Origin of the sequence: Acinetobacter pecorum (assembly GCF_014837015.1) — a bacterium.
Classification (GTDB): domain Bacteria; phylum Pseudomonadota; class Gammaproteobacteria; order Pseudomonadales; family Moraxellaceae; genus Acinetobacter; species Acinetobacter pecorum.
Window position 1 is genome coordinate 1 of record NZ_JACSPT010000006.1, and the last position, 57,671, is coordinate 57,671.

48 protein-coding genes (1 of these 48 running past the window's edge) are annotated in these 57,671 nt (G+C 43.7%); 15 read left to right on the forward strand and 33 right to left on the reverse strand.

Annotated features, from left to right (window positions below; genetic code table 11):
- The first annotated feature begins 195 nt into the window (after positions 1-195).
- The 3 genes from H9629_RS05980 (at position 196) to H9629_RS05990 (ending at position 2,494) form a co-directional block, all read left to right on the forward strand.
- The gene (locus H9629_RS05980; protein WP_191730714.1) at positions 196-708 is read left to right on the forward strand and encodes an Hsp20 family protein; all 513 of its coding nucleotides are present in this window, start codon (positions 196-198) and stop codon (positions 706-708) included.
- Positions 709-1,382: 674 nt separating this feature from the next.
- Positions 1,383-1,769, forward strand: coding sequence for a diacylglycerol kinase (locus H9629_RS05985; RefSeq protein WP_064096803.1), 387 nt, complete (start codon positions 1,383-1,385; stop codon positions 1,767-1,769).
- Between the two features lie 38 nt (positions 1,770-1,807).
- Positions 1,808-2,494 carry a phosphatase PAP2 family protein gene (locus H9629_RS05990; protein ID WP_144723729.1) on the forward strand — a complete coding sequence of 229 codons (687 nt, stop codon included), beginning with the start codon at positions 1,808-1,810 and terminating at the stop codon, positions 2,492-2,494.
- Positions 2,495-2,544: 50 nt separating this feature from the next.
- Here the strand turns inward: H9629_RS05990 and H9629_RS05995 are convergent, their stop codons facing one another.
- The 5 genes from H9629_RS05995 to H9629_RS06015 form a co-directional block, all read right to left on the reverse strand.
- Entirely contained in the window at positions 2,545-3,864 is a 1,320-nt protein-coding gene (locus H9629_RS05995) for an ATP-binding protein (protein WP_191730715.1), read from the reverse strand.
- A 5-nt stretch (positions 3,865-3,869) separates the two neighbouring features.
- A complete protein-coding gene (locus H9629_RS06000; RefSeq protein WP_191730716.1) occupies positions 3,870-4,541 on the reverse strand; it encodes a response regulator transcription factor in 672 nt (223 codons plus the stop codon).
- A 1-nt stretch (position 4,542) separates the two neighbouring features.
- The gene (locus H9629_RS06005; protein ID WP_191730717.1) at positions 4,543-6,228 is read right to left on the reverse strand and encodes a phosphoethanolamine transferase; all 1,686 of its coding nucleotides are present in this window, start codon (positions 6,226-6,228) and stop codon (positions 4,543-4,545) included.
- A 267-nt stretch (positions 6,229-6,495) separates the two neighbouring features.
- A complete protein-coding gene (locus H9629_RS06010) occupies positions 6,496-7,548 on the reverse strand; it encodes an NAD(P)-dependent alcohol dehydrogenase (RefSeq protein WP_064096799.1) in 1,053 nt (350 codons plus the stop codon).
- Positions 7,549-7,838: 290 nt separating this feature from the next.
- Entirely contained in the window at positions 7,839-8,612 is a 774-nt protein-coding gene (locus tag H9629_RS06015; RefSeq protein WP_064096798.1) for a glucose 1-dehydrogenase, read from the reverse strand.
- A gap of 661 nt (positions 8,613-9,273) precedes the next feature.
- Between H9629_RS06015 and H9629_RS06020 the strand changes: the two genes are divergently transcribed.
- Both H9629_RS06020 and H9629_RS06025 read left to right on the forward strand, forming a co-directional pair.
- Positions 9,274-10,143: an SDR family oxidoreductase gene (locus H9629_RS06020; RefSeq protein WP_191730718.1), complete on the forward strand. Its 870-nt coding sequence runs from the start codon at positions 9,274-9,276 to the stop codon at positions 10,141-10,143.
- Positions 10,144-10,311: 168 nt separating this feature from the next.
- Entirely contained in the window at positions 10,312-10,482 is a 171-nt protein-coding gene (locus H9629_RS06025) for a hypothetical protein (RefSeq protein WP_004280276.1), read from the forward strand.
- 82 nt (positions 10,483-10,564) lie between these two features.
- Here the strand turns inward: H9629_RS06025 and H9629_RS06030 are convergent, their stop codons facing one another.
- From H9629_RS06030 to H9629_RS06055, 6 genes are all read right to left on the reverse strand, one after another.
- Positions 10,565-11,626, reverse strand: coding sequence for an enoyl-CoA hydratase/isomerase family protein (locus H9629_RS06030; RefSeq protein WP_064096797.1), 1,062 nt, complete (start codon positions 11,624-11,626; stop codon positions 10,565-10,567).
- A 25-nt stretch (positions 11,627-11,651) separates the two neighbouring features.
- Complete coding sequence (locus tag H9629_RS06035) at positions 11,652-12,425, reverse strand: enoyl-CoA hydratase (protein ID WP_064096796.1); 774 nt, start codon at positions 12,423-12,425, stop codon at positions 11,652-11,654.
- A gap of 19 nt (positions 12,426-12,444) precedes the next feature.
- Positions 12,445-13,572, reverse strand: coding sequence for an acyl-CoA dehydrogenase family protein (locus tag H9629_RS06040; RefSeq protein ID WP_064096795.1), 1,128 nt, complete (start codon positions 13,570-13,572; stop codon positions 12,445-12,447).
- 58 nt (positions 13,573-13,630) lie between these two features.
- Positions 13,631-15,280 carry an AMP-binding protein gene (locus H9629_RS06045; RefSeq protein ID WP_191730719.1) on the reverse strand — a complete coding sequence of 550 codons (1,650 nt, stop codon included), beginning with the start codon at positions 15,278-15,280 and terminating at the stop codon, positions 13,631-13,633.
- A gap of 88 nt (positions 15,281-15,368) precedes the next feature.
- Positions 15,369-16,259 (reverse strand): 3-hydroxyisobutyrate dehydrogenase, encoded by an 891-nt coding sequence (gene mmsB, locus H9629_RS06050; RefSeq protein ID WP_064096793.1) that lies wholly within the window; start codon positions 16,257-16,259, stop codon positions 15,369-15,371.
- An 11-nt stretch (positions 16,260-16,270) separates the two neighbouring features.
- A complete protein-coding gene (locus H9629_RS06055; protein WP_064101538.1) occupies positions 16,271-17,800 on the reverse strand; it encodes a CoA-acylating methylmalonate-semialdehyde dehydrogenase in 1,530 nt (509 codons plus the stop codon).
- A gap of 177 nt (positions 17,801-17,977) precedes the next feature.
- Here H9629_RS06055 and H9629_RS06060 point away from each other — a divergent pair, with 177 nt between their 5' ends.
- Positions 17,978-18,862 carry a LysR family transcriptional regulator gene (locus H9629_RS06060; protein WP_064101539.1) on the forward strand — a complete coding sequence of 295 codons (885 nt, stop codon included), beginning with the start codon at positions 17,978-17,980 and terminating at the stop codon, positions 18,860-18,862.
- 170 nt (positions 18,863-19,032) lie between these two features.
- Complete coding sequence (locus tag H9629_RS06065) at positions 19,033-19,710, forward strand: type 1 glutamine amidotransferase domain-containing protein (protein ID WP_064101540.1); 678 nt, start codon at positions 19,033-19,035, stop codon at positions 19,708-19,710.
- A gap of 110 nt (positions 19,711-19,820) precedes the next feature.
- Here the strand turns inward: H9629_RS06065 and aliA are convergent, their stop codons facing one another.
- The 4 genes from aliA to badH form a co-directional block, all read right to left on the reverse strand.
- Positions 19,821-21,488, reverse strand: coding sequence for a cyclohexanecarboxylate-CoA ligase (aliA, locus tag H9629_RS06070; protein ID WP_191730720.1), 1,668 nt, complete (start codon positions 21,486-21,488; stop codon positions 19,821-19,823).
- 48 nt (positions 21,489-21,536) lie between these two features.
- A complete protein-coding gene (gene aliB / locus H9629_RS06075; RefSeq protein ID WP_191730721.1) occupies positions 21,537-22,694 on the reverse strand; it encodes a cyclohexanecarboxyl-CoA dehydrogenase in 1,158 nt (385 codons plus the stop codon).
- Positions 22,695-22,706: 12 nt separating this feature from the next.
- On the reverse strand, positions 22,707-23,489 hold the full coding sequence (badI, locus tag H9629_RS06080; RefSeq protein ID WP_101162355.1) for a 2-ketocyclohexanecarboxyl-CoA hydrolase: 783 nt from the start codon (positions 23,487-23,489) through the stop codon (positions 22,707-22,709).
- A gap of 75 nt (positions 23,490-23,564) precedes the next feature.
- On the reverse strand, positions 23,565-24,329 hold the full coding sequence (badH, locus tag H9629_RS06085) for a 2-hydroxycyclohexanecarboxyl-CoA dehydrogenase (RefSeq protein WP_064101544.1): 765 nt from the start codon (positions 24,327-24,329) through the stop codon (positions 23,565-23,567).
- A 502-nt stretch (positions 24,330-24,831) separates the two neighbouring features.
- Between badH and H9629_RS06090 the strand changes: the two genes are divergently transcribed.
- Positions 24,832-25,323, forward strand: coding sequence for a MarR family winged helix-turn-helix transcriptional regulator (locus H9629_RS06090; RefSeq protein ID WP_064096841.1), 492 nt, complete (start codon positions 24,832-24,834; stop codon positions 25,321-25,323).
- A 75-nt stretch (positions 25,324-25,398) separates the two neighbouring features.
- On the opposite strand, the gene H9629_RS06095 is transcribed toward H9629_RS06090, so the two are convergent.
- The gene (locus H9629_RS06095; protein WP_144723717.1) at positions 25,399-26,670 is read right to left on the reverse strand and encodes an MFS transporter; all 1,272 of its coding nucleotides are present in this window, start codon (positions 26,668-26,670) and stop codon (positions 25,399-25,401) included.
- 358 nt (positions 26,671-27,028) lie between these two features.
- Here H9629_RS06095 and H9629_RS06100 point away from each other — a divergent pair, with 358 nt between their 5' ends.
- Complete coding sequence (locus H9629_RS06100) at positions 27,029-28,252, forward strand: CaiB/BaiF CoA transferase family protein (RefSeq protein WP_064096784.1); 1,224 nt, start codon at positions 27,029-27,031, stop codon at positions 28,250-28,252.
- 70 nt (positions 28,253-28,322) lie between these two features.
- On the opposite strand, the gene H9629_RS06105 is transcribed toward H9629_RS06100, so the two are convergent.
- The 8 genes from H9629_RS06105 to H9629_RS06140 form a co-directional block, all read right to left on the reverse strand.
- Positions 28,323-30,005, reverse strand: coding sequence for an AMP-binding protein (locus tag H9629_RS06105; RefSeq protein WP_191730722.1), 1,683 nt, complete (start codon positions 30,003-30,005; stop codon positions 28,323-28,325).
- A gap of 76 nt (positions 30,006-30,081) precedes the next feature.
- Positions 30,082-31,578 (reverse strand): flavin-containing monooxygenase, encoded by a 1,497-nt coding sequence (locus tag H9629_RS06110; protein ID WP_191730723.1) that lies wholly within the window; start codon positions 31,576-31,578, stop codon positions 30,082-30,084.
- 12 nt (positions 31,579-31,590) lie between these two features.
- Positions 31,591-32,430 carry an alpha/beta fold hydrolase gene (locus H9629_RS06115; RefSeq protein WP_191730724.1) on the reverse strand — a complete coding sequence of 280 codons (840 nt, stop codon included), beginning with the start codon at positions 32,428-32,430 and terminating at the stop codon, positions 31,591-31,593.
- 129 nt (positions 32,431-32,559) lie between these two features.
- On the reverse strand, positions 32,560-34,362 hold the full coding sequence (locus H9629_RS06120; RefSeq protein ID WP_191730725.1) for an acyl-CoA dehydrogenase C-terminal domain-containing protein: 1,803 nt from the start codon (positions 34,360-34,362) through the stop codon (positions 32,560-32,562).
- A gap of 212 nt (positions 34,363-34,574) precedes the next feature.
- Entirely contained in the window at positions 34,575-35,555 is a 981-nt protein-coding gene (locus H9629_RS06125; protein WP_064096779.1) for an NAD(P)H-dependent flavin oxidoreductase, read from the reverse strand.
- A gap of 11 nt (positions 35,556-35,566) precedes the next feature.
- Positions 35,567-36,355, reverse strand: a complete 789-nt coding sequence (locus H9629_RS06130) for an enoyl-CoA hydratase-related protein (protein ID WP_081406375.1) — start codon at positions 36,353-36,355, stop codon at positions 35,567-35,569.
- 36 nt (positions 36,356-36,391) lie between these two features.
- Entirely contained in the window at positions 36,392-37,315 is a 924-nt protein-coding gene (locus H9629_RS06135) for a 2-hydroxyacid dehydrogenase (RefSeq protein ID WP_191730726.1), read from the reverse strand.
- The gene (locus H9629_RS06140) at positions 37,312-38,067 is read right to left on the reverse strand and encodes a class II aldolase/adducin family protein (RefSeq protein ID WP_191730727.1); all 756 of its coding nucleotides are present in this window, start codon (positions 38,065-38,067) and stop codon (positions 37,312-37,314) included. The genes H9629_RS06135 and H9629_RS06140 overlap by 4 nt, the downstream gene beginning before the upstream one ends.
- Before the next feature lie 110 nt (positions 38,068-38,177).
- On the opposite strand from H9629_RS06140, the gene H9629_RS06145 reads away from it, so the two are divergent.
- Positions 38,178-38,615 carry a PaaI family thioesterase gene (locus tag H9629_RS06145; protein WP_180049424.1) on the forward strand — a complete coding sequence of 146 codons (438 nt, stop codon included), beginning with the start codon at positions 38,178-38,180 and terminating at the stop codon, positions 38,613-38,615.
- 114 nt (positions 38,616-38,729) lie between these two features.
- On the opposite strand, the gene H9629_RS06150 is transcribed toward H9629_RS06145, so the two are convergent.
- From H9629_RS06150 to H9629_RS06160, 3 genes are read right to left on the reverse strand one after another with little or no spacing between them, the layout of a single operon-like run.
- Positions 38,730-39,947, reverse strand: coding sequence for a 3-oxoadipyl-CoA thiolase (locus H9629_RS06150; protein WP_064096776.1), 1,218 nt, complete (start codon positions 39,945-39,947; stop codon positions 38,730-38,732).
- Between the two features lie 25 nt (positions 39,948-39,972).
- On the reverse strand, positions 39,973-41,493 hold the full coding sequence (locus tag H9629_RS06155) for a 3-hydroxyacyl-CoA dehydrogenase (RefSeq protein ID WP_064096775.1): 1,521 nt from the start codon (positions 41,491-41,493) through the stop codon (positions 39,973-39,975).
- 2 nt (positions 41,494-41,495) lie between these two features.
- Complete coding sequence (locus H9629_RS06160; RefSeq protein WP_005096905.1) at positions 41,496-42,269, reverse strand: enoyl-CoA hydratase; 774 nt, start codon at positions 42,267-42,269, stop codon at positions 41,496-41,498.
- Positions 42,270-42,723: 454 nt separating this feature from the next.
- Between H9629_RS06160 and H9629_RS06165 the strand changes: the two genes are divergently transcribed.
- From H9629_RS06165 to H9629_RS06175, 3 genes are all read left to right on the forward strand, one after another.
- Complete coding sequence (locus H9629_RS06165) at positions 42,724-44,022, forward strand: MFS transporter (protein WP_064096774.1); 1,299 nt, start codon at positions 42,724-42,726, stop codon at positions 44,020-44,022.
- A gap of 114 nt (positions 44,023-44,136) precedes the next feature.
- Positions 44,137-45,402, forward strand: a complete 1,266-nt coding sequence (locus tag H9629_RS06170) for a DcaP family trimeric outer membrane transporter (RefSeq protein ID WP_064096773.1) — start codon at positions 44,137-44,139, stop codon at positions 45,400-45,402.
- Between the two features lie 17 nt (positions 45,403-45,419).
- Positions 45,420-46,619: an MFS transporter gene (locus H9629_RS06175; RefSeq protein ID WP_064096772.1), complete on the forward strand. Its 1,200-nt coding sequence runs from the start codon at positions 45,420-45,422 to the stop codon at positions 46,617-46,619.
- A gap of 175 nt (positions 46,620-46,794) precedes the next feature.
- On the opposite strand, the gene H9629_RS06180 is transcribed toward H9629_RS06175, so the two are convergent.
- The 6 genes from H9629_RS06180 to H9629_RS06205 form a co-directional block, all read right to left on the reverse strand.
- On the reverse strand, positions 46,795-49,374 hold the full coding sequence (locus H9629_RS06180) for a bifunctional diguanylate cyclase/phosphodiesterase (protein WP_191730728.1): 2,580 nt from the start codon (positions 49,372-49,374) through the stop codon (positions 46,795-46,797).
- 203 nt (positions 49,375-49,577) lie between these two features.
- Positions 49,578-50,237, reverse strand: coding sequence for a 3-oxoacid CoA-transferase subunit B (locus H9629_RS06185; protein WP_064096840.1), 660 nt, complete (start codon positions 50,235-50,237; stop codon positions 49,578-49,580).
- Complete coding sequence (locus H9629_RS06190) at positions 50,237-50,908, reverse strand: 3-oxoacid CoA-transferase subunit A (protein ID WP_064096770.1); 672 nt, start codon at positions 50,906-50,908, stop codon at positions 50,237-50,239. Before H9629_RS06190 ends, H9629_RS06185 begins: the two co-directional genes overlap by 1 nt.
- Before the next feature lie 40 nt (positions 50,909-50,948).
- Positions 50,949-52,229 (reverse strand): MFS transporter, encoded by a 1,281-nt coding sequence (locus H9629_RS06195; protein WP_064096769.1) that lies wholly within the window; start codon positions 52,227-52,229, stop codon positions 50,949-50,951.
- A gap of 254 nt (positions 52,230-52,483) precedes the next feature.
- Complete coding sequence (locus H9629_RS06200) at positions 52,484-53,683, reverse strand: acyl-CoA dehydrogenase (RefSeq protein WP_191730729.1); 1,200 nt, start codon at positions 53,681-53,683, stop codon at positions 52,484-52,486.
- Between the two features lie 31 nt (positions 53,684-53,714).
- The gene (locus H9629_RS06205) at positions 53,715-54,869 is read right to left on the reverse strand and encodes an acyl-CoA dehydrogenase family protein (RefSeq protein ID WP_064102957.1); all 1,155 of its coding nucleotides are present in this window, start codon (positions 54,867-54,869) and stop codon (positions 53,715-53,717) included.
- A 492-nt stretch (positions 54,870-55,361) separates the two neighbouring features.
- Here H9629_RS06205 and H9629_RS06210 point away from each other — a divergent pair, with 492 nt between their 5' ends.
- Both H9629_RS06210 and H9629_RS06215 read left to right on the forward strand, forming a co-directional pair.
- A complete protein-coding gene (locus H9629_RS06210; protein ID WP_064102868.1) occupies positions 55,362-56,198 on the forward strand; it encodes an IclR family transcriptional regulator in 837 nt (278 codons plus the stop codon).
- Positions 56,199-56,425: 227 nt separating this feature from the next.
- A protein-coding gene (locus tag H9629_RS06215; RefSeq protein WP_191730730.1) for an electron transfer flavoprotein-ubiquinone oxidoreductase crosses the window boundary here: on the forward strand, positions 56,426-57,671 show its 5' portion. The gene runs 467 nt beyond the window's last position; only the first 1,246 of its 1,713 coding nucleotides appear in the window; the start codon lies at positions 56,426-56,428; its stop codon lies off the right edge, out of view.

A 57,671-nucleotide genomic window follows, 5' to 3' on the forward strand; every position in this document is an offset into this window, starting at 1 on the left:
ATAAATCTTATTTAATAAGATTTATCACAAAATTATGTTTTATTAAACATTAAAATTATTGAGTATAAATATTATTACCCTATATTAATTAAAGGCAATCTAATATTTTTAGATGTTGCTTTCTATCTGTATTTATTAAATCTATGAATATCAGTATAAAAATACTGGTTCTAATATTTTTTTGGAGAACTTTTGATGAGCAATTCAAATCTTTCACCACTATTACGCAGAAGCATGGGTTTTGATCGTTTCAATGATTTATTCGACTATGCCCTGCAAACAGTTACGCCTAATTATCCCTATTATAATGTTGAAAAGGTAGGAGAAAATGATTATCGCATTTCTGTTGCTACGGCAGGATTCAATGAAGATCAGCTTCAAATTAATGTAGAAAATCAATTATTGGTTATAACTGGGAATGTTGAAGAAGAAAGCTCAGAATCTACGGTTGAATTTTTACATAAAGGAATCTCTAAGCGGTCATTCAAACTATCGCTGCGTTTAGATGATAATATGGAAGTACAACAGGCCAATTATGAAAATGGTTTACTAACCATAGACTTGAAACGCAACATTGATGAAGAAAATATGTCACGTCAAATTCCAATTGGGCGTAAGTCTAATGAACAAAAGATGTTAGATGACTCTAAAGCAGACTCTAAAGCAGACTCTAACTCGGAATCTCAATCACAGTCTAAAGCGGAATAACTTAAAATTTTCGGTTCCTGGTATAGCCTCGGACTCATCTGTCAAGAAAAGCATAACTCTCTAATTCTTTATTTTAATTCTTTTTATGTTCAAGAATTAGAGAGTTAAATCTTCCCTACCTCTGATTTTTTATAATTATTTATTGTTATTATGAGACTGATTAGATCACTTTTTAACAAGATAATCACCCCTAAATTTCATAAATCCGATCACTGACTTATAAGAAAGTGTGATTAATATCACTCAATTGATCACAGCAACAAATCGTTCAATTTGGCTGTCAATTCTTAAACTCTAGCTCTCACTGGTCTAGACTTCATGGCACATTGATTTATTCAGATTTACGGAGTCCGCACGTAACGCTGTTTTGAACAGGCTCGTCCGGGGGCTTTATGCTAGCTGTTTATTGCCAATTTTTTTACTCATAATTTATTTAAGCTAAAAAAAAGCAGGTGCCTAAAAGAATTGGCGACCTGCTACTCTAGGGGAACTATATCAACACGACATCTCACTTCATTCTTAATATAAAAGTCCAAGCTTAAAAATCGCTTAATTTCGCGCAAAAAAATGTAAACACCATGTATAAAAATTCTATAAGGCCTTGGATTTTTTAAGAGAGTTTTAAGCTTGGAAATTTATGCTTTACTTCATCTCTGATTGACCGAATCTGTTCTATGTCCTCCTACCGATCACCTTATAAAGGTACCTCGGGAATCCTGCGTATTTTGAATGCAGCACGTTATTCCCTTGCTGGTTTTAAAACAGCCTTTCAAAATGAGGCCGCCTTTCGGCAAATCCTGCTCATCAACCTTATTTTGATTCCATTAAGCTTTTGGATTTCGGTTAGTCCAGCTGAGCAAGCACTCATGGTGGCTGTTTGTCTATTGGCACTGATCATTGAACTGATTAACTCAGCCATAGAAGCTGTGGTAGACCGTATTTCCATGGAACGGCATGAGCTGTCTAAAAATGCCAAGGACATGGGCAGTGCTGCCCAGTTTGTAGCACTCAGTCTAATTACAGTGACTTGGGGCATCATTTTGGCTGGTCATTCGATTTGACCACTGCGCCTGCTACTGCCTGAAATGGGCCATTAAAAATGATCACTGACCGTTCCCGGTTTTTATTGACCCAAACCTTACTTTTGATATTCAGTTTTTTGGTTCTTTTGAACTTCTTTGATATTGGAGGAGTGCTTGATTTACAGCTTATCTACCCCTTTATCGATGATCACGGTCAATTTCCCCTGCGACAACACTGGGCGCTGGCAGAACTTAATCACCGTTATGTTAAAGACATGCTGATTCTGGTGTATATCCTATTATTTCTGGGCTGGCAGGTATCACTAAAATGGCAGAACTGGCATACACGCCGCTGGGAATTTGGCTATTTCTTTAGCATGGTGGCAGTGACCACAGCCTCGATCGGAATTTTAAAATCCCAGTCGGCCCATGCCTGTCCGTGGAATATGGTTATTCCCACTTATGATGGTATTTTATGGGATTTTAGTGCTACTGCTGGCCACTGTTTTCCTGGGGGGCATGCCTCTAGCGGTTTTGCCTTGGTGGCTGGCTATTTTGTTTATCGTATGTCTAATCCCAAGCGGGCTTATTTCTTTCTGATCGCTGCAGTAATTTTAGGATTAGCCATGGGCTGGGCACAAATGATGCGTGGAGCGCATTTCCTGAGTCATAACCTTTGGACTGGCTGGATTATCTGGTGCCTGAATGTTATCGGCTATGTGCTGTTTAGCCACAAATTAGACATAGAAGAAACTGTTCTTTAGCATGTTAAATCAAACAGCCTCAACGCCAAAATAATCCGAAGCCTATCTCATTAGGCTTCGGCTAAAGGAAACTTGACCTGTACACAAAGGCCACCCAGATTGAGACTTCGGGAAAATTCGAGCGTTCCACCTAGGCGTTCGGTGGCTTTATCTACAATAGACAAACCCAAACCACTGCCAATTTCTGCATGATTATGTATCCGGTAGAAGCGTTGCCGAATCTGATTGAATTGAGTCGTATCAATCCCGGTTCCGCTATCTTCGATCTGTAAAACTGCCTGCTGGCCTTGCTGGAAAATCGATATGTTAATTACGCCATCCTTCGGACTATATTTAATCGCATTATCGATCAGGTTATAAATAATTGAATGCAAGGCCGAAGCCTGGCCCTGAATCAACAGTTCCTGCTGCTGCTCCACCCCTAAATCTATCTCTTTCTGCAATGCCAGTTGAATCAGTTCTTCGATACAAGTGACAGTCATCTGATTCAGTGACAGCAATTGAACCGGCTCACTTAAACCTTCGCTTACATCCTGTTTGGCCAGACTTAATAACTGGTTAACCAGATGCTGCATGCGCAAAATGCCTTGGCTCAAGTTATGGATAGACTTACTTTGCGGAAATTGCTGTAGCAAAATTTGTAGCTGTAAATTCAAGGCCGTGAGTGGCGTACGTAACTCATGTGCAGAGTCCGCCACAAATTGACGTTGTTCCTGTTGGGCCAGAGAAATTCGACCGAACAGGTGATTCATTTCCTGAATGGTCGGTTCCAGCTCCAGGGGATAATCTTTCATTGCAATCGGCTTTAAATCTTGTGCCTTGCGGCTGGCCAATTCAGTTCTAAAATCATTAAGAGGCTGAAAATTTTTCCGGATCATCCAGCCTAAACCGAATAATGCAAAAGGTAAAAAAAGCACATAGGGAAGAAACATATTGGCTGCCAGTTCCAGAGCAAGTTCCTGCCGGACATTTTGCTGCTGGCTCACCTGAATCTGTAATTGCTTACCAGGAATAATATAAGTTAACCAGGTTCCATACGGCGTTTGATGCTTGTAGAAACCTGCTTTCCTGACCGGTGCAACCAGAACATTGTGAGGATGCAAGGAAGTGGCTGTATCTGTATAGGACCAGATATCTACAAATAAATCTTCTTCACCGTACTGTTTTGCCAGATCGATTTGACTCTGCAGGGGCTGCGGATGATTTTCTGCAATGCGCTCTGCCAGACTTTGCATCTGTTTATCCAGTACTTCATTAATTTCTTCGAGTGCAATCCGGTAGGCTGCAAAGATCAGCACACAGCCTAATACCAGGCTAAATAATGAAATATAAATAACCAGACGTTTTTGCAAGGAATAACGTTTTTGCATGGCGCTCATCCTAAGCGATACCCTAGCCCACGTATGGTGCGGATGAAGTCTTTTCCTAGTTTTGCCCGCAGATGATGAATATAGACCTCTACCGTATTACTGCTGACATCACTATCAAAATCATAAAGCTTGTCTTCTAAATCGTTTTTAGAAAAAATTTTGCTAGGATGCATGAGCAGTGCAGTGAGAATAGACCATTCCCGATTAGACAACTCGATCGGTTCATCATTAAAGCATGCGATGTGCTGTTCCAGGTCCAGCTCCAGCCCACTGTGTGCTAACTTCTTATCGATATGTGTGCCAGTATTTTTGAAGCCGGCACGTCGCATTAAGGCATGAATACGGGCCAGCAGTTCCTCAAACTCATAGGGTTTAATCAAGTAATCATCTGCTCCCTGATTCAGCCCATCTACCCGGTTTTGTAATTGATCCCGAGCGGAGATAATCAGTACCGGTAAATTAGGAAACTTCTGCCGGATATTCTTTAGCACCAGCATGCCATCCATCATCGGCAAGCCTAAATCGAGCAGGACAATATCGTAGACCTGCTGCTGTAACTGTTTTAAACCCTCAATCCCATTATTGACCCAGTACACCTCAAACTGATGCAGTTTAAGCAATGTTTCAGTCGACTCGGCAATCATAAAGTCATCTTCAATAATCAGTATTTTATGCATTTCAAGCTCTGTTTTTTAATGATGATGAGCATTGTGCAAGCATATCATTTTTAGCTTCAATCACTTGCGTTTTTATATCCAGCATACTTAATAAGCTGGGGAAAAGATGGTCGTGACTGCGTGCCTGTCCGGTCTGTGTTTTTAAACAGCTTAGCTGCCGGGCATTGTACTGTTGCCAGGTATCGGAAAACCACATCAGCATTGGGATATGGGTTTGCTGAGTGGGCGCCATGCTATAAGGAGCACCATGCAGGTATAAACCATGCTCTCCGGTGGATTCTCCATGATCAGACAGGTACCAGAAACCGGTCTGATATTGAGTCTGCTGCTTTAAAGTTTCAATGATCTGGGCAAGAACATGGTCTGTATATACAATCGAATTATCATAGCTATTCTTTAATTCTTCTGTACTACAGCCCTGAATAGCATTGGTATTACAGGTCGGTTGAAATGGCTGATATGGCGCTTTGGAACGCTTGTAATATGCGGGGCCATGACTACCCATCTGATGCAGTACAATTAATTGTGGGGTCGGGTTGTTTTTATCCAGATGTGCCAGATAATCTTTCAGGCTATCCACTAGGATTTCATCAAAACATTCACCACCGGCATCACACCACTTCTGTTTCAGTTGTGCCGGAATCTGGTATTTTTGTACCCGGTCACAGGCACCTTTACAGCCCGAATTATTATCAATCCAGGTCACCTGATAACCGGCCCGCTGCGCAATATCCAGCAGACCTTCTCGGTGGCTGGCTAGCTGTTCATCATAGGTTTTACGTGACATGCCCGAAAACATACAAGGGACTGAAACGGCTGTTGCAGTTCCACAGGAGCTGACCTGATTGAAATTAATTACCGATAACTTGCTCAGTTCAGGATTGGTATTGCGCGCATAGCCATTTAAAGCGAAACTCTCAGCACGTGCAGTTTCTCCCACAACTAGCACCATCAATTTAGGATGATCCTGCATTTGGGCCTGCTGTAACAGATGTGCATCTTCGCCGAAAACCGCCAAAGGCAAATTTGCTTTAGGTGCTTTCTTTTTATAATAAGACAAAGTAGACGCAATGCTGTTTTGTGGCGAAAGCATGCCTTTCAGATCGCGATGTTCTCGGAAGATCGCTGCATAATCGACATAAAAACAGTATAACAATCCCAGAATCAAGCCAGCTGAGAGCACACTGCTCAGGCTCTTATGTACTAGCTGATGTCCAAGCGATGCAGGCTTAATTTTCAGCATCCACACAACGCAGAGGGGAAAAATCACAAACACCAATGTCCAGATGACTAATCGCATTGACCAGAGATCTCGAACTTCACGGGCATCGGTTTGCAGCATATTCTGGATCTGGTCAGGCGTGATAACGACCCCTAGACTATTGACAAAATAAGCACTAAAACCACCTATAATGATCAGGACACTGGCCAGTATTTTGGCATTCCATTTCCAGTTCAGCCACTGTAATATCAGATTGTAAAACGCAATAATGATCAGTGCCGTGGCAGCCAGTAACAGACCTGCTTTTAGATTGGTATAAGGCGTAAATTCATGGATTTTCTGATAGAAAGCAAAGTTTAGGATCAATCCCAACCAAATAGCCAGCAACACGTTAAAACCTAAAAGACTGATCGACTTTTTCGGTTGTTGACTAAAAAAAGAAGAATGGGAAAATAGCTTCAGCATAATCCATGGCTCAAAGACTTTAAGATGTTTCAGCTTATAATTTGAATCTTAAAAATGGCTTAAAGAGATGTATATAGACAATATATTTTTTGATTGCTTAATAGTCCGTCACTATTAATCTACCTGTTTTATATGCTTCAGGAATAAAAAGAGCATCCAATTATTTTTGGATGTCTTTTCAAACTATCCTATATACACGTAAGGATTACAAGTCAAACCTTGATAAGGTTGTTCGCACATAAGAGGATATAGAGCAGAAAACCAGAATTAATTTTCGACTAAAGTTTTTATATCGATCACAAAACGGTATTTCACATCACTCTTTAACATGCGTTCAAAAGCTTCATTGATATTGCGCATTTCAATCATTTCCACATCAGCAACAATATTATGCTCCCCACAGAAATCCAGTAACTCCTGAGTTTCCTTAATGCCACCAATTACTGAACCGGCAATTGATCTTCTTCCCATAATCAGTGGAACTGAATTTGCACTAATCTCTCCTAGATATCCCACCAGAACAATGGTTCCATCTAAGGTTAATGTTGGAATATATGACTCCAAGTCATGGTTGTAAGGTACCGTATCTATAATTAAATCAAACTGATTCGCGACGGAATTCATTTGAGCTTCATCTGTTGATAGCACTACCTGATGGGCACCTAATTTTTTTGCATCCCCCTCTTTATTGACTGAACGGGTAAATAAGGTCACATCTGCGCCCAAGGCATTGGCCAGCTTAATTGCCATATGTCCCAAACCACCTAAGCCCACAACCGCTACTTTACTGCCCTTGCCAATATTCCAGTGACGTAAAGGTGACCAGGTGGTAATGCCTGCACACAGAAGTGGAGGCACAGCTTTAGTATCCAGATTTTCAGGTACTTTCAATACAAAATCTTCACTACAAACAATTATTTGTGAGTAACCGCCATAAGTAGGCTGCTGGTCATAACGATCCAGGCTGCCATAGGTCTGAATATTTCCTTGTTCACAATACTGTTCTAATCCTGAATGACAGGCTGAACAGGTACGACATGAATCGACCATACAGCCAATTCCTACCAGATCACCCTCTTTATATTTTTTAGCTCCAGAACCCGTCGATATGATGCGTCCTACTATTTCATGACCTGGAACTATGGGATAAAAACTAAATCCCCAGTCATTTCTAACCTGATGTAAATCGGAATGACAGACACCACAATATTCAATTTTGATCACCACATCATCTTCACGTGGCGTTCGGCGTTCAAACTTAAAAGGTACTAAAGGGCTTTGTGATGAATGTGCGGCATATCCCAATACTTCGGTGTTCATATTTTTTTCTCGTATATTGTGGTCAGGATAAAATCTGATAAATAAATATTTATCCTGAAGTATTAATTTTGAATAGTCGCTAAAATTTCAATAAAAAATCAAGGACTGGTATTATTAAAATAGTATAAAAATCAAAAAGTTTATGTCTGATCTGATGGCTTTAAAATATAGACTGAATTTTCATTAAAAATGATCAATCAGTCCGTTTATCTTAAGCCTGAAAATAACATCTCAGCCAATCTTTATAAAATAAATCATTAAAATACTATAATAATTTTATATTTTAAAAATTAGTCAAGAGTTTGCTCTCCCCCACCATTTACAAACAATGTTTGCCCAGAAACCCAGGAAGACATTGGAGAAGCAAAAAATAATACTGCGTTTGCAATATCTTCAGCTTCACCCAGTCGTTGTAAAGGAGTATGAGCTAACATTTTTTTTTCAATTTCCGGCGTAAGTACTTTTGCTAATGCAGCAGTACGTACTGCTCCTGGCCCAACGGCATTAATTCTGACGATAGGCCCAAAATCATGGGCCAAGTTAGCGCCCATATGATTAAGGGCAGCTTTTGAAGAGGCATAGCCACTCATGGCTGGGCTTTTATTAATGGAACTCATTGAGGTAATATTGACGATTGAGCCATATCCGGCTTCATTCATATAAGGAACAACCAGTTGGCAAAGTCGCCAGGCTGCAAATACATTTAATTTGAAGTCTCTGATAAAGTCGTCAACTGTAATTTTTGAAGGTGATTCCCGGCCACCACCTCCACCGCCCGCATTATTTACTAATATATGGATAGCTCCAAAAGTATTTCGGGTGGTTTCTACGGCGTTTACGAGGTCATCATCTTCCAGAATATTACAGGCTACACACTGGACTTCACCTCCTGTTTTTTCATGGATTTCTTGAGCAGCCTGTTTAGCCTTCTCCTGATTTAAATCCGCAATCATGACTTTAGCTCCCGCCTGAGCAAGAGTAAGAGCACAGGCATGGCCAATCCCTGCCGCCCCTCCCGTAACCAAAGCCACTTTTCCTGTTAAATCTATTAGAGAGTTTTGCATGAGATACCTCGTATTAATACATTGTCATATAACTTTATGAGGTTAAGATTTTTCCCTATCATAAATTTTCAGCACTCTAAAAGTAATATATTTACTTTAGAATTTATTTTTAATTGTAATAGTAGGTGTAATTGTAATTTTTACTTATAAATATCAATTTTATTCATAAAAATAATATCAATTTAATACACGACTATTATTTATTTTTAAGATTATTATTCTTTAGGATTCTTCTATTTTAAAATATTCCATCTTATTAAAATAATTAGTATAACTTTCATTTAAATATCAAAGAAAATTATTATGGAAAATGTATTTTATTCAGTCTGGTTTCAATAAAGACTTTTATTTTTGCACTTTTTATTATCTATGCAACGCATAAGAGATAAGCTACAGAGGATTACCCATAAGAAGTCGATCATGATTTGCCTGAAGTTGTACGGGCAATGGATCGACATCAAATAAAACGTATCTCCTCTCATAATATTTATATATCTTTATTTAATGTAATTAAGTTATTAGACCAATGATAATCTGGATGAATAATTGATAAATCTCGAATACATTCTGTTATGAAATGTTGAATACAATCTTATTTTTTCCAAAAGCCACTAATATATTTTGTTCTCATATGGCTAAAATCATTGGAATTGGAAAAGATATGAATCATTATCCTGAAAGCCCAGCTTCAAGTGAAAAACAAGACCATCAGCCGGGTGCACAAAATGAAATGAATCCTACACCGGAAGTGATAAAACCGCAATATAAAGGCAGCGAAAAACTAAAAGGCAAGGTTGCCTTGATTACCGGTGGTGATAGCGGGATTGGCCGCTCTGTATCGGTCCTATTTGCCCGTGAAGGTGCTGATATCGCTATTTGTTATCTGGATGAAGATCGCGATGCGCTGGACACTAAAACAATGGTGGAAAATGAAGGGCGACGATGCCTGCTAATTAAATGTGACTTACAGGATCAAGAAGAAATCAGGAAAATGGTTGAACAGACCCTACAGGAATTTAAAACCATTAATATTCTGGTCAATAATGCAGGGGTTCAGTATCCGCAAGAAAGTATTACCGATATTTCACCTGAACAATTATTTAAAACTTTCAACGTGAATATTCTATCCATGTTTTATCTGGCTCAGGCAGTGATTCCCCATATGCAAGCCGGTGATAGCATCATCAATACTACCAGTATCACCAGTTATCATGGACATGACCAGTTAATTGACTATGCAAGTACGAAAGGTGCTATTACATCCTTCACCCGTAGTTTATCTACCAATTTGTTGAAAAATAAAACCGGGATTCGGGTTAATGGTGTCGCACCTGGCCCAATCTGGACACCGTTAATTCCAAGCAGCTTTGACGAAGAGCAACTTGAGGATTTCGGTAAACAGACCCCAATGGGTCGTATGGGGCAGCCAAGTGAAGTGGCACCAGCCTATTTATTCCTGGCCAGTGAAGAAGCCAGTTATATTTCAGGTCAGGTGATTCATGTGAATGGCGGCAGTATTATTAACGGCTAATCAAGTAAAGAAGATAATGGTTCTAGCTGACCGTTATCTTCATCTCCTTGATTTCAGGCCCATCTATTCTTAAGAAATCTTTTATAAAATAAGTCAAACGAATACTTACCTTTATAGAAACCAGCCCTTGTTATAGTAATTTCAGCCAAACCTGAGGAGGATATCAAGATGCCTAGAGGTGACAAATCAGCCTATACCGATAAGCAGAAACGGCAGGCCGAACATATTGAAGAAAGCGAAAAAGAGCGTGGGCATTCTGAAGAAGAAGCCGAACGTATCGCTTGGTCAACAGTCAATAAACAAGACGGTGGCGGCAAGAAAAAGAAAACCTCTCATTAATCAGAATTCATACTGATGATGCGATAAGATACATATAAAGACTCTTTATAATTTAATTATAGAGAGTCTTTTGCCATCAGCTTTAAGTAATGTTTTCAATACGCTGCTGAGTCCATGCTGGCCAGAGCTTTTCCAGTGTTTGTTCAAATTCTGCATTCTCAGTTCGCCACTGCGGATTTTTGTCCTTATCAATAATCAGCGCACGAACCCCTTCAATAAAGTCGCCCTGCTCTAACCAGACATCTTGCAAGTCGCGTTCTAACTGCATGCATTTTTCTAGCGACAAATTCTGTCCGGCTTGCTGTAACTTCAGGCTGGTTTGCTTGGCCATGACCGGACGCTGCTGCAAAATTGCCAGCATTTTATTGGCCCATTCCTGATCAGTTACACTACTTGCATGTGCAAGACTCTGTTCAATCTCCTCGAGGTTTGGATAGCCAAAATGCTGATTAATCAGATCTGCACGTTTTTGCAGCTCGCTTTCTACAGGATGCGTAATATAGGAACTAATGATCTTTTGAATCTCAATCGGGTTTAATACCGGCGCTGCAATCAATGCCGCTTCCAATTCAGCAAAACGCTCACTCGGCACATGATAATCCACCAGATCCAGATACAGCGCATCACTGCTACTGATCTGTTCCCCGGTCAATGCCATATAGACACCGACTTCATCTAGTCGGGACAGAAAATGGGTTGCACCGACATCAGGGAAAAAACCAATCGCCGTTTCTGGCATGGCAAAACGTGATTTTTCACTGGCGACCTTGATATGACAGGCCTCAGCCAGTCCAAAGCCGCCTCCCAGTACATAGCCATCCATCATCACGATCACGGCCTTTGGGAAATTACGCAAGGTGCTCAGCATCTTATATTCAGTGGCAAAAAAATCCTGATACCGGGTATTGCCGGCCTGATAGCTGTCATACAGATAACGGATGTCTCCTCCGGCACAGAACGCCTTGGGACTGTTGGAATTGATCAGGATGGCTTGCACTTCTGGCTCATGGCGCCACTGATTGAGTTGCGCCTGAATGCCCTGGATCATTGGCAAGGTTAAGGCATTTAAATGGCTGGTGCGGTCCAGGCTGATGATGCCCAGACCTCCTGCGACCCGAATCGCTAAATTATTTTCATCACTCATTATTTTTGTTCCTGGTATGAATTTCTTATTGATGGGTAAATTTGGCTGGCCGTTTTTCCACAAAGGCTTGCATGCCTTCCTTTTGATCGGAACCTGCAAAAATGGAATGGAATACCCGGCGTTCAAAGCGCAGGCCTTCAGCCAGGCTCACTTCAAAGGCCCGATTAATTGATTCTTTAATCATCATCACGGCAGTAAGCGACTTTTCAGCAATTTTTTCGGCAGCTTGCAGGGTTTGTTCCAGCAATTCTTCCTTGGCAAATACCCGAGCCACCAAACCACTTTGTTCCGCTTCCTGCGCCCCCATCTGCCGTGCCGTCAGGCACATTTCCATGGCTTTGGCCTTACCAATCGCCAAGGTTAAACGCTGGGTACCGCCAATGCCCGGCAACACGCCTAAGGTGACTTCAGGCAAACCAAATTTTGCATTGTCGGCGCAGTAAATAAAGTCGCACATCAATGCCAGCTCACAACCACCACCCAAGGCATAGCCACTCACTGCGGCAATTAAAGGTTTACGGCGCTGGGCAATTCGATCGGCCAGACTGAAAAAATCATCCAGATAAATTTGTGGAAAATTCAGATCTGCCATTTCCTTAATATCGGCACCGGCAGCAAAAGCTTTTTCCGAACCGGCAATCACAATACAGCCAATTGCCGGATCTTTTTCCAGTTGATCCAGTGCCTGATTCATTTCAAAAATCAGCTGGTTATTCAGTGCATTTAATGCTTGCGGACGGTTTAAAGTAATCAGCCCGACACCATTACGTTGTTCTAATAAAATCGTTTGCCACTGCATGAAATAAGTCCTTTTAAAATTAGAGGCTGCGTGCAATCACCAGGCGCTGAATATCGCTGGTGCCTTCATAAATCTGACAAATCCGCGCATCGCGATAAATCCGCTCAATCGGAAAATCTTTAAGATAACCGTAGCCGCCAAAAATCTGCAGCGCTCTGGAACAGACCCGTTCTGCCATTTCTGAAGCAAATAGCTTGGCCATGGAGGCTTCGGTTAAACAGGCTTCACCGGCTTCTTTTTTGCGTGCTGCAAAATGCACCAGTTGCCGTGCCGCTTCAATTTCAGTCGCCATACTGGCCAGCCTGAAGGAAATCGCCTGCTGTTCAAAAATCGGTTTGCCAAAAGCCACGCGGTCATGCGCATAGGCCGTTGCTTCTTCCAATGCGGCACGCGCCAAACCCACAGCCTGTGCCGCAATGCCGATCCGTCCACCTTCCAGATTGGCCAAGGCAATTTTTAAACCTTCACCTTCGGCACCGAGTCTTAAACTTTCATGAATGCGGACATCGGTTAAGGCAATCTGACAGGTATCCGAAGCATGCAGGCCCAGTTTTTCTTCGACCCGGATCACTTCATAGCCAAGTGTGTCTCGCGGCACTAAAAATGCACTCATGCCTTTTTTGCCCGCAGCTGGATCAGTCACAGCAAACACAATAATCATCCCGGCATTGTGGCCTGAGGTAATGAACTGTTTGGCGCCATTCAGAATGTAATGATCGCCCTCCTTGACCGCTCGGGTTTTAATCGCGGCAGCATCCGATCCTGTATGCGGTTCGGTCAGCGCAAAGGCCCCAATCATTTCACCTTGAGCCAAAGGCTTTAAAAATTGCTGCTTTTGCTCTTCTGTGCCGAACTTGAAAATCGGCACACAACCCACCGAGTTATGTACGCTCATAATCGCGGATGTTGCACCATCGGCCGCAGCGACTTCTTCTAAGGCCAGAACATAAGCCAGTGTACCTGTACCCGAGCCGCCCCATTCCTCGGGAATCAGCATACCTAAAAAACCCAGCTCTCCCATTTGGGCCAATGCATCTTTGGGAAAGATACCTTTTTGATCCCACTCGCCGGCAAAGGGTTTAATCTGTTCCTGGGCGAAGCTTTTGGCCATATCCTGAATCAGTTGTTGCTCTTCCGTTAGTTGCATCGATGCTTCCTTCAATCTCTTTATTTAATCTTCTTATTCAATCTGTTGGCTTTGGCTGTTATGCAGTCTTGGCTTGCTGCTTGTTGATTTCCTGATTGCGCAGTAAAAAGCGTTGAATTTTACCGCTTGGGGTTTTTGGCAATTCGGTCACAAATTCAATCAAGCGCGGATAGGCATGCGCAGACAAACGCTTTTTCACAAATTGACCCAGCTCTTCTTCCAGATGGGTCGAAGCTGAAAAATTATTCGCCAGAATCACAAAAGCTTTAATCACTTCGGTACGCTCGGGATCAGGCACACCAATGACTGCTGCTTCAATCACGGCATCATGTTCTAGCAAGGCACTTTCCACATCAAATGGGCCGACCCTATAACCTGACGTTGTAATGACATCATCACTACGCCCGACAAAGCTCATACTGCCATCAGCATGAATCTCTGCGGTATCCCCAGTTAAATAATACTGTCCGACAAATGGAGATTTACGGCTTTCTTCATAACCAGAGAACCACATCATCGGCGATTGGCTGATATCCACTGCCAGGATGCCCGGGACGTCAGCTGCTAATTCATGCCCCTGTTCATCGACAACGGTAATCCGGTAACCCGGGCTGGCAAAGCCTGCCGAACCTGAACGGACCGGATGTTCCAGGGCATGATGATTACACACCACCATCCCGACTTCAGTCTGGCCATAATGGTCATAAATCGGCACATCCAGTACCTCTTTAAACCAGCGGATCACTTCCGGATTTAACGGTTCACCGGCACTGCTGACGACCCGTAACTGGCCGCGCAGTTTTGCCATTTGAGCAGGATCGGCTGCCATCATCATGCGGTAAGCGGTCGGTGCACCAGCCAGATTGGTAATGCCATATTCCTTAACAATGTCGCAGACACTTTCCGCATTAAAACCGCCTTCATAAAACAAGGTCGAGTGTCCAAGTATTAAGGGGCCAGTAATCGCGTAATACAACCCGTAGGCCCAGCCGGGATCGGCAATATTCCAGAAAGCATCTTCAGGAGTCAGACCAATGGCATTTTGCATATAGCTTGCAAAAGCAATCAGCGCTTTTAACGGGACTTTAAGCGGTTTCGCTGGTCCAGTGGTGCCCGAGGTAAACATCAATAAAAATGGATCATCAACATTCAGGATTTCCAGCTCACAAGCTTCAGCCTGACGGTTTAATACCGTCCAGAAGCTTAGGTCGTGTGGATAGCGTTCTGCCTCGGTTTCGGCATGCACCGTCACAATCGGTGGACAGTTGCTGATCTCGGATAATTTGTCCCGATTCGCCAGATCAGTCACCACCAGCTTACTTTGCGCCAGCTGAATGCGATGCTCAATGGCTTTGGGACCAAAGGCAGTAAATAACGGTTGATAGACCGCACCAATCCGCCAGGTCGCTAAAATGATAATGATCAGCTCCGGGGTACGCGGTAATAATCCGGAAACACGATCACCTTTACCAATGCCTTGAGACTTAAGAAAATTGGCAAACTGGCTGGAATATTTTTTGAGTTCGGCAAAGCTATATTGTTCTTTTCTGCCATCTTTACCATGCCAGTACAAGGCAATGGCATCGGAATTGGCATGACGGTCGCAACACTCATAACAGGCATTCACTGCCTGCATTGAACCGGAGAGAAACTGGCTTGCAACCGTATTTAAATCAAAGTCTTGAACCGTTGTTTGATAATCTAACATGTTAAACCTCAGCCTGAATTTATCGTTATTAATGACAAGGTGTGTAGTTATTGAAGCGAATCCTTGCTCCATCTGAATATTTTAGGTTTTAAGCAGGTGGCATGGTGTATTGATGCATGATGCTGGAGAAGTCCAGATGGGCATCACCTTCCTGACACAGTTGTTGATAGAGTTTCTGTACCATGCTGCCCAGAACCACCGGTTGATCCACCTGTTGCGCTGCATCGACCGCCAAACCTAAATCTTTGAGCATCAATTGTGCGGCAAAACCGTCGGTATAACCCCGCGATGACGGTGCATTGGCACAGATATCTGGCCATGGATTATAAATTTCAGAACTCCAGCAACGTCCAGTGGAACTGTTAATCACGCCAGCCAAGGCCTGTGGATCAATACCCAGTTTGGCTCCGAGCGCCATTCCTTCTGCAACAGCAGTCATGGAAATGCCCAGAATCAGGTTATTACAGATTTTTGCTACCTGTCCTGTTCCCACCGCCCCACAATGCACCAGATTTTTACCCATACAACCGAGAACCGGTTTGACGGCCTCAAAGGTGGCATCATCTGCACCGACCATAAAGGTTAAAGTGCCATCTTTGGCACCTAAAGTGCCGCCGGATACCGGCGCATCACAGACGCGAATCTGTTTGGACTGAGCTGCTGCAGCAATGTCCTGAATGGTTTGCGGGTCAATGGTGCTGCTGTCGATACACAAACTGCCCGATTGAAGTACCTCTAAAATACCATTTTCACCTAAATAGACTTCACGCACATGCTTGGCTGCGGGCAACATACTGACCACGATCTCCGCCTGCTTCGCGGCAGCTTGTGGACTGTCGCAGACTACACCGCCCGCTTCTGAAAAATGCTGTAAAGCCACTGCACTTAAGTCATAACCAAAAACCTGATGACCCGCCTTGAGCAGATTCTGCGCCATCGGACCACCCATGTTGCCTAAACCGATAAATGCAATCTTCATACTGATGCTCCTTAACGCAGACTGATTGTGGTATTCACACCACTATTTTCCTGATCATCTTCAAACCAGCGGCTGGTGATGGTTTTGGTCTGGGTATAGAACTGCACCGCCTGTTTGCCATAAGGACCTAGATCCCCCAGTTTTGAACCGCGTGAACCGGTAAAACTGAAGAAAGGCACAGGTACAGGAATTGGAATGTTAATGCCCACCTGACCGATATCAATCTGGTTCTGGAAGGTACGTGCCGTATTGCCATTTTGGGTAAACAGTCCAACGCCATTACCAAACGGATTGGCATTAATCAGTGCAATCGCCTGCTCTAAAGTATCGACATGCATGATGGCCAGTACCGGACCAAATACTTCTTCTTTATAAATGCGCATATCGGTCGTGACCTGATTAAAAATCGTTGGTCCGACAAAATTACCCTGTTCATAGCCTGGAACCTGCACATCACGGCCATCCAGCAGCATTTCAGCACCCTGTTCAACACCACTGTTAATTAAATCGATGACACGCGATTTGGCACGGGTTGAAATCACTGGTCCAACATCGGTATTCGGTTCATGCCCGGCATTTACCTTTAAGGTTTTGGTTTTATTGACCAGTTCATCGACCCAGTGCTTGGTCTCACCGACCATTACCGCCACGGAAAGTGCCATACAACGTTGACCTGCTGCGCCAAAAGCTGCACCGACCAAGGCATTTAAGGTTTGTTCTTTATTCGCATCTGGCATCACCACCACATGGTTTTTGGCGCCCATCATCGACTGCACACGTTTTCCGTGCTGGCCCGCGAGGTTATAGACATGCGTGCCGACTGCGGTCGAACCGACAAAAGAAATCGCTTTGATATCGCGATGGGTACACAATTGATCGACCACTTCTTTGCCGCCATGCACCACATTGAGCACACCCGCCGGTACACCTGCCTGAATCGCCAGTTCAACCAGCATCATGGTCGACAATGGATCCTGTTCAGAAGGCTTTAAGACAAAGGTATTGCCGCAGACAATCGCCATTGGGAACATCCAGAGTGGAATCATCGCCGGGAAGTTAAACGGCGTAATCCCTGCACAGACACCCAGTGGTTGCTGCAAGGTATAGGTATCGACACCGCGTGCCACGCCCTCAATATACTCACCCATCTGTAATGAACCGATTGAACAGGCATGCTCGACCACTTCCAGACCGCGCTGGATATCGCCTTCAGCATCGGCCAGGGTTTTGCCCTGTTCTGCAGTTAAGACCTGGGCAATACTTTTTAAATTGGTTCGAATCAGATCCTGCAGCTTCAGCATAATCCGCATACGTGCCTGAATCGGGGTTTGGCGCCAGCTAGCAAAGGCATTTTGTGCGGCAGCAATCGCAGCATTGACTTCTTCAGCAGTAGCAAAAGGCACCTGGCCCAAGACTTCCTGCGTCGCTGGATTGACAATATCTTTCCAATGACTGGTTTTTGATTCGACAAATTCACCATTAATCAGGAGTTTTGCGGTGGTGAATCCGGTGCTTTGCTGGGGATGAGAAATAGCGTTCATGATCGCTCCGTGCTGGTTTGTTATTGTCGTTGTGTGAGCCTTTAATGGCTTTTATTTAACGTATAATTTTTGCGCTGTTTTAGCAGACTAACAAAGAACACTTTGACCACCAATAGAAATTGATGCACGATGGTTGTGCAAATATGCACAGGGATTTAACAGGACGTTAAATAGAAAATGAAAGTAGATTGGGATCATTTACGCTTTTTTCTGGTTTTGGCACGTGCTAAAACGCTCACCAATGCCGCACGCTTGATCGGAGTGGAACACAGTACCGTAGCAAGGCGGATTCAAGCCCTCGAAAATACCCTAGGTACGCAACTATTCAAGCGTGAAGCGACAGGTTATGAACTGACTGCGGAAGGGCTGGCACTGGTGCCACGGGTCGAACAGATGGAACAGTCCTTTATCCAGATTGACAAGCGCCATAATCCCTTGCAGGGACGGGTCAGAATTGGTGCACCAGAAGGTTTTGGTACAGCATTTTTAGCTCGTCTTTTGGCAGAATTCTCCCAACATTATCCTTTGCTGACCATTGACCTGATTCCGGTGCCGAAGGCGATTAAACTTTCACATCGAGAAGCCGATATTGTGATTGCGATTGACCGGCCCAAATCTGGACCTTATATCATTACCCGACTGACCAATTACTGCCTGAAACTGTATGGCAGTCAGCATTATTTACAGCAAAATCCGGAAATTAAAAAACTGGAAGACCTCCAGCAGCACCGTTTTGTCGATTATATTGATGATCTGGTCTATAGCACTGCACTCTATTCGCTAGAGCGTCTTCCACTGCAAGTCAGTGCCTGTTTTCGCAGTAACAGCATTCTGGCGCAGGAAATTGCCGTGCGTGCAGGCGCTGGACTGGCCATTTTGCCGAAATTTCTGGTCAATGATAAAAGTGAACTGAAAGAGGTGCTGGGTCATCAGCTCAGTTTTACCCACACTTTCTGGATGCTAACGCTGGTCGATCTGCAACATGAACCAAAAATAAAACTGGTCTGGGATTTCCTGCGCAAGCAGGCTGATCTTCAGCAAGACCTGTTAATGGGCAGATGAATATTAAATACAACTGTGCTGTATATAGAGTCACCTCTTTAAGTTAAATCAACTGAATTAACAACGTATCGATACAGCAAATGAACGTATCACAACACTCCTGACCTTTGTGACTTGTTAAATTAACAGTCGATTATTCACGATGTTTAACGAGATACAGGAAAAATAATATGAAAATCTTGATGGTACTGACTTCACATGACCAGCTGGGTGATACTGGCAAAAAAACCGGCTTCTGGCTGGAAGAACTGGCTGCACCCTATTACACCTTTGTTGATGCAGGCGCAGAGGTAGTTTTGGCATCTCCTGCAGGTGGTCAGCCACCACTAGATCCGAAAAGTAATGAGCCGGATGCGCAAACCGAAACCACCAAACGCTTTGAAGCAGATGAAGTGGCCATGCAGGCTCTTGCCAATACACATAAGTTGAGTGAAGTCTTAAATCAGGATTTTGATGCCGTGTTCTATCCGGGTGGTCATGGACCACTATGGGATCTGGCCAAAGACCAGAATTCCATTTCTTTAATTGAGCAAACCTTGCAGGCAGATAAACCTGTTGCGCTGGTCTGTCATGCACCAGGTGTACTGCGTGATGTGAAAGATGCCGAAGGCCGTTCGATTGTAGAAGGCAAGACAGTCACCGGTTTTAGTAATACCGAAGAAGACGGCGTGGGTTTGACAGACATTGTTCCGTTTTTAGTTGAAGACATGCTGAAAGAAAAAGGTGGGAAATATTCTAAAACTGAGGACTGGCAGGTATACGTGCAACAAGATGGTCTGCTCATTACTGGACAAAACCCCGCCTCTTCTGCTGCAACGGCTGAAGCTTTATTAAAATTATTAAAGTAGACATGATTCTAAAGTTTGTATTAAACCTTTAGAATCATTTTCTTTGAACAAGAAAAACCCTGAATAAGGCAATATTATTCAGGGTTTAATTTATCTATTTATTCCCAGATTTAGTTCGCTTCAACTGCCGTTGAGGCAATATGCTGAGCCAGTAATTCTCTGAGTTTAAATTTCTGGATTTTCCCGGATGGCGTCATCGGAATTTCAGCCCAGATCTCCAAACGTTCTGGAAGATATTGCATAGTCAGATTATGGGTTTTCAGGAACTCTACCAGTTCATTGAAGCTCAAAGGTTGAGCCGGATCTTTCAGCTTGATGATTGCACAGGCACGCTCGCCCATTCGCTCATCTGCATAAGCCACTAAAGCCACTGTTGCAATATTCGGATGTTTATACAGCAATGATTCAATTTCTGCGACCGGAATATTTTCCCCGCCCCGAATAATCACATCTTTCTTACGTCCACAAATCCGGATATAGCCCTGCTCGTCCTGATAGGCAATATCGCCAGTATCGAACCAACCTTCGGCATCTGTATCATTTAAATGGGGGCGTTTTAGATATCCGCCAAAATTTGAACAGGTACGGATCATCAAACGACCGGATTCATTCAGGGCTTTGCTCTGACCTTTTTTATCCACGATCTTGATTTCTACACCTGGTAAAGCGATGCCATCAGTATTGAAAGAGCGCTCATCTTCATCTTTAGGTCGGGTTAGCGTCACCGCACCACATTCAGTCATACCCCAGGCTGATATGACTTTAACACCCAGAATTTCCCGGGCTTTTTGCACCAATGGACCTGGAATGGGTGCGCCGGCACACAGGAAAATTTTCAGTGAATCAACCTTGTCATGCTGTTCCGCCACGGTATTGGACAGGTCATTCAAGAATGGGGTCGAGGCCATGGTGAAATTCACCTGATGCTGATGAATCAAATCTACGGCTTTGGCTACGTCCCAGACATCCTGTAACACCACTTTGGTATTCAGCTGAATTGGCATCATCAGGCCATACATAAAACCGGTCTGGTGCGCCATAGGTGACGCCATTAACACCACATCATTTTCAGTTAAATGTAGCCGCTTCGCATAAGGCACAATATTGGAAAATAAAGTATTGGCGGTATGCATCACCCCTTTCGGTTCACCGGTCGTGCCTGAGGTAAAGATCAGTTGGGTAATGTCATCCGGGCCAGATTCCAGTCCATCCAGCGCAGCAACTGCTGAAGCATCTTGTTCCAGTCCATGATTGAGCAACAGGCGATCAAAATTATTTTCGCCTTCACCATTGACCACCACTACATGCTTCAAGCTTTCCAGTTTGTTTTGCAGCTGATTGGCCAGCTGTTCATGATTAAAATTGCGGAACATTTTCGGTACAACAAAAACTTTGGATTCACCATGTTTGAGCATGAATTCCAGTTCACGTTCACGGAAGATCGGCATAAGCGGATTGAGCACGGCACCGATACGGCTACAAGCCAGGTAAAGCAAGGTAAGTTCCCACCAGTTCGGTAGCTGGCAAGACACCACGTCATTTTTTGCTACACCCAGCTGTTTCAGACCCAGCGCAATGTTATTGGTCATGTCCCAAAGCTGCTGATAGCTGAAAGTCTGTTCAGTTTGATTCTCAACCTTAACGCTTACCAACGCTATTTTGCCCGGATTCTTTTCTACGGCACTGCGTAAAAAATCGAGTATTGTCTGGTTTAACCAGTGTCCCTGTTTAAGCATAGCCTCTTTTCTGGCCGGGATCAGAACCGCATCGAAATCCATTCGCTTACTCCTCATTATAATTTTAGTTCAGGCCTGTGCTTATTTTCCTTAAGCTGGTACAGCCTTACGTCCTGCCTTATGCCGCGCAATAATCGTTTTCATGATTTGTGCTGTTCCATCACCGATCTGGAAACCGAGTACATCCCGCATCCGCTGTTCCATCACACCGCGATCGTAACCGGCATGACCAAAAGTCAACAGACATTGATGAATTACATCATAGGCCAGTTTTGGCCCCCACCATTTACACATGCCTGCTTCAGAGGTATGGGGCAGATGATTGTCTTTCAGCCATAAGGTTTGCAGGCAAAGTAAGCGTGCAGCTTCAACCTGAGTTTCGTATTCAGCGAGTGGATGCGAAACTCCCTGAAAAGCAGTCAATGGCTGACCAAAAGCTTCGCGTTGCGCGGCATATTCCCAGGCTTCATCCAGACTCACCCGGGCAACGGCCAAAACCTGTAAACCGATCAGAGCACGAGAAAAATCAAAGCCCTGCATCACCTGCACAAAACCTTTGTTTTCATCCCCTAGACGGTGATTGACTGGCACACGAACATTGTCAAAAAAGATTGAACCGCGACCGATCGCGCGCTGACCATGACAGTCAAAACGTGTGGTACAGATGCCCGGTAAATTCATCGGAACCAAGAGCGCTGTCACGCCATGCGCACCATCTTCATTGGCGCCAGTGCGGCCAAAAACCACCGAAGCATCTGCCTGATCGGCCGCAGAAATCGAAGTTTTTTCACCATTAATGACATATTCATCGCCATCACGTTCAATCTTTAAACGTAAATTCGCTGCATCTGAACCACCACGCGGCTCGGTCAAAGCTATTGAAAAGATAGCCTCGCCTGCAGTGAGTTTTTTCAGCCAAGGCTCAACTACTTCAGGCTGACCATGTTCGGCCAGAATCTGCCCATTTAGGGAAGCAAGCAGGTTGATATAGGAGAAACTTAAATCTGCCTTGGCAATCGCTTCATGGATAATTCCGGCAGCCAGTCTGCCCATGCCCTGACCGCCGTACTGTTCCGGAAGTTCAGGTGCAATAAAGCCCATTTCGCCCATCTTTTTGACCAGATCACGGTCAAAGACTCGGCTTTGATCACGTTCCAGAAAACCGGGAGCAATATATTTCTGGGCAAATTTTTCTGCCGTTTCTGCCAGAAACGCGAGTTCTTCAGTGATATAAGGATTCTTTTTCATGGATCAGTCTCCTTATTTGGCATATTTACGGAATTCAGGCTGACGTTTTTCTTTCAGTGCATTGACTCCCTCACGAGACTCTTCAGTATCATAATAAAGTTTCAGCGCATACATCCCCATGCCCGCAATACCTGCCTGATGCGCGGTATCCATATTGAAACTGCGTTTGGCAATTGCAATGGCAGTCGGACTACGCTGACAGATTTCTTCAGCCCAGGCCTGCACTTCGGCATCCAGTTGATCGGCCGGTACGCATTTATTCGCCAAACCCATTTCCACAGCTTCCTGACCAGAATAACGGCGGCACATATACCAGATTTCACGGGCTTTCTTTTCACCGACGACGCGTGCTAAAAACGCCGTGCCATAGCCCGGATCAACCGATCCCATTTTCGGACCAACCTGGCCAAAAATCGCTTTATCTGAACAGATGGTCAGGTCACAAATAGTTGCCAGCACATTGCCACCACCAATGGCATAGCCTTGTACGCGTGCAATTACCGGTTTAGGTACATCACGGATGGCGGTATGCAATTCTTCCATCGGCAAGCCAATCGTTCCACGGCCATCATAATTGCCATCATGCGCGGACTGGTCACCACCTGTACAGAAAGCTTTCTCACCCGCGCCTGCCAGTACAATTGCGCCTACGTTACGGTCATAACCTGCTTTATTCAATGCCTTGATCAGTTCGTCGCAAGTGGTACCACGGAAAGCATTCATTTTTTCTGGACGGTTAATCGTGATCCAGGCAACACCGTTTTTAACTTCATATAAGATATCTTCAAAATTCATTTTCTTTACATCCTGTACTGTTTTTATCTATCTGGTTGAACTGTGATTGTTATGAGATTTAATGATGATGTCCGTTTAACCGTTCATGGTTAAACCGCCAGAGACACTGAGTACCTGCCCGGTAATAAAGCTAGCGTCATCACTCAAGAAAAAGGCAATGGCAGAAGCCAAATCATCCGGTTGACCCAAGCGACCCAGTGGAATGGCACGAATAAAGGCTTCACGTAATTTTTCCGGATTTGACGCGCCTTCAGTCACGCCTGCAAGCAAAGCCGTATCGGTGGGTCCCGGGCAAATCACATTTATTTTGATGTTATGACGTGAATGTTCACGTGCCAGCGTTTTAGAGAAAGACAACAAGCCGCCTTTACAGGCCGCATAGACTGCTTCACCTGAAGAACCGACCCGGGCTGCGTCAGAAGCAATATTGACAATACTGCCGGAATTGCGTTCAACCATGCCTTTCAGCACTGCAAAATGCATATTCAACATACCGACCAGATTAATCTGGATCAGTTTTTCCCATTCCTGCGGATTGGTTTTAACAAAAGGTTTAAAAATATCCCAGCCGGCATTGTTGACCAGTCCATCAATTGGACCGAGTTCAGTTTCAGTTTTTTGAACCGCCTGCTCAACCACATCACTTTGGGTAATATCACACTGAATTGCCAGTGCCTGACCGTATTGATTGATTTTATTCGCCAGCTTTTCAGCCGCTTCCAGATTCATATCAAAAATGGCAACTTTGGCGCCTTCCTCTGCCAGACGTCGGCAGGTGGCTGAACCAATTCCGCCTGCTCCGCCTGTCACAATCACAACCTTGTCTTTTAATCCTTTCATTGCTCATCCCTACGCTATTTTGTTGTTGAATTTAATCGGCTGGTGTTTTAATTCGGTGTGTTTTATCTAAAATAGAAAGAGATTGAATTTATGTCAATATATTTACATAAAATAATATTTATAAATTATTATTTATATATTTATCATTAACTTAATATTTTTATTTATTCAATGTATTGACCTATATTGGTTTTTGGCTTTAGATTAATTTGAATCCGACTTCACTCTAGAGTCAAAATATGTCTTTTGCATGACAGATAATTTATTCCTTTAAAATTGAGAAGAAAACCTTAGATATTTGGTGAGTGAGCGCAATGGAAGTGAAAAGAAAATGGAGATTTCCAAACCATAAAACTTATTGACTCAGAATTTAAATAGGAAAATTTCTGCAAAAACACTATGATTTTTAAAACAAATTATAATAGAAACTGGTTTGTGCGAAAAAGCGATAGGCTATACTCTGCGCGGCTCGGCTATTTCAGTTTTGAGGATGTCCACTATTGTGAGTGATACTTTGTCAAAAAAATATGATCAATCCTTATATTCTGCTCATAACCGGCTTTTTTTCCGGCTGTTTCAGGTGGGCAACAGTTTGGACCGTAAATGCCTCAATGAGCTGAAAATATCCCCAGTGCATTGGGCAGTACTGGGTGCTTTGTCCCGTCCAAAAGTTAAATCAGGAATGTCCTTTTCTGATCTGACTGAATATCTCGGGGTGAGCCGGCAAAACCTGGACGCAGTGTTAAAACGGCTGGAACGTGACGGTCTGGTGGAACGGGTCATTAGTGAACAGGACCGCCGCGCTAAAATTGTTGCACTGACGGCTGAAGGCTTGGAAACATGGGACAACTTGCAAGCTGATTTCTTTGATTTTTATGGTCAGGCCTTAAATAAGCTGGCCTTTGACGATGTGATTACCCTGATTCATCTGCTCAATAAAGTAAATGATGGTTTAAAAAGTATTCATCTGCATAAAGAAACAGATCAAGAATAAACAAATAGAAATACAGCTTTAATTGATGAATATAAAAAAAGAGCCTGTATTCAGGCTCTTTTTTTGAAGTTGAAATTATGCTTTTTGTGGATCGTATTGACGGTCTTTGATGAATATCCCGGACACTGCCCCACACAAGAAATAGGCACCGCCCATAATCAGAAAGCCTAGGCCAATTGAACCACCGCTAGCTGCCGCGCCAATAATTGCAGGGGCAAACATGGCGCCAATACGGCCTGCATTATAAGCACCGCCTACCGCAGTACCACGAATCGAGGTGGCGAAGCTTTCTGTCATATAAGTGGCATTAATCGCATATGGAATGCCATACAGGAAGCCAAAGAAAATTAGCAGATAGGCAATGTTATCTGGCGTATTGAATAGCACAATCACGGGCAGGAAAATCGCCGTTCCAATTGCTCCAAACGAAAAGACAGCGCGTCTACCCAGACGGTCTGCGGCAAAGCCCGCTAGAATTTTGCCGAAAATCATCGCCACATAAGTACCAATCATATAGCCGGCCATGGATTTAAAATTCATGTGCAATTCAGATTCCAGATATGCCGGCATCCAGTTGTTTACCCCATAGTAGCCAAATTGCAGAAAACCGGCCGTAAAGATCCACAAAATAAACATTCTGCGATTCGCATGATCCGCGAAAATCTCTTTAACTGTGCTTTTTTTGGCGGGTTGCTGTGCTGTGATTTCAGCTGGGGCATATAGACGCTGCAAACGTGCACGCTGCCAAGATTCTGGCTCAGGAACCAGTTTCTGGATAAAAATCGCCATAACCGAGGGAATAATGGCAATAAAAAACAGGGTTCGCCAGCCATATTCCGGAATGATCCAGCCTGCCAGTACAGTGGCCACAATATAACCGACGGTCCATCCTGCCTGTAAGGTACCTAAAACCGTGGTGCGATATGCAGTTGGAACATATTCAGCCATGAGCGTATTGGCTGCAATATATAAAGAGCCAATACCGAAAGCAGACAGAAAGCGTAAAACAGCAAATTGTTCAAAGTTTTGTGCAAAGCCTAAGGCTGCGGTCAATATAGAAAATACCAGAATCGAAATGACTACGGTACGTACACGGCCCAGATGGTCACAGGCCCAGCCACCTATAAAGCCACCAATCGCCATACCTGCTAAGGTAAAACTGCCTAGTGTACCCGCCTGCAGATTACTGAGACCAAACTCTGCTTTCAGGCTATTTAAACTGAAAGACAACAGCAACATGTCAGCGCCATCTACCAGTAAAGCCAGAAAGGCGAAAATAAAAGCAATTTGCTGGGTTCGTTTGGTCGTAGGTTTAATCTTTTCTAATTCTCTAGCTAAATCCGTCATATTTAAATCTCTGTTTTCCTATCCTTAGGTTTTCATGATCTTTTTATATTTAAAGCTATTCCGCTAATGAATATGCTTTAAGGCTAATCCTTTTTTAATTCACCTGATTGACTCCTTTTTTAATCTTGTCTGGGAGATCCCTTTTTCCTTGTTATCAGTTAGCTCCTGTTCCTCATTCATGCTTATATGTGCATCAGGCTAAAGAAAATAAGATGAATATTCAATCATTTTAGATGTTTTATTTTGTTATGCGAAATTTATTATCATAAAGTTGATTGTTCTTTCATTTTCATATAGCTTTAAATAGAGGGATAAGAACGATATGTCATTTGAATAAGATCGAGCAGGGAGCGTAATAATGGGTGCCTTAACAGGATTTCGTGTACTGGATTTAAGCCGGATTTTGGCTGGGCCTTGGTGTAGCCAGATTCTGGCTGATCTGGGTGCAGAAGTGATCAAGATTGAAAAACCGGATCATGGGGATGATACCCGTATCTGGGGACCACCCTGGCTTAAAAACAATCAGCAGCAAGATACCCATGAATCGGCTTATTACCTGTCAGCCAACCGTGGCAAGCATTCGGTTGCAATCGATTTATCTACACCTGAAGGTCAAAGTATTATCAAAAAACTTGCTGAACAAAGCGATGTAGTCATTGAAAACTATAAAGCCGGTTCGTTGAAACGATACGGGCTGGATTATGAAAGTCTAAGTCAGCTAAATCCGCGACTGGTATATTGTTCTATTACCGGTTTTGGCCAGAACGGTCCGCGTGCGCAAGAGCCGGGCTATGATTTTATCGTTCAGGGAATGGGCGGCATGATGAGTGTCACTGGCGAACGTGATGACCTGCCCGGTGGTGGCCCGCAAAAAGCAGGTCTGGCCTTTTCCGATTTGACCACCGGCTTATATGCCGCAATTGCCATTCAGGCGGCTTTGTTGTCCCGTGAGAAAACCGGTGAAGGTCAGTATATTGATATGGCACTGTTAGATACTCAGGTAGCTTCCCTCTCTGTTCTGGCCATGAATTATCTCACCTCAGGCAAAGTCCCCGGTCGCTTTGGAAATGCGCATGCCAATATTGTGCCCTATCAGGTGTTTAAAGCCCAGGAAGGTGAATTTATTATTGCCTGTGGTAATGATCTGCAATTTCAAGCTTTGTGTCAGGCCGTTGGTCTGGCTAAGGTGGCAGAAGATCCTCGCTTCTTGAAAAATTCAGGACGTGTTACACATCGTGAAGAACTGACCACAGTTCTACAGGCTCATTTCTATACTCGACCTGCAAAAACCTGGGTGGATTTAATCCATGCGGTTAAAGTACCGGTAGGAATGATCAATGACCTGAAACAGACTTTGCAAGAAGAACAGGTATTGGCACGCGATATGGTGATTCAGATGCCGCATACCTTACGTGAAGATTACACCTCAATCGGTTCACCGATTAAACTCTCCAAGACACCGGTAGAATATAAAAAGGCCCCACCTTGTCTGGGTGAAGATACCGATGCCATTTTGAGTCAATATTTAAGCCCTGTTGAAATGGAAGAACTAAAAAGCAAAAAAGTCATCCAGCAGCGATAAGCCTGCAAGCAGTAAAAAAGAAATCTTTCGATTCCTTTTTTATTTTAAATCTAATGAATTAGATTATTCCTTAGCAGGCTTTGTCACTCGGCTGAACAGTACGAGGCAGTTCACGACGCAGAATTTTGCCTACTGTTGACTTTGGCAATCCAGCCACAAACTCAATGTATTTGGGCAGTTTATAACTGGTCAGTTGCTGCCTCAGATAAGTCATGACTTCATCTTGGGTCAGATTTTCATCCTGTTTCACAATAAATGCCTTGGGTACCTGTCCAGATTTTTCATCATCAATACCAATCACTGCACATTCCAGTATTTTAGGATGTCTGGACAGTACGCCTTCCAGCTCATTGGGATAAACATTAAATCCGGATACCAGAATCATGTCTTTTTTTCGGTCCAGAATGGTGATATAGCCTTGTTCGTCCATACAACCGATATCACCTGTCAGGAAGAATCCATCTTTGGTAAATACCTGTGCTGTTGCTTCGGATTGCTGCCAGTATCCTTTCATCACCTGTGGACCACGTATGGCGATTTCTCCAGCCTGATTAAGCTCTACAGGTTTTCCTTCATCATTCAGAATCAGAATTTCAGTCCCTGCCAATGGCAAGCCAATCGTGCCACTAAATCGCCGGCTTAAAGGCGGGTTAAAAGTTGCAGTCGGTGATGTTTCAGAAAGTCCATAACCCTCATAAATCTGGCAGCCTGTGACCTCATGCCATAACTCAGCCGTATTTTTCAGAATAGATGCCCCTCCGCCGGTTGTGGTTTTCAGGCGTGAGTGATCGAGTTCACGAAAACGTGAATGATGCGCCAAGGCATTAAACATGGTATTCACCCCGGGGAAAACAGTGGGTGGATGTTTCTGGTATTGATCCGCCAAAGCATCCAGATCTCTCGGATTTGGAATCAAGACATTGGCGAAACCACGGCTTAAACCATAACTGAACAGGCAGATGGTAAATCCATAAATGTGATACAGCGGCAAGGCACAGAATACATATTCATTTTCAGTGGCATAACGGTCACCAAAATGGCTGATAAAAACGGTACTGTTCTGGGCGATATTGAATAAAATATTGCGATGGCTCAGTTCTGCACCTTTAGAAACACCTGTGGTTCCTCCCGTGTATTGCAGAATGACCGTATCTTCCTGATGCTGTACAGGCAGTTCAAAATCAATAATCTTTACCTGATTTATTGCCTGTCTAAAGTCAGAAAACTGTTTATCCGGATATTGTGCTGCCTGACTATAAATAGCACTTGGCTGCTCTTGAATGAAATCCAGCGGATGCGTCGAAATGACATATTTGAGTTGACGACATTCCTCTAATGCTGTTAATTGCTCCAAAGTCTGTCCCAGGATAATCAAGGCTTCTGCACCTGAATCCTGTAGCTGATGATAGAGCTCGCGCTGGGTGTACATGGGATTGACATTGACCAGCACATAACCGGCACGAATAATGGCAAAGGTCGCAATTGGATACTGAATAATATTGGGTAACATCACGGCAATACGGCTGCCAGCAGTCAGCCCAAGACTCTGTAAATAGCTTGCCAGTTTCTGGCTATACATATCGATATCGTGATAGCTGAATTTACGATCCAGATAAATAAATGCGGTTTTATCCTGAAATTTCACCAAATTCTCAGCAATTGTCGTGCTCAGCGTTTTCTCAGGATCTGGCCGGGTAAACTCCGGATTGATATTCCACTTTTTATATTCTTCCATCCATGGCTGACTGCTCATGACTATACTCCTGTCCTGGATTTACAATTATTTTGTATTATTTAAACCATAAGATTTTGATTTTAATTAAATATTTTTAAACCACTTTCTGCTGTCTCGATTCAACATACTTGTAGTGATAACCGCTACGAATAAAATGCTGATTTTTATCCCTAAATGAATGAGCATAATCAGGCCAGACCAAAGTCAGCTTGCGACTGACCGGGTCCAGATACCAGCTTTTACAGCTTTCCGATAACCAGACACTACCTTGGGAAAGCTGCTGTAGCTCCTGCATATAGCTATTTTCAGCTTCTTGATCTGCTTCAAAGACCTGAATCTGTTGCTGCTCAAAAAACTGCAAGGCATCCAGCACCAGATCAAACTGGGTTTCCAGAAAATAAAGTGCTGAATTATGTCCACTGCCTGTATTTGGCCCATTCAGGATGAACAGGTTTGGAAAGTTGTGTACGGTCGTTGACTGATAACCCTGCATACCACTGGACCATTGCTGCTCCAGGCTTAAACCCTGTTTACCTACCACCTTCGCGGCATAAGGTGGACGTGCCGCTTCAAATCCGGTGGCAAATACGATGATATCTGCAAAAAATTTATTTCCAGCTTGGCTTAATACACCGTCTTTCGTAACTTCTGCCAATGCTGAATCTTCAAGTGTGACATGCGGTTTTAAAAAGGTTGGATAATAATCATTAGAAAGCAATAAGCGCTTACAACCAGGTTCATAATTCGGCGTGAGTTTGTGCTGTAATTCAGGATCTGAAATCTGATGTTTTAAGAATTGCAGGCAGTTTTTCTTGACCCGCTCAAACTGGCTTTTCAGATTACGGCGCTGGGCAAAATTGTATTCATTGCCCCAAAACAAGGAATGTCTTAAGGCTGACATACTGTCCGGATCTTTGCGGAAAAGCTGTTTTTCTGACTCAGAATAAGGTCGGTCTGGTCGGGGCAAAATATATGGTGCACTACGTTGCAAGACGGTCAGGTTTTTTGCTGTTTTGGCAATTTCCGGCACAAGCTGAACGGCTGAAGCCCCTGAACCCACCACAACGACATGCTGGTTCTCCAAACTTATCTGATGATTCCAGCGTGCTGAATGCATGACCTGGCCTTCAAATTCTTCCAGCCCCGGAATTTGCGGGAGATGCTCATCTGCCAGATGTCCGGTTGCGGTAATTAAGATCTCAGCCTGATACAAACCTTTAGAGGTGTGAATTTCCCAGATACGTTCTTTAGCATTCCAACTGGCTCTTTCCAATTGGGTGTGAAAATTAATATGGGGCCGGATTTTTTCCTGATCACAGCATTGAATTAAATATCGCTGAATTTCTGCCCCTTGCGGAAACACACGTGACCAGTCCGGATTTTTAATAAAAGAGAAAGAATATAAGTGGGAAGGTACATCACAGGCGACCCCGGGATAGGTATTGTCACGCCAGGTGCCGCCCACTTCTGCTGCACGTTCAATGATTTTAAAATCGTGGATGCCCTGCTGTTTAAGGCGGATTGCCATTCCCAAACCACCAAAACCACTGCCTACAATTAGAATCTTGCTGCGCTGTCCTTGAGCTTGCATTATTTATCTCCTTTAAGGCATATAAGGCTGGATTTTTTGATTCACCGGATATTGTTCTGGATGCTGGCTAAACTGGTTGACCAGTTGCACCACTTCGGCTGGCGCTTCGATATAGAGCGCATGTCCTGAAGAAATTTCGATATAGCGACTGTTCGAAATTGAAGCAAACAGCAATTTTGCTTGGGCTACAGGCACCATGCGGTCTTCACGGCAGGCAACGACTAGAGTTTCTGCACCAATCTCAGGCAAGATCGATGTAATATCAATGCGATAATTTAGTTCACGCTGTTTGGCTGCATCTTGGGATGGTTTAACAAAACGTGCCAGATCCAACACCTGCTGTTCGCTTCGTGCAGACAGATAATCATCGCTATACAGGCAATAATTGACAAAATGAGGCAAGGCCGCAGATTGTTCAGTAAATAATTGCTGCCAGATAACCGTACGCAGTTGTTGCACCGAGCTGGTCTTGGCCCAACCGGCTAACAGGATCAAACGCGCTATGCGCTGTTTTAAACTGGCTGCTACTTGTGCAGCAATCACGGCACCGAGTGAATAGCCTACCACTGTAATGGTTTCATCTTCTGCAACTACATGTTGAATCAGCGCTTCAACCTGCTGGCTAAAATCAGTCACCTTTAGATCAGCTTTATCGGGGGTATGCAAATCAATGGATAAAACCCGCTGATGAATACCCAGCATAGGAAAAATATAGCTGAAATGCTTGTCGGTATTTCCACCGGTGCCATGAATCAGAATAATGGTGGGAAATGCAGAACGCTGTCCGACTTCATGAAAAGTAAGCTGCAGGTCAGCATAAGGAAACTGTCGAGTAATCATGTCTAAATCCATATAGACTCCTGATCTTGTTGTTTTATGGTTTATTCAACACCCGAAAATAAATCTCAATATTTGAATGGAGTGAAGATGCAAAAATTATTAAAAAAAGACCCACGACACGAGTATCGTGGGTCAAAAGGTTTAATCAAATTTGAACTCTTCAGGTTCAAGTAAAAACAGGCTTTCACCACCCGCCTGAATATTGGCAAAGTGGGTTGAAGTTCTTGGCAAAATACGTGCAAAGAAGAATTGTGCCGTTTTGATCTTGGCTGCATAGAACGGATCAGTATTGCCTTCTTCAATTTTCTGCTGCGCAGTAATTGCCATTTTCAGCCACAGATAAGCGGACACGACATAACCAGAGAAATATAGGTAGTCAACTGATGCTGCCCCAATTTCATTGGCAGACTGTTGAGCTTGCTCCTGAATGGTTCTGGTTAATTCCAGCCATTGTTCAGTCAACTGGCTGACTTGTGCAACTTGCTGGCTGAACTGGACATGTTGTTGGTGCTCTTTCACATAAGCTTGGATTTCATCGGTTAATGCGGTCAGCAGACCCAGTTTTGAACCTAGAACTTTACGCGCCAGTAAATCGATAGACTGAATTTCAGTGGTTCCTTCATAGAGGCTGGCAATACGTGCATCACGGGCAATCTGTTCCATGCCATGTTCAGCTATATAACCGTGACCACCGAAAATCTGCATACCATGTTTAGCCGCTTCTATGCCAGTTTCAGTCATTAATGCTTTGGCAATTGGGGTTAATAATGCCAGACGGTCTTCAGCTGCTTTCTTTTCTTCCGGGCTGTCAGTGGCTTCAGCAATATCGGCATAGGTCGCCAGATAATATGCAAGTGCACGTGAACCTTCTGCAAACACCTTTTGAGTCAGAAGCATGTTACGTACTGCGGGATGCACGATAATCGGATCTGCAGGCTGGCCTGGCGCTTTTGCACCTTCAAGTGAACGCATCGCCAGACGGTCTTTGGCATAAGCGAATGCCCCCTGATAAGAAGATTCTGCTGCTGCCAAGCCTTGAATGGCTGTACCGATACGTGCCGAGTTCATAAAGGTAAACATGCAGTTCAGGCCGCGATTTTCAGGCCCAATCAGGAAACCTTTGGCATTATCAAAATTCAGCACACAGGTCGCATTGCCGTGAATGCCCATCTTGTGTTCAATGGCGCTACACACCACACCATTACGGGAAGCTACATTGCCAGCTTCATCCAGATTGTATTTAGGAACAATAAACAGTGAAATACCCTTGGTTCCCGCAGGTGCATCTGGCAAACGTGCCAGTACGATATGCACGATATTTTCAGCCAGATCATGTTCACCGGCTGAGATAAAGATTTTCTCACCACTGAGGCTGTAACTGCCGTCTTCATTTGGCACTGCTTTGGTACGGATTAAACCTAGGTCAGAACCGGCATGAGATTCAGTCAAACACATGGTTCCAGTCCAGCGGCCTGCAATTAAAGGTACCAGGAATTTCTGTTTCTGTTCATCGCTACCGTGGTGCTCTAAAGTACGCATGGCACCATGGGACAGGCCTGGGTACATGCCCCAAGACCAGTTGGTTGCAGTAATAATTTCAGAAATAGCAATCCGGTATAAAGTTGGGAAGCCCTGACCGCCATATTGTTCATCACCGGTTAAAGAGGTAAAGCCAAGTTCTACATATTTGTCATAAGCCGCTTTAAACCCATCTGGAGTAGTTACGACACCATCCTGCAAACGGCAACCCTGCTGGTCGCCTATCGCATTAATCGGTAGAAGTTCGTTTTGGCAAAAGTCCGCAGCAACTTCCAGATATTGCTCCATAATATCCATAGAAACCTTGTCAGCGAATTTTGCATAGCCCTGATATTTCTGTTCAACGTTTAACAGGTCTTTTAGGACAAACTTCATGTCTTTTAATGGCGCAATATAATTTCTCATCGTAATTCCCTTGTATGAGTTCTAATTTGTATATTTATGACAATTAATTTCATAATACGAAATTATGTTTTAAATCCACTATAATATAATTTAAAGAATAAAATCTAGTCATTCGATGAAATTTCCCATTTAAAAATAAAAATTATACAGGATGAAAAAAAAGCCATTCATGATGGAATGGCTTTTCTATTCAGCGACTGCCCTAAAGTTGATTAACGTGGAAAAAATTGAGCTAAACGTTGCTGAACAATTTGCTCTGCTTCCTGCATGATATTATCGATCAGCGCCTGACAAGTCGGAATGTCATGAATCAATCCCATCACTTGGCCTGCAGTCAGTACGCCTGCATCAATATCGCCATTTTCTAAAGCAAGCTTGCCTTTTAGGCCACTGACATAGGGACGAATCTGTTCAAATTCCAGATCTGGATCTTCACTCATTTTAACCACTAGATCAGATACTGCATTTTTGGCAACACGGGCGGTATTCCTGAACTGTCGATACAGCAGATGTGTCGCCCTTTCATCATTATCGACATAGAACTGCTTGATGTTTGGATGGATCGGCGCTTCCTGAGTGGCACAAAAGCGTGTACCCATATTGATGCCTTCAGCACCTAAAGCCAAAGCTGCGACCAGACCACGGCCATCAGCAAAACCGCCACTGGCCACAATCGGCACAGTGAGCTGATCAGCAGCGGCAGGAATTAAAATCAGGCCAGGAATATCGTCTTCACCCGGATGGCCCGCACATTCAAAACCATCAATCGAAATAACATCCGCACCAATTCTTTGTGCTGAAAGCGCATGACGAACGGAAGTACATTTATGAATGACAATAATGCCATGTTGCTTAAATGCCTCAATATGTTCATGAGGCTTGTTGCCTGCTGTTTCTACGATCTTGATACCGCTTTCAATGATCGCCTGTCGGTATTCTGCATATGGCGGCGGATTTACAGCGGGCAATAAAGTCAGATTGACTGCAAAAGGCTGATCGGTCATTTCTCGGCAGCGTGCAATTTCCTTGACCAGGGCTTCAGGCGTCGGTTGAGTCAATGCCGTTAATGTTCCCAAGCCACCAGCATTAGATACAGCACTGGCCATTTCTGCGGTACCAACCCACATCATGCCGCCTTGAATAATCGGATAGCGAATGCCTAAAAGCTCGGTAATACGCGTTTGAATTTTCATGAATGCTCTCCTTAGCGTCCGGTAAATTGTGCGGGGCGTTTTTCGACAAAGGCCTGTACACCTTCTTTGTAGTCCTGACTGCTCAGAGCCAGATATTGCAGGTTTTGTTCCAGCTCCAGTTGCTGGTCCATGTTATTTTCAGCACTGCGTTGCAAGGCCTGTTTGGTTAAAGCCAGTGCATAGGTCGGCTGTTGAGCTAATCGCTGTGCAATGTCGTCGATATAAGCATCAAATTCTATATCTGGAAGCATTTTCCAGATCATGCCCATTTCAGCGGCCTCTTTGGCATGCACCGGTTCCCCCAGAAAAGTGAGTGCCATGGCACGTGCATAACCGATTAAACGTGGCAACATCCAGGTGCCACCTGCATCAGGAATCAAGCCAATTTTAGAAAAAGCCTGAATAAATCGGGCACTTTCCTTGGCAATGACCAGATCACAGGCCAGTGCGATATTGGCACCTGCACCGGCAGCCACACCATTTACTGCTGCGATTACCGGTTTGGGACTCTGGCGGATCAGGTTAATCAAGGGATTATAGTATTTGGCCAGCGAGCCTTGCGGTGGCAAAGGCACATTGCCGAGCTGTCCAGCACGTTCTTTTAAATCCTGTCCCGCTGAAAACGCCCGGCCATTACCGCGAATCACAATCACCCGAATATCCGGATCTGTATTCCAGTTTTTCAGCACCTGCTGCACTTCCTCATGCATTTGCCGGTTAAAACTGTTGAGTGAATCCGGGCGGTTAAAGCTTAAGGTTGCGACGCCTTGCTGAACCTGAGTTTGAATCGTTTCCCACATCATCAATTTCCTTATTTTTTGCCTGTATCCCTACAATTAATAGCCTTTATTGACATCTACCTGATGGCATAAATCCAGCCCGAGATTTAAGCGTCGGTCATTTTCCAGAATCTGTTCCACCACCACAGACATGGGCGCATGTGAGGCGACATGTGGTGTAACAACGATCTTTTCATGCTGCCAGAATGGATGTTCAGCAGCTAATGGCTCCTCTTCAAATACGTCGACAATTGCACCACGTAACTGGCCGGAATCCAGTGCATTGAGTAGATCCTGCTCGATTAAATGCTGCCCACGCCCCACCTGAATAAGAGCAGCTTGGTCGGGTAATTTTTTAAATAGCTGTTCAGATAAGATGCCAGTATTGTCTGCAGTTAAAGGCATTAAATTAATCAAAATCTGGCTATGGGCCAAAAACTCGGAAAGCTGTTCTTGGCCTACATAGCTTTTGACCTGAGCAATCTCTTTTGGGGAATTGGACCATCCAGACACCTGATAGCCCATGTCGGCAAAACGTTTTGCCACATAACCACCCATATGGCCAAGGCCCATAATCCCGATCTGGATATGATGACTATAACTTTGACGATACTGTTTCCATAGCTGCTGCTTTTGCTGCTGGATCATGCGGTCAAAATAACGCTGAAAATACAGCACGCCCCAGAGCAGATAATCAAACATGCCCTTTTGATGATGTGGATCTAGTACCCGGCAGACTGACTGGTCAGCTCTAATCTCGTTTAAATTTAAATGTTCGACTCCTGCAGCAATCGAATGAATCAGACCAAGTTCTGGAAGTTTTTGGAGTTTTTTCATATCTGGAAACCACGAAGCTGCTGTGGTCGCCAGTTCTGCTTCCAGGCTGTCCACTGTACAGAAACTGCCCTCAGGGGCATATTTTTGAAAAGACTTGACCAGAATCGCTTCAATATTCGGCACAGTACTGGATATCACAATCATGATGCATACTCCGTATATTGATGCTCAATCAGGGATAACGCAGCCTGCCAGGCACGCTGTAAAATCGGTTCCACAAAAGGACTGGCGAACTGCCTGGCGGTTTTAATTCGGACTTCTTCTGCTGGATAATGCAGTTCGGCGCCGCCGCTTAAGGCCTTCACCTGTGCCTGGCAGGCGCGCTCCAGAAAATAGATTTCATGAAAGGCCCGTGCAATCGTTTCGCCAGCCGTTAAAAGTCCGTGATTGCGTAAGATCATGGCGCGATGGTCGCCCAGGTCCTGAATCAGGCGTTCCTGTTCATCTGTTGACAGTGCCACGCCTTCATATTCGTGATAGGCCACCTGCTGATAAAATTTCAGCGCATGCTGGGAAATGGGAAGAAGTCCGTGTTTCTGTGCAGAAACTGCTATGCCATCTGCGGTATGCGTATGAATGACACAGTTCAGATGAGCATGTGCTTCATGAATCGCGGCATGGATGACAAAGCCCGCCATATTCACCGGCTTGTCCTGTTCGTAGCTTTCTATGACCTGCCCTTCATGATTAATCTTGACCAGCGTTGAGGCACACATTTTTTCAAAAGCGACACCATACTGATTAATCAGAAAACAGTCAGGCTGATCGGGAACTCTTAAACTGATGTGAGTATCAATCAGATCCGTCATTCGGTAATGCGCAATAATGCGATAAAGCGCTGCGAGTTCACAACGTGCCTGCCATTCAGCATCTGTGACGAGATTTTTTATTGTCATCGTTCCATCCTGGAAAAATATAGCATTTCGATCATCATCTGTTATATCATAATTCTAGAAAAACAGAATATTATTTCATAAAGCGAAATAAATCGTTACAAGGAGTGGATATGCCCACATCACAATTAAACGGACTTGAATATCTCAGCGCAATTAAGAATGGGGAAATTCCCAGCTCAGCCATGAGTGAAATTATTCCCATGCGTCTGACCTTGGTGCGCGAAAACTATGTGGAATATGAGGTGCGTCCTGATCAGCGCCATTACAATTTACAGGGTGGAATTCATGGCGGCTTTTGTGCAACGGTTCTAGATAGTGCCACTGGCGCTGCCGTGCATACGACAGTAGATGCAGGTGTTAGTTTCTCGACCATTGACCTGAATGTCAAAATGCTGAAAGCGATGAAAAGCGGCGAAACTTATACAGCTATTGGTGAAGTCATCCGGATCGGGCGTAATGTACTGACCTCAGAAGGCCGAATTATCGATAAAGAAGGTAAAGTTTATGCATTTGGTTCAGCGACTTTATTAGTCACTGCCCGTAAGTAAATCATTACACTGATGTAATCAATCCCTGCATGTGCAGGGATTTTTATTTTGAAAGAAAAATCCCAATAAAAAAATGCCATGCATATCACATATACATGGCATTTAGGTGATGACTTAAGATGTTGCAGCTTCAGGGTTTTCAATCACCATCGCCAGGCCTTGACCCAGACCAATACACAGACTGATCACGGCATATTTTTTACCGGTACGCTGTAACTGACGTGCAACGGTTAAAGCTAAACGCGCACCCGAACAGCCCAGTGGATGACCAATGGCAATCGCACCACCATTTGGATTGACACGCGGATCATCCAAAGCGACATCCAGACCTTTCAGGCAAGATAATACCTGACTGGCAAAGGCTTCATTAATCTCGATGATATCCATATCGTCTAGCGTCAAACCCGCACGCTGTACTGCCTTTTTAATTGCTTCAATTGGGCCTGCTCCCATGATGCGTGGCTCAATGCCAGCGGCTGCAGAAGACAGGATACGAGCGAGAGGTTTTAAGCCATACAGTTCCTGCACTTTTTCACTGCCGATAATCAGTGCTGCAGCGCCGTCATTGATACCTGATGCATTACCCGCTGTTACTACACCACCTTCGAAAAGCGGTTTTAACTTGGATAAAGCTTCAAATGTTGAAGAAGCACGTGGATGCTCATCCTCAGTAATTTGTTTAGGCGGCAATTTGCGTCCTTGAGAAACTTCAATCGGGGTAATTTCACCTTCAAAGAAACCTGCTTCTTTCGCTGCCTGATATTTTGCCTGTGATGCAGCAGCAAAGGTATCAGCCTGTTCACGGCTAATACCGAATTCTTCAGCCACGTTATCACCTGTTTCAGGCATGCTGTGCGCGCCAAACTGATCCGTAAATTTACGGTTCGGGAAACGGGTACCAATCGTGGTGTCATAAATTTTGGCATCACGTGAATAAGCACTCTCTGCTTTACCCATTACAAAAGGTGCGCGGGTCATGCTTTCTACGCCACCGGCAATGTACAACTCGCCTTCACCTGCAGTAATGGCACGTGCCGAATCAATCACAGCACCGAGACCTGATGCACATAAGCGGTTTACCGTCTGACCCGGAATTGTTACCGGCATACCTGCTAACAATGCTGCAAAACGTGCCACATTACGGCTGTCTTCACCGGCCTGATTGGTACTACCAAAAATTACATCCTCTACATCTGCTGCCGGAATACCGGTTTTTTCCAGCAGGTTTTTAATTACGGTCGCTGCCAGATCATCTGGGCGTACGCTTGACAGACTTCCTGCATGGCGACCGATTGGTGAACGTAAACCATCATAAATATATGCATTTAACATGAGTGTTATTCCTTTAACTTTTTAATTAATTTGTTGTATGAACAAGAGGCAGACCAAGCTGAACACGGCGACGCAACCAAGGACTTGGACGGTAACGCTGGTCACGGGTAATCGCAGTCATACGGTCTAATATTTTCAGGATTTTTTCAGCACCCAGTACATCCCCCCATTCAATAGGGCCATATGGATAGCCAAGGCCTAGTTTCACTGCGATATTGATATCTTCTACCGTTGCAACGCCTTGCTGGGCAATATCACAGCCGAGATTCACAATCATTGCCAAAGCACGTTGAGCCACAAAGCCGACGCTTTCCTGAATTACGCTGACGGTCATACCATCCAGATTGAAAATCGATTGGGCTGCTTTTATTAGCTCAGGTTGGGTGACAAAAGTTGGCATCAAGGTACGGTGTTTATTCAGACCATATAGCAGATCGATACACACCACTTGCTGAGGTGCCACATGATAACGAACAGCGGCTGATGTTGCATCTTCACCATAAGTGGCAATCAGGATTAAAGCCTCTGCTGAAGGTATCTCAGTTTGCTCAATCTGAATGTTGAACTGTTGCAGATATTGCTCAAGTGCCTGACGGTCTTCACTATATTCTGTGCCTAGCCAGACTGCTGGATATTGATCGAGTTTTTCAACCAATGCTGGAGCCACATCACCTACTTTGCTGCCCGAGGTGTAATCATAAAAACCTTTACCGGTTTTACGACCTAACTGCTTGGCAATAAAACGCTGACGGGTAATCACGCTTGGACGGTAACGTGCTTCTTCATAATACTGGTGATAAATCGATTCACTCACCGGATGCGAGACATCCATACCGGTCAGATCACCTAATTCAAACGGCCCCATCTTGAAACCGATTCCGTCACGGTAGATCCTGTCAATATCATAAAATGGTGTGACATTTTCATTCAGAATTGCATAGGCTTCGCTACCAAAGGCACGGCCGGCATGGTTAATGATAAACCCTGGCGTATCTTTAGCTTTGACCGGACGATGACCCATTTTTGTCGAGAGCTGGGTTAATGCTTCAATAATGTCAGCACGGGTGTTAAAGCCTTCAATCACTTCGACCACTTTCATCAGTGGTACCGGATTAAAGAAGTGATAACCGGCAACACGTTCTGGCTGCTTACAGTTGGCGGCGATTGCGCTAATCGACAATGAAGATGTATTGGATGCCAGAATCGCTTCTGGTTTTATAATTCCTTCCAGTTGCTGCATCAATTTTTGCTTGATTTCCAGATTTTCAATAATCGCTTCAACAATTAAGTCACAATCTTTCAGGTCTTCTAGCTGCTGCGCAGTCGACAGATGAGCAATATCTTCAGCGGCTTTTTCATGGCTGAATTTACCTTTATCTGCCAAGGTATTTAATGTTTTGGCCAGTTTGTCCTGTGCCTGTTCGGCTGCCCCTTCTTTGGCATCAAACAGTACAACATCATGACCAGACTGAATCGCGATCTGGGCAATACCTGCACCCATCGTGCCTACACCAATAATGCCAATTTTTTGAATCTGAATACTCATGCTTATCGTCCCTGATAATTCGGTTTACGTTTTTCGATAAAGGCCTGCATGCCTTCTTTTTGATCTTCTGAAGAAAACAGCATCTGGAAAGACTTACGTTCCAGGGTAAGTCCGGCATTGAGCGGCACATCTTCGGCCAATAAAGCCACTTCCTTGATTTGCTCCAAGGCAATTGGTGGCATTTTTGCCAGCCCTTCTGCCATCTTGATGGCAGTTGCAAGGGTTTCACTGTCTTCAGTCACCTGGGACACCAGGCCAATTTGATAGGCTTCCGGTGCAGGTACCAGACAACCGGTCATGATCATGCGCATGGCATGAAATTTGCCAACTGCACGGAATAAGCGCTGGGTACCACCTGCACCCGGCATGACACCCACTTTTACTTCAGGCTGACCAAACTGGGCACTTTTCCCGGCAATAATAATGTCTGCATGCATGGCCAGTTCACAGCCACCACCCAGTGCATAACCGTTTACAGCTGCAATCACCGGTTTGGAACATTGTGCAATCGCCTGCCAGTAACGTTCAGTCCGACGCTGCATCATCTGGATGGTTTCTGCATTGGCCAGTTCTTTCAGGTCTGCGCCTGCTGCAAAATCTGTTTCACCACCGGTAAGAATAATGGCACGGACATTTTCATCATCATTCAGTTGCAGAAAAGCCGCCGCAAGTTTCTGGCGAACTTCTGTATTCAAGGCATTTTTCGCTTCTGGTCGATGAATTTTAACCATCGCTACATGTGCTGAAACTTGTTCTACTTGAACTACCTGTTCCATTAAAATCTCCATTTATTTTGTATAGCGAAATTTTATTTTATATAAAACTAAGGTTTCTCAAGCTATAAATCAAGGATTTTTAACCCCAGAATTCAAAAAAGTTATTTTTAAATAAAAATAGAGTAAAAACTCTTGTTCAATTTCTCATTTTATGATTAATTAATTTCGCAATACGGAATTAATTATTTTAAATGCAATCTGGTTATTCATTTCAATGAATAATCACCATAAGGCAGAACTTAGAAGTAATTTACGAAATCAAATTTTCCAGTAATGAGATGATTTTGATTTAGCGTAAAGCGTGAAAAATCGAATGTAGCCTGATAATAAATGCAGCGGCTGTTGTGTGTAGAGCAAGTCTGTTAAATCAGGAAAACTATGTTTCCGTGAGGAAGAAAAATGGATTTAGCGGTAGCAGAGGAAATGCTACTTTGAATATATAGAGGATATAAGAATGACAAGCGATACCATCGTAACAGGAGACAATAAAACCGATGTCTCCTCCACGGATACCATCAAACAGGCACCAAAACGTCTATGGATGACGGCTTTTGTCTTTGCTTTTCTGATTTTGCTCTGTGACGGTGCAGATATCGGGATTCTGGCTTTTAGTCTGACCAGTCTTAAAGCGGAATGGGGCCTAACTTCTGTACAGGCGGGGGCCTTGGGAAGTTATTCTCTTTTAGGTATGGGGATTGGAGGCTTTATTGGTGGATGGGCATGCGACAAATTTGGACGTGTCCGCGTCATTGTACTGGCAACCATCGCCTTCTCGATCTTGTCTGCCTACTCAGGTTTTGCGCAGTCTTATACTGAATTTGCAATGTTACGTACTCTGTCCTGCTTAGGTCTGGGCTGCTTGTATATTGCCTGTAATACCTTGATGTCTGAATATGTGCCTACCAAATACCGTACCACAGTGCTGGCAACATTGATGACCGGCTTCACTCTGGGTTCTCTGGTGATTACCATGCTTTCAGGCTGGATTATTCCTGAGTTCGGCTGGCGTATGCTGTATTGGATTACGATTGCACCTTTAGCACTCGGTATCCTCATGCACTTTATGGTGCCTGAACCAGAATCGTGGAAACGTGTTCGGGAAATGAAAAGAACTGGCCAGATCGTGGATAATAATGCGAAAAAAGGCAATCCATATATCACCATTTTAAAAGATAAAACCCACGGCAGAATGTTTATCTTATGGTCATTCAGCTCAGGTTTTCTCTTATTCGGTTATTTCGGTGTAAGTAACTGGCTGCCAAGTTATCTGGAAGCTGAATTAGGTATCAAATTCAAGGAAATGGCGATCTATATGATTGGTACTTTCTTGACCATGATATTCGCCAAAATCATTGCGGGCTATGTTGCTGACAAGATCGGCCGTCGTATCGTGTTTGCTTTCGGCACCATGGGAACTGCGCTGTTCATTCCGGTCGTGGTCTACATGCACACTCCAGATAACATCGGTGTACTGATGCTGATCTTTGGTTTCCTGTACGGCATTCCATATGCCATTAATGCAACCTATTTAACTGAAAGCTTCCCGACTGCAGTTCGTGGAACAGCCGTGGGTGGTGCATTCAATATTGGCCGGATCGGTGCCATTTTTGCCCCGATTACCATTGGCTATCTGGCCATGCATGGCTCAATTGGAACTGGCTTGATGGTGATGGGCGCTGCCTACTTCTTCTGCGGCTTAATTCCGGCCCTGTTTATTAAAGACCGTTTATACGATCCGCAAAAAGCAGAATAAATACTCTCCGGAAGACAGTACAACTTGCTGTCTTCCTCTTTCTCCAATTATTGACCACACGTATAGAAAGGTTTCCTTTCATTCAGGATTAAAAGTTTCTTTAGGGATTAAGAAATGAAAAAATTAGTTTTAGCTACATTGTGCGGTATTGCATCAGGAACTGTACTTTCAGCAGAAGTATCGGAAGATCGTATCCAGTTTCTAGAAGCACAGCTCAAACAGATTCAGTCCGAACTGGAACAGCAAAAACAATCGCAGCTTGCTTTGAAAGTACAGCAGGAACAGTCTAAAGTAGCAGAATCCAAAAGTTTAAGTAGCATGATGGACAATGTGGATGTGTATGGAATGATCCGTCTGGATGGCGCGATTGATTTTAAGAGTACGCCAGAAACCCGTGGCCGTACCATTAACCAGATCAATAAAGTGCCTTTTACTGAACCTGATTCAGTCCGTTCCGATTTCACTGCAGCCGCCAGCCGTATTGGTTTTCTGGCCAAAGATCTGGGAGGTAATCCGAATATTTCCGCACGTCTGGAAGCTGATTTCTGGACCAACAATGGCAAAGGTGATGGTGGCCTCCGTATCCGTCATGCATATTTTAAATATTATAACTGGACTTTTGGTCAGGCCTGGTCACTCATGTCTACGCCGGAAATTAGCACCGATGCGGTAGACTACAGTTTATTGCTCGGTGGTTCGATCTTACGTACTCCCCAGGTCAGTTATGCGTTTAAGCTTGATCCGGAAAATACCTGGAATGTCGGCTTGGAATATATGGCCGGTGGTGATCGCTCCTCTGCCTTACCTGCCTTAACCACCAAATTTGTACATCAATCCGGTCCGCTACATCTGTTAGCTCAAGGCTTTATCAATGAAAAGCAGGCGCAAACCGCGACAGGTGATATCGAGAAAGTTGGCTGGGGGGTTGGTGCTGGTGGACGTTATCGTTTTGATGATAGAAACTCTATTCAGGGCAATTATTTCCATATAGTAGGCGATCAGCGTATTGCTGCCTTTTTAATTCAAGGTTCTACGGTTGACGGTGCAGCTTGGGGTGGCGACTATTCGGTTGATACAGCCAATAATGAACTTTTACTGAATGAGTTTAACAGTTTGAATATCGGATTTACGCATAAATTCACACCGAAATGGCGTAGCAGTATTGCAGCCAGTGTGGTCGATTTTGATGATTCTAGCGATTATGCTAAAGCCAATCCGGAAGCCAATAAGCGCTTAACCGACTATGTGGCTAACGTGATCTATTCTCCTGTTCCAAAGATTAATCTGGGTGCAGAATATCATCATGGCAAGCGTGAAACCTTTGACAATAAGGAAGCAGATATTTCGCGTATCAACCTCTCTGCCAACTATAGTTTTTAAGGCCTCAGGAGACAAGGATGTCAGCCCAAGGGCAAATTTCACGCCGTTTCATGTTCATGATGGCAATGACCTGCGCACTTTGCGCAGGTTGTAATTATTTTAACCAGCCCTTGATTTATTCTATTGCAGAGGATCTGCAGATCAGTGTAGCCCAGTCTGGCTGGACTGTAGTATTGACCCAGATTGGCTATGCCACCGGGTTATTTTTGTTTGTCCCTCTGGGGGATTTGTTCGAAAAACGGCTGTACATCTGCAGTTTAATGTTCTGTACCGGACTGGCACTTATTGGGCTTTCAGCCAGTACCAATCTGCATATGTTGTATGGCTTTACTCTGCTCGCCTCTTTTTGTTCGATTACCACCCAGATTCTGATTCCTTTTGCCGCCAGCCTGTCGCAACGTGATAAAAGTGCCGAAGTCGTTGGCCTGCTCATGAGTGGTGTTCTGGTGGGTATTCTGTTTGCCCGTACCGTAGCCGGACTGATTTCTACTTTATGGTCCTGGCATGCGGTATACCTATTTAGTGGTTGTGCAATTCTTCTGCTAAGTCTGGCGATGTGGTTCCAGTTGCCGAGCACCAAGAGCCAGTTGCAGATGAATATATTGCAAATTTATCGCTCACTATTTACCTTTGCCCGAACAGAACCCATGCTGATCCGGCGTAGTATGATCGGAGGTTTGGGTTTTGGCATGCTGAGTATTATCTTTACTACCATGACTTTTATTCTGGCTGAAGCACCGTATCATTTTAATGATTTCCAGATTGGTCTCATGGGTATTGTGGGTGTGGTCGGCATCTGGTCCTCTCAGTGGACTGGTAAAATGATTGGCAGACATCGGGAAAAATGGATTGCGCACCTGGCCACATGTGGACTGATTCTGGCCTGGATTCCCTTATTCTTTGCCCAGAACTATTTATGGATTTATATCCTGGGCTTGATTCTGGCTTATTTTGGAATTTCCTGTTTGCATGTCTTGAACCAGAATCTGGTCTATCGAATTTCAATGCAGGCACGCTCGCGGATTAATGCCATCTATATGACCTGTTATTTTTCAGGTGCCGGTCTGGGAGCATTTTTATCGCTGCATTTATGGAAAAGCTATGGCTGGTCTGCCTGTGTCATTTTAGGTTTTATTTTTGCCCTCTTGATCTTTGTGATTAACTATTATGATTTAAACCAAGAAAGAAATTTAGCCAATATTCAGCCTGAGCCTTAAATACTGTTAAAAACCTTTAGAGGTTAAAAGCTTATTTTTTTATCCCGCTTTCTATATCAAGTGCAAATTCTAAAGATGATACGCTCATAAAAATAGAAAAAATTTTGAGGCCTGTTTAACATTTCCTTTCTCTCTGAAGAGTGGTTGAAAATATTGATATCTTAACTTTTTAGAGTTAATTCAATTTACTATTTTCCATTGCGAGATAAACAGATTTCAATTCAGTTAAAGGTGCTGGTTTTGCATAAAAGAAGCCTTGTAGCAAATCACAGCCCTGTTGATAGAGCAAACTGGCCTGACTTAAGGTTTCGACCCCTTCTGCGACAACTTCCAAATCCAGCTGATGGGCTAGATGAATAATGGATTGCACAATTGCAGCATCCTGACCATCGAGGGTCAGCTCTTCAATAAAACTACGGTCTAACTTGATTTGATTGATCGGCAAGCGACGCAGATAACTGAGACTCGAATAACCTGTGCCAAAGTCATCAATGGCAACCTGTACGCCTAAAGCACGCACCGCTTTTAAAATTTCTATGGTTCGGTCTGCGCCATTAATGATGACACCTTCCGTAATTTCAATTTTAAGTAGTTCCGGCGGTAATTGACTGAGTTGAAGCGCATGTTCAAGTACCTGTAGAAAGCCTGCTCTACGGAATTGTAAGGGAGAAATATTCACCGATACCGTGATCTGGCTATTATGTTTCTTGTTCCAGTGCGCAATATCTAAACAGGCCTTTTCCAGCACCCACTGGCCTACACTAATAATCTGCCCGGTTCTTTCTGCAAGAGGGATAAAAATTGCTGGGGAAATATAACCCTGTTGCGGATGACACCAACGGATTAAGGCTTCCACACCTGTTACATGTCCAGTTTCAGGATGAACCAGCGGCTGATAGAACAGGTCGAAATTTTCCTGATTGATCGCTTCCATAAGTTCCAGACGCAGATTGGTATAATCTATTTCTGCGACAGGCTGCATTTTGTTTTTTTCATACCACTGCCAGATATTACGCCCCTGTCTTTTGGCTTCCTGCATTGCCAAAACAGACTGATAGATCAGTTCAGATGAATGCTGGATTGAGCTGTCATCCGCCACAATACCAATACTGGCACTTAAATGTATTTTGTACTGATCAATAACAAAAAGTATGGAAAGAAGCTCAAGAATTTCTCCAGCGATCGCCTCCACTTCAGATGACTCATATATTCCTGAAAGCAGTAAGATAAACTCATCTTCAGCAAAGCGGCATAGCACGTTATCGTCTTGAATAAATTTTTGCAGCCGCTCACCCACACTTTTAAGAATCTGATCCCCCACCAGATGACCCAAGCTGTCATTAATATTTTTAAAGTCATCCAGGTCTATATATAGCAGCACCAAAGGTTCTGAACTCTCATGCTGTACTTCAAAAATATTTTCCAGAATTTGCTTAAATGCATGCTGGTTCGGCAAGCCGGTTAAATAATCATGGGTATGCTGATGCCGGATATATTCTTCGTGAATAAGTTGCTGGGTAATATCTTCCTGAATTCCTAGAAAATGGGTACAGGTTCCAGTCTGATCAAAAATAGGACCTAGGGTTAAACGGTTCCAGAACCAGCTGCCATCTTTACAATAACTTTTTATGGTGACCTGAATTTCTTTTTGTTTTTTGACGGCTTGCTTGAGTAATGAAATTTGATCCGGATCAGTATCTGGACCCTGCAGGAAAAAACAGCCTTGCCCTAAAACTTCTGTTTCTGTATAGCCTGTGAGCTTGAGAAAAGCCGGGTTCACATACACCATTAACCTTTCTTCTGAAACATCAGTAATAAAAAGACTATTCGGACTGGCTTCTACTCCCCGTTTTAATAAACGCAGATCCTCCTTGTTTTTACGGGATAAAGTAATATCCCGCGCAATGCCAATAACGCCGGTAACTTTCTGATTTTGTATAATCGGTAAATTGGTCAAATCCAGCCATAAAATATCTCCAGTAACATTATAGATTGGAAGCTCAAAATGTTGAGATTTACCTTGCAGCGTTTCTATAAATGAAAAGTTGGCCAGCTCATGAAATTCAGGTGGTATAAAAGCACAATAATGCTGGCCACAAATTTGCTCTTTAGAAAATCCTGTAATTTCTTCGCAAGCAATATTGGTAGTAAGCATATGCCCCTGTAAATCAAGTTCAAAAATGATATGGGGATGATAAGTATAAAAAGAACAGTATTTCTCATTAAGCTCCTGTCTTTTTTGACGCTCCTGATCAAGTTCGATTGCGAGGGCCACTAATTTTGCCGCTTGTTGCAAAAGCTCAATATGCTGTTCTGTCGGTATTTTGGGTGCCCGATAATAGGTCGAAAAAGTGCCATATAAAATATCTGAGGCATTTATAATCGGCATAGACCAGCAACTAGACAGCTTTTCTGCATTCACCACAGCACGGTAGGACTGCCAGTTTGGATCTTTCATTAAATTTGGACTAATGACGAGCTGACGCAAAAAAGCAGCTACGCCACAGGTTCCTCGATCAGGAGCAATCTTTAAATCTTGGATGACATTACAGTACTCTTTTGAGAAATGCTGCTGGCCACTTATAACATTTAAAGTTTGCGTGTCTTCTCTATAGAGCATAATTGTGACAAGCGCCTCTGGAATACGCGATTCCAGCCATTGACTAATAATGTCGAGAATAGGTTTGAGTTCAGTATGGCGGCCAATCAGATTAAAAATATGAAAAATATCTTGATCATCACAATTATTATGCATTCAGACTATCACCTTCCTTAGCTTGTTAACATTTTAGACTTATTCTTAAGATAATCATTAGCAAAAGTTTATATGTACATCTTAAAAGTGCGAAATATGCCTCATTTTATGTGTAAAAAATATTAATATTAAAGTTTAAAAATCACAGCCAAAGCTGTGATTTGAAATTATGTTTCACTCGTTCAAATTTTGATGTCTTATTTTTAGGCTGCTTGTTGACGACTGTCCACTAATTTACAGCCAGTCTTCCTTTGCAACTCCTCAAAACTTAAGCCATCCACTATTTCAATAACCTGAGCTTGGCCATCTTTTAATTCAATCACACAGAGATCGGTATAAATGCGGTTGACACACTGCTTACCTGTTAGAGGATAAGTTAGTTCTTCAACGATTTTTGCTTCACCGTTTTTGGTCATATGCTCCATACAGACATAGACACATCGAGCACCCACGGCCAGATCCATTGCACCGCCTACAGCAGGTACAGCATCAGCATTACCGGTATGCCAGTTCGCCAGATCACCATTAATAGCAACCTGAAAGGCACCCATGATACAGATATCCAGATGCCCGCCTCGCATGATATCGAAAGAGTCCGCAGAATTCATAAAACTGCCACCTTGTAGCATGCTTACGAGTTCTTTACCGGCGTTAATCAGGTCATCATCTGCCTGTTCAGGATCATTCAAGGCAGCAAAACCTAAAACGCCATTTTCCGAGTGCAGAATTACTCCTTGTTCAGGTTTTAAATAACCAGCCACGCGTGTCGGTAAACCAATACCCAAATTCACAAAAGAGCCAGCTGGAATGTCTTGTGCCACTTTAGCCACAATCTGTTCACGGCTACGTTTTTGAATATTCATCATTTAATATCTCCAACCTTGACCACATGCTGTACAAAAATTCCCGGCGTTACGATGATCTCTGGATCAAGCTCTCCCAGTTCCACAATCTGATGCACTTGTGCAATGGTGGTTTTTGCTGCTTTGGCCATGATCGGACCAAAATTCCGTGCTGCCTTACGGTAGGTCAAGTTGCCCCACTGATCTGCCTGATTGGCATATACCAAGGCATAATCAGCATGAATCGGATATTCCAGCACATAATCTTTTCCATTGATATTTCGGGTTTCTTTACCTTCAGCAATTTTGGTACCAAAACCGGTTGGAGTAAAAACAGCTCCTAAGCCTGCACCGGCTGCCTGAATACGGCAGGCCAGATTGCCTTGTGGCACCAGTTCCAGTTCAACTTTTCCTGCCTTATACAGGTCTTCAAAGACGGTTGAGTTATTGGCCCGCGGGAATGAACAGATCATTTTTTTAACCAGTCCAGACAACAGCAGATTGGTTAGACCACGATCTCCAGAAGCAGCATTGTTGTTAATAATGGTTAAGTCTCGAGGACCCAGATCAATTAATGCTTCGATTAATTCTACCGGCTGACCTGCCAGGCCAAAACCACTGGTCATAATGTGTGCACCATCAGGAATTTGCTTGAGTACTGTCTCGATATCCTGTGTGATTTTATTCATCATATTGCTTCCTAGCATGTTCTATCTATATTGCAAGTGCAGATTAATCTGCCTTTTGCGGATCAAATAAGCGGTCTTTAATAAAGAAAGCGGGTATCAGGCCACAAAGAAAATAGGCAATCCCCATAATCAGTAAGCCCGTACCAATTGAGCCTCCTTGAGCAAAATAGCCAATAGTAAGAGGTGCAAATACAGCACCCAGTCGGCCGACGTTATAGGCACCACCCACTGCTGTTCCACGCACTTTGGTGGAGAAGCTTTCTGTCATGTAAGTCGCATTAATACCGTATGGAATACCATAGAGAAAACCAAAAAATAACATCAGCCAGAGAATGTTATCCGGCGTATTACCAAAGACAATCACAGGGATAAAAATCGCAGTACCCATGGTGCCGAAAGCAAATACCGCACGACGGCCAATCCGGTCAGCGATAAAACCGGCAATAACCTTGGTACACATCATGATCAGGAAAGTTCCGATCATATACATGGTCATTTCTTTAAACTTGATTCCCAGATCAGTCTCTAAGTAGGCCGGTAACCAGTTGCTGACTCCATAATAGCCAAACTGTAAAAATGCGGTACTGAAGGACCAGAGGATAAACATGCGACGGCTGAGTGCATCTTCAAAAATCATTTTGAAAGTGTTCTTGGGCTTTTCCTGCACAATGCCACTGGCTTTTGCATCCAGTCGGGCCTGACGTGCTTCTAACCAGGCTTTCGGTTCAGGCACCAAAAAGTACATCGCGAAAGCCAGTACAATTGGAATAATGGCAATATAATAGAGGTATCGCCAGCCAAACTCAGGTAATAACCATCCAGCCAGAACAGTTGCGACCACCGAGCCTAAAGTCCAGCCAGTCATGAGCGTTGCCAATACTGTAGAGCGATATTTGGTGGGTACATACTCTGCCATGAGTGTGTTACAGGCAATATATAGAGCACCTAGTCCAATCGCAGACGTAAATCGCAGCCATTTGAACTGATCATAACTTTCCACGAATCCCAACCAGAAGGTTAATGAAGAAAATAATGCAATGGCAATGACGATAACACGAACTCGGCCAAAACGGTCACATGCCCAGCCACCAAAAAAACCGCCGATAGCCATGCCTGCAAGTGTCCAGCTTCCCAAGGCACCGGCCTGCATATTACTTAATGAAAATTCTTGTTTCAGACTGGTCAGACTGTAGGCTAATAATGCAATATCAGCACCATCAACCAGTAATGCCAAAAATGAGAAGATAAAGGCCAGAATCCAGACTTTTTGCTTGGGTTCGTTTCCACCTTCTACCTGGTGTTGTTGTGAACTGATCGTATCCATAATGCTCTTTCTACTTTTCGGCACTCCTGTGCCTTTTAAAAATCAATATTTCACTTAATTATTTAATTGAAATATATAATATTTATTGATCATTATCACGCTTTAACAAAGTGATATAAAAATGCTTTTCAAGGTTTTTAAAAATTGAATACGGTGAAATCACATAGCAATCTACAAATAGATGTGATTAAGCCGCGATGCTTAACCCCGAAAACAATCTAGCCAGCAATGCTGGCTAGAGGGAGATCTCAGGTTTAGTTGCAAAAGGCTGCAATTCCGGTTTGTGCACGTCCTAAAATCAGGGCATGTACATCGTGGGTACCTTCATAGGTATTTACCACTTCCAGATTAACCAGATGACGGGCTACACCGAATTCATCGCTAATCCCATTACCGCCCATCATGTCACGGGCCAAACGGGCAATATCCAGTGCCTTACCGCAGTTATTACGCTTAATTAAAGATGTACCTTCAACTGAAGCAATACCCTCATCCTTCATGCGGCCAAAACGTAAAGCCACCTGTAAGCCAAGGGCAATTTCAGTTTGCATGTCTGCCAGTTTTTTCTGGATCAGCTGATTCGCAGCAAGTGGTCGGCCAAACTGTTTACGGTCCATGGTGTACTGATGCGCGGTATGCCAGCAGAATTCTGCAGCTCCCATCGCACCCCATGCAATCCCGTAACGCGCACTGTTCAAGCAGGTAAAAGGCCCTTTTAAACCACGAACTTCCGGAAATGCATTTTCTTCTGGAACAAAGACATTATCCATCACAATTTCACCGGTGATTGAGGCACGTAGACCCACCTTGCCGTGAATCGCTGGAGCAGAAAGCCCTTCCCAGCCTTTTTCTAGAATAAAGCCACGAATGTCACCGACATTACCTTCGGCAGAAACTTCTTTGGCCCAAACTACAAATACATCGGCAATCGGACTATTGGTAATCCACATTTTTGCGCCAGTTAAACGGTAACCACCCTCAACTTTTTTGGCACGGGTAATCATGCTGCCCGGATCTGATCCATGATCTGGCTCGGTCAAGCCGAAGCAGCCAATATATTCCCCGGTTGCTAATTTTGGTAAATACTTCTGCTTTTGCTCTTCAGAACCAAATTCATTAATAGGCACCATCACCAGAGAGCTTTGTACGCTGGCCATGGAACGATAACCTGAATCGACACGTTCAACTTCACGGGCAATCAGACCATAACTGACATAATTTAGACCTGCACCACCGTACTGTTCTGGAATGGTTGGACCCAGCAAACCTAATTCTCCCATTTCACGGAAAATAGCCGGATCGGTTTTTTCATGACGAAACTGTTCCAGTACACGCGGCATCAGTTTGTCTTGACAGTATGCTGCCGCTGCATCGTGAATCATGCGTTCTTCTGAAGTGAGTTGCTGTTCGATTAAAAACGGGTCTTGCCAATCAAATCTAATTTTTGTCGTCATTTTAATATTTCCTTATTTTAAAATTATGAGATTAGGCAGTTGCTTGTTTAATCATTTCACGCGCAATAATAATTTGCTGGATTTGTGTGGTTCCTTCATATAAACGGAACAGACGCACATCACGGTAGAAACGTTCAATTGAATATTCACTGATATAACCCGCTCCGCCATGAATCTGCAAACAGCGATCAGCTATTCGGCCACACATTTCGGTTGCAAACATTTTGGCACAAGAGGCTTCAGTCGTAACATTTTGACCCGCATCACGCAGACGCGCAGCATCCAGCACCATACATTTGGCTGCATAAATTTCGGCCTTAGAGTCTGCCAACATCCCCTGGATCAGCTGGAAATTCGCAATGGGCTGACCAAACTGTTTGCGTTCCACTGCATAGTTAAGTGCGTCTTGCAGCATACGCTCTGCCATGCCAACGCTATAACCGGCAATGTGCAGACGACCCTTATCCAGCACACGCATTGCTGTTTTAAAGCCGATCCCTTCTACACCGCCAATCAGTTGATCTTTATGCACTTTACAGTTATCAAAAATTACATCACAGGTATAGGAACCATGTTGGCCCATTTTCTTGTCAATTTTACCTAGGCTTAAACCAGGCGTGCCTGCTTCAACTAGAAATGCTGAAATAGCACTAGCACCTTTAATTTCTTGATTGGTACGTGCCATCACAGTAAATGTCGTAGCTCGTGGGGCATTGGTGATGAAGCGTTTAGTTCCGTTTAAAATATAATAATCGCCGTCTTTGACTGCACTGGTTTTTAAAGCAGCAGCGTCTGACCCTGAATCAGGTTCGGTTAAACAGAATGAACCAATAATTTCGCCCGTTGCATAACGCGGTAAATATTTCTGTTTTTGTTCTTCTGTACCGTCGATGATGATGCCACTTGAGCCAATGCCGTTGTTAGTACCAATTAAAGAGCGGAAGGCAGCCGATGTCTGACCCAACTCCATCGCGACCAGAATTTCTTCTTCCATGGTAATGCCTAAACCGCCATATTCTTCTGGAATCGTCAGGCCAAACAAACCCAACTCTTTCATCTGTTCCACAATATGTTCAGGAATGGCATTGTTCTCTTCTACTTCATGCTCAAGAGGCACCAATTCATTTTTTACAAAATTTCGAATCGTCGACAGAAGCTGGTCTAACATTTCTGGATCACGAATCATATAAATCTCCATGGATATAATTTAGGTAAATTCCTTTACCATTATTTTTGTTTCGCAATACGAAATAAATAATCACATAAAATCATTTTTAGCAAGAAAAATTACCAAAATTTTTATTTTTATCTTAAAAATGAAATTTTTCTGGTATTTGAGTTAAGTTGTGTTTAAGATTTAATTTCACAATGCGAAATATTACCAATGAAGAATCGTTGTGTTTATCAGCTTTTGAAGATAAGGCTGCATCTTTCTTCTTGAGGTAATGCTTATTAATTATTGCTATTGTGGTGAAAAATCGAAATTTTGAATGACTTTCTTTAACCTGAAAACCAGATGACTGCATGTTGTCTGGAAGCTTGGATAACTACATTCTTTCCGATCACAAATAATTTAGGTACTTTTTTCTACATTTTATCTTTTGTATAAGTGTTTTATTTTGTATCGTGAAATTATATTGTTATCATATTTACTAATTTAACCTTAATTGCCTTGAACATGACAAAAAATAAAACTGGTGAAATTCCCAATTTTGATGAAATCCGTTTAGACCCGATTTCACATATTCATAGAGAAAACAATCCTCAATTTATTGCGTCTATTGCGCGTGGATTGGAAATCTTGCGCTGCTTTTCTTCAACCAATCAATTACTTGGCAATCAGGAAATTGCACAATTAACCAACTTGCCTAAGCCGACTGTAGCGCGTATTACCAGTACCCTGGTTTCTTTAGGTTATTTAAAACAATTGCCTAATACCACAAAATATTTACTGGATGTGGGTGTATTGGCTTTGGGCTATGCAGCTCTGAGTAATATTTCTGCGCGGACTCAGGCTTATCCATTTATGGAAGAAATGTCGCGTTATTCTCAAGCTCCTGTGGCAATGGCTACACGTGACCGTTTGAGCATGATTTATCTGGAAGTGGTACATACAGAATCGACGCTGACCATGCGCCGCCCTGTCGGTTCTACCTTACCGATTCATAGCAGTGCCATGGGACGTGCCTGTCTGGCAGCAATGGATGTAAAAGAACGCGAATATTTATTTGATGCGATCAAAAAAAGAAATGAAGACCAGTGGCCAACCATTAAGCGTAATCTGGAACGTGCAATCCGTGATTATCAGGATTATGGCTACTGTCTGTCTTTAGGTGACTGGGCGAAAGATGTGAATTCCGTGGCAGTTCCACTGGTTCATCCCAAACATGGGATTTTAACGTTTAACTGCGGTGCACCAAGTTATCTGTTAAACCAGGAAAAACTGGAAAATGAAATTGGACCGCGTCTGATTCACATGGTGAATAATATTGCGATGAATCTCAATAACATATAAAAAATTAATCATCAGAGCGACATTAAGTCGCTCTTTCTATTGAATACCCAGGCTATACATCTTCTTACTTTACCCAGAATTTGCCGCAAACCTTTTTGATGCTGTGAAATAGATAAGATTTAAAAAAAAAGATAAAGTCCTATTTCAAATAAAAAGATCAAGAATAAGCTTCATAACCGATTTAGATAATGCTATAAATATCGCTATACGAAATTGGATTTTATATTATGAAAGATATAACAAGAGAATCAATGGAGTTTGACGTCGTCATCGTAGGCGCAGGCCCTGCGGGTCTTTCTGCTGCAATCAAAATCCGTCAACTTGCAATTGAAAACAACTTAAACGATCTGTCCGTTTGTGTCGTAGAAAAAGGCTCCGAAGTCGGTGCGCATATTCTTTCCGGTGCTGTGCTTGAACCGCGTGCCATGAACGAGCTGTTCCCGGACTGGAAAGAACAGGGTGCCCCGCTGAATGTCCCGGTGACTGAAGATAAAACTTTCTTCCTGCTGTCAGATGAAAAATCACAGGAAGCACCGCACTGGATGGTACCTAAAACCATGCATAACGATGGCAACTATGTCATCTCGCTCGGCAACGTGGTGCGCTGGTTAGGCCAGAAAGCGGAAGAACTGGAAGTGTCGATCTTCCCGGGCTTTGCCGCCTCTGAGATTCTTTATCATGAAGATGGCACGGTAAAAGGCATCCAGACCGGTGACATGGGTATTGGTAAAGATGGCGAACCGACACATAACTTTACTCCGGGTTATGAACTGCACGCTAAATACACGTTATTTGCTGAAGGTTGCCGTGGTCATTTAGGTAAGCGCCTGATCCAGAAGTTCAACCTGGACAAGGACGCCGATCCGCAGCATTACGGCATCGGGATTAAAGAGCTGTGGGAAATTGATCCAGCCAAGCACAAACCGGGTCTGGTGATGCATGGTGCCGGCTGGCCACTCAATGAAACCGGTTCTTCAGGTGGCTGGTGGCTATACCACGCCGAGAACAACCAGGTGACCCTGGGCATGATCGTGGATCTTTCTTATGAAAACCCGCATATGTATCCATTTATGGAAATGCAGCGCTGGAAAACCCATCCACTGATCAAGCAGTATCTGGAAGGTGGCAAGCGTATTTCTTATGGTGCCCGTGCCGTGACCAAAGGTGGTTTTAACTCGCTGCCGAAATTCACCTTCCCGGGTGGCTCATTAATTGGGGATGATGCCGGCTTCCTGAACTTCGCCAAGATCAAGGGTTCTCATACGGCAATGAAATCCGGCATGCTCTGCGGTGAAGCGGTATTTGAAGCGATTGCTGCCGGTGTAGAAAAAGGTGGTGATCTGGCGGTTGCACGCGTGGTAGAGGGCGAAGATTTCTTTGTTAAGGAATTGACTGCTTATACCGACAAGTTCAACCATAGCTGGCTGAAAGAAGAGCTGTACAGCTCGCGTAACTTCGGCCCGGCGATGCACA

What these genes read in the sequence shown, in the direction of transcription:
- H9629_RS05980 (WP_191730714.1), top strand. Translation starts at nt 196, where the DNA reads ATGAGCAATTCAAATCTTTCACCACTATTACGCAGAAGCATGGGTTTT.
- H9629_RS05985 (WP_064096803.1), top strand. Translation starts at nt 1,383, where the DNA reads ATGTCCTCCTACCGATCACCTTATAAAGGTACCTCGGGAATCCTGCGT.
- H9629_RS05990 (WP_144723729.1), top strand. Translation starts at nt 1,808, where the DNA reads ATGATCACTGACCGTTCCCGGTTTTTATTGACCCAAACCTTACTTTTG.
- H9629_RS05995 (WP_191730715.1), bottom strand. Translation starts at nt 3,864, where the DNA reads ATGCAAAAACGTTATTCCTTGCAAAAACGTCTGGTTATTTATATTTCA.
- H9629_RS06000 (WP_191730716.1), bottom strand. Translation starts at nt 4,541, where the DNA reads ATGCATAAAATACTGATTATTGAAGATGACTTTATGATTGCCGAGTCG.
- H9629_RS06005 (WP_191730717.1), bottom strand. Translation starts at nt 6,228, where the DNA reads ATGCTGAAGCTATTTTCCCATTCTTCTTTTTTTAGTCAACAACCGAAA.
- H9629_RS06010 (WP_064096799.1), bottom strand. Translation starts at nt 7,548, where the DNA reads ATGAACACCGAAGTATTGGGATATGCCGCACATTCATCACAAAGCCCT.
- H9629_RS06015 (WP_064096798.1), bottom strand. Translation starts at nt 8,612, where the DNA reads ATGCAAAACTCTCTAATAGATTTAACAGGAAAAGTGGCTTTGGTTACG.
- H9629_RS06020 (WP_191730718.1), top strand. Translation starts at nt 9,274, where the DNA reads ATGAATCATTATCCTGAAAGCCCAGCTTCAAGTGAAAAACAAGACCAT.
- H9629_RS06025 (WP_004280276.1), top strand. Translation starts at nt 10,312, where the DNA reads ATGCCTAGAGGTGACAAATCAGCCTATACCGATAAGCAGAAACGGCAG.
- H9629_RS06030 (WP_064096797.1), bottom strand. Translation starts at nt 11,626, where the DNA reads ATGAGTGATGAAAATAATTTAGCGATTCGGGTCGCAGGAGGTCTGGGC.
- H9629_RS06035 (WP_064096796.1), bottom strand. Translation starts at nt 12,425, where the DNA reads ATGCAGTGGCAAACGATTTTATTAGAACAACGTAATGGTGTCGGGCTG.
- H9629_RS06040 (WP_064096795.1), bottom strand. Translation starts at nt 13,572, where the DNA reads ATGCAACTAACGGAAGAGCAACAACTGATTCAGGATATGGCCAAAAGC.
- H9629_RS06045 (WP_191730719.1), bottom strand. Translation starts at nt 15,280, where the DNA reads ATGTTAGATTATCAAACAACGGTTCAAGACTTTGATTTAAATACGGTT.
- mmsB (WP_064096793.1), bottom strand. Translation starts at nt 16,259, where the DNA reads ATGAAGATTGCATTTATCGGTTTAGGCAACATGGGTGGTCCGATGGCG.
- H9629_RS06055 (WP_064101538.1), bottom strand. Translation starts at nt 17,800, where the DNA reads ATGAACGCTATTTCTCATCCCCAGCAAAGCACCGGATTCACCACCGCA.
- H9629_RS06060 (WP_064101539.1), top strand. Translation starts at nt 17,978, where the DNA reads ATGAAAGTAGATTGGGATCATTTACGCTTTTTTCTGGTTTTGGCACGT.
- H9629_RS06065 (WP_064101540.1), top strand. Translation starts at nt 19,033, where the DNA reads ATGAAAATCTTGATGGTACTGACTTCACATGACCAGCTGGGTGATACT.
- aliA (WP_191730720.1), bottom strand. Translation starts at nt 21,488, where the DNA reads ATGGATTTCGATGCGGTTCTGATCCCGGCCAGAAAAGAGGCTATGCTT.
- aliB (WP_191730721.1), bottom strand. Translation starts at nt 22,694, where the DNA reads ATGAAAAAGAATCCTTATATCACTGAAGAACTCGCGTTTCTGGCAGAA.
- badI (WP_101162355.1), bottom strand. Translation starts at nt 23,489, where the DNA reads ATGAATTTTGAAGATATCTTATATGAAGTTAAAAACGGTGTTGCCTGG.
- badH (WP_064101544.1), bottom strand. Translation starts at nt 24,329, where the DNA reads ATGAAAGGATTAAAAGACAAGGTTGTGATTGTGACAGGCGGAGCAGGC.
- H9629_RS06095 (WP_144723717.1), bottom strand. Translation starts at nt 26,670, where the DNA reads ATGACGGATTTAGCTAGAGAATTAGAAAAGATTAAACCTACGACCAAA.
- H9629_RS06100 (WP_064096784.1), top strand. Translation starts at nt 27,029, where the DNA reads ATGGGTGCCTTAACAGGATTTCGTGTACTGGATTTAAGCCGGATTTTG.
- H9629_RS06105 (WP_191730722.1), bottom strand. Translation starts at nt 30,005, where the DNA reads ATGAGCAGTCAGCCATGGATGGAAGAATATAAAAAGTGGAATATCAAT.
- H9629_RS06110 (WP_191730723.1), bottom strand. Translation starts at nt 31,578, where the DNA reads ATGCAAGCTCAAGGACAGCGCAGCAAGATTCTAATTGTAGGCAGTGGT.
- H9629_RS06115 (WP_191730724.1), bottom strand. Translation starts at nt 32,430, where the DNA reads ATGGATTTAGACATGATTACTCGACAGTTTCCTTATGCTGACCTGCAG.
- H9629_RS06120 (WP_191730725.1), bottom strand. Translation starts at nt 34,362, where the DNA reads ATGAGAAATTATATTGCGCCATTAAAAGACATGAAGTTTGTCCTAAAA.
- H9629_RS06125 (WP_064096779.1), bottom strand. Translation starts at nt 35,555, where the DNA reads ATGAAAATTCAAACGCGTATTACCGAGCTTTTAGGCATTCGCTATCCG.
- H9629_RS06130 (WP_081406375.1), bottom strand. Translation starts at nt 36,355, where the DNA reads ATGTGGGAAACGATTCAAACTCAGGTTCAGCAAGGCGTCGCAACCTTA.
- H9629_RS06135 (WP_191730726.1), bottom strand. Translation starts at nt 37,315, where the DNA reads ATGATTGTGATATCCAGTACTGTGCCGAATATTGAAGCGATTCTGGTC.
- H9629_RS06140 (WP_191730727.1), bottom strand. Translation starts at nt 38,067, where the DNA reads ATGACAATAAAAAATCTCGTCACAGATGCTGAATGGCAGGCACGTTGT.
- H9629_RS06145 (WP_180049424.1), top strand. Translation starts at nt 38,178, where the DNA reads ATGCCCACATCACAATTAAACGGACTTGAATATCTCAGCGCAATTAAG.
- H9629_RS06150 (WP_064096776.1), bottom strand. Translation starts at nt 39,947, where the DNA reads ATGTTAAATGCATATATTTATGATGGTTTACGTTCACCAATCGGTCGC.
- H9629_RS06155 (WP_064096775.1), bottom strand. Translation starts at nt 41,493, where the DNA reads ATGAGTATTCAGATTCAAAAAATTGGCATTATTGGTGTAGGCACGATG.
- H9629_RS06160 (WP_005096905.1), bottom strand. Translation starts at nt 42,269, where the DNA reads ATGGAACAGGTAGTTCAAGTAGAACAAGTTTCAGCACATGTAGCGATG.
- H9629_RS06165 (WP_064096774.1), top strand. Translation starts at nt 42,724, where the DNA reads ATGACAAGCGATACCATCGTAACAGGAGACAATAAAACCGATGTCTCC.
- H9629_RS06170 (WP_064096773.1), top strand. Translation starts at nt 44,137, where the DNA reads ATGAAAAAATTAGTTTTAGCTACATTGTGCGGTATTGCATCAGGAACT.
- H9629_RS06175 (WP_064096772.1), top strand. Translation starts at nt 45,420, where the DNA reads ATGTCAGCCCAAGGGCAAATTTCACGCCGTTTCATGTTCATGATGGCA.
- H9629_RS06180 (WP_191730728.1), bottom strand. Translation starts at nt 49,374, where the DNA reads ATGCATAATAATTGTGATGATCAAGATATTTTTCATATTTTTAATCTG.
- H9629_RS06185 (WP_064096840.1), bottom strand. Translation starts at nt 50,237, where the DNA reads ATGAATATTCAAAAACGTAGCCGTGAACAGATTGTGGCTAAAGTGGCA.
- H9629_RS06190 (WP_064096770.1), bottom strand. Translation starts at nt 50,908, where the DNA reads ATGATGAATAAAATCACACAGGATATCGAGACAGTACTCAAGCAAATT.
- H9629_RS06195 (WP_064096769.1), bottom strand. Translation starts at nt 52,229, where the DNA reads ATGGATACGATCAGTTCACAACAACACCAGGTAGAAGGTGGAAACGAA.
- H9629_RS06200 (WP_191730729.1), bottom strand. Translation starts at nt 53,683, where the DNA reads ATGACGACAAAAATTAGATTTGATTGGCAAGACCCGTTTTTAATCGAA.
- H9629_RS06205 (WP_064102957.1), bottom strand. Translation starts at nt 54,869, where the DNA reads ATGATTCGTGATCCAGAAATGTTAGACCAGCTTCTGTCGACGATTCGA.
- H9629_RS06210 (WP_064102868.1), top strand. Translation starts at nt 55,362, where the DNA reads ATGACAAAAAATAAAACTGGTGAAATTCCCAATTTTGATGAAATCCGT.